The organism is Coleofasciculus sp. C1-SOL-03 (assembly GCF_040220555.1).
Taxonomy (GTDB): domain Bacteria; phylum Cyanobacteriota; class Cyanobacteriia; order Cyanobacteriales; family Coleofasciculaceae; genus Coleofasciculus.
Map to the genome: position 1 here is coordinate 1 of NZ_JAVJUO010000049.1, position 57,449 is coordinate 57,449.

Genomic DNA, 57,449 nt, shown 5'->3' on the forward strand with positions numbered 1-57,449 from the left:
GCGGATTAAGACCCAGCCGACCGGGAAAGCTGTTGGTTTAGATTTGGGAATCAGATATTTCCTAGCTGACTCAACTGGGCATACAGAAGAGTCGCCGCAGTTTTACCGCAAATCGGAAAGACAGCTAACCCTTGCTAACCGTAAGAAGTCTAAGAAGTACCAAAAGGGAGTAAAACCGCAGTCAAACAACTATCAAAAGGCATGTTGCCGATATGCCCGGAAGCATTTAAGAGTAAGTAGGCAGCGAAAAGAGTATTGCTCTTCGTGTCGCATACTCCGTCATCCAATCTAACGATTTGGTAGCTTATGTAGACGCGCCAGCGGCTTGCCGAAGGCTAGACTTGAATGTCAAAGGTTTGGTGAGAAATCGTCACTTGTCTAAGTCTATCTCTGATGCAGGATGGTCTATATTTAGACGATGGTTAGAATACTTTGGACACAAGTATGGGAAAGCAACAGTTGCGGTTCCTCCGCACTACACCTCCCAGGATTGTCCAGAGTGTCACCATCGAGTCAAAAAATCCCTGTCTCAACGAACCCATGTTTGTGGTAACTGTGGGTATGTTGAGGACAGGGATATCGCAGCTAGTTTAAACATTCTGCAAAAAGGATTAAGTACGGTGGGGCACACCGGAACTTACGCTTGGGGAGATTTGCCCTCTTGGGCGGTTGGAGCAATCCTGTCGTCTAACGGCGAGTCGGGGAACCAAGAATCTCCGCGTCTTTAGACCGGAGAGTGTCAAATGAAACGTCTAATTAAATGGATTAATATTCTAATTTTAATGATCCTATTCCTAGAACTGCGCGAAGGATATCAGCAAGGGGAATGGAGTTTTAATGATCCCAGAGGTGAAAAGGGAACTCAGCCGTTAGTCATGCGAGGCGGTGATCCTTATATTCGGGCGTTGATGCGAACTATTTCCGCAAGTGAGGCGAATGTGTCTCGACCGTATTCGGTACTGTATGGAGGAGAGCATGTCTGGGATTTGAGCGATCATCCTAATCGCTGTGTGCCAATTGTCGCAGGTCCCAATGTCGGGAATTGTACCACCGCCGCCGGACGATATCAGTTTATTAATACGACTTGGTATGACAAAGCCAGACGCTATCATCCTCAGCCTTGGCAATTGTTATGGTGGAGCAACTATAGCTTTGAGCCACAATATCAGGATGCAGTCGTGTATGCTTGGTTGAGTGATCAGCAAGCGTGGGGAATGGATATTTCCCAACAATTGCGCCAAGGTAGATTGGATCGAGTATTGCGGCGATTGTCGGGAACTTGGACGAGTTTAGGTTATGGTATTGAAACCAATTCAATGTCTCGATATTTACCGGGAATTTATCAACGCATTCTTCAGGAAGAATTACAACAAAGCTGAGCAAAGGTTAAAAATAAATGATTGGCTCTACCTACTTAAGTATTCAATCGAAATTGATATAAAATGCAGAATCAATCACAGAAACAAATTCGCGCCCACGTTTTCATTTCCGGACAAGTTCAAGGCGTTGGCTATCGCCTTTCAACAGTTAGTGAAGCCCGTCAATGCAGTGTAAATGGTTGGGTGCGAAATATACCCGATGGTCGAGTGGAAGCGGTGTTTGAAGGGACGAAATCTGGAGTTGAGGAAATGATTAATTGGTGTCACAAGGGTCCTTCTGCTGCTGTGGTGAAAGATGTGGCGGTGGAGTATGAAGAACCCGAAGGGTTGAATGGATTTGAGACGAGGCGGTAATTAGGGCTTGCTGCACAAGCCTGAAACCCTTACAAATAAAGGGTTAGGGGGATGATTAAAGGTGCATCAGGTGCAAAGTTTTGAAACCCATAAGCTGGAAATCCTGGCATTTTTCGAGGATGCTTAAGCAGAATCTTCCCCCATCAGGGGGTTGAAACTGTTCCCGGTTCTCAACCGTTAACTTTCATTGTGTCCACCCACTTAGCTGGCTTGCAGGAGAAGCCGTATCATCCCTGCTTCATTGTCTATTAGCCAATTAATTGAGAATAATTAGCATTTGGCTTCTGTCTGGCTTAAACTAGGGGACGGGAGTGAAATCCGGCTGAAACTCCCTGTCATAGCAGTTCTTATGGAAAAATTAATGTCTGGCAACAGACATTAATGATAATATATTGCATTTTGAGAGAAAAATGAATCCCTGGAGTTCCCAACCTAAAACTGGTCAAGTGATTGACATTAATCAAGCCGATCGGTGGCAAGTGTACCGCCGTTTACAGGAACTATCGATCGCGAGTCACTGCGGGATGAACCAGCCACTCACGGCTGAGATTCATGATCCGGTGACAGCGATTCAACTGTGGAGTGTAGTCAGACAGCTAACCGTACCACGCCGCGATTTAGCCTCTTGGCTGGAAGACTGCTGGCGGCTTCCTAGCCGCAGTAGGAAGAGGGGGAGATGAGGAAGCAGGGGGAGCAAGCAATGTAGAGACGTGCCATGGCACGTCTGGAAGCAGGGGGAGGTAAGAAACGATAGTCATGAAACCCGCCCCTACAAACCAGGTTCCCTCGAAAGTCGTGAAGGGTCAAAAACATTCTATGGAACAAGCTGCAATTCTACATTTAGAGGACATTACCAAGCACTATGATCAACATACAACTCCAGCCGTTGATCAGGTGACGCTGACTTTGTGTCAAGGTGATTTACTGGCGTTATTAGGTCCCTCTGGCTGTGGTAAAACCACTCTATTGCGGATAGTGGCAGGGTTTGAGCGTCCTCAGTCGGGACTTGTTGTCTTGGCTGGACGCCCAGTGGCGGGTTCCGGGTATTGGATACCCCCAGAACAACGGAACACGGGTATGGTGTTTCAAGATTATGCCTTGTTCCCTCATCTGAATGTGGCGGAGAATGTTGCTTTTGGCTTGAAAAACCGCCGCAGTGGGATGAATCGAACATCCGTTAAGAAAAATACGGCTGACGCGATCGCACTGGTAGGATTATCCGGATTAGAGAGACGCTACCCTCACGAACTATCGGGAGGACAACAGCAGCGAGTCGCCCTCGCCCGGGCGTTAGCACCACGTCCCAGTTTAATCCTGTTAGATGAACCCCTGAGTAATCTGGATGTGCAAGTACGTCTGCGGTTGCGCCAAGAGGTACGATCAATCCTCAAAGAGATTGGCACATCAGCAATTTTTGTTACCCACGACAGAGAAGAAGCCCTATCCATCTCCGATCAAGTGGGAGTGATGCGAGCGGGATGTTTAGAACAGTTGGGAACCCCCGAAGAAATTTATACCAACCCCGCCTCTCGTTTTGTCGCCGAATTCGTCACCCAAGCCAATTTCTTACCCGCCCGTCGTCGGGGACAGCTATGGGAAACTGAGGTGGGTTCGTTTGAAATCAGTAATAGAGAATGTCACAGTAACATCCAATTCCCAAATGACGCCATTCCTGATTGTGGGGAACTAATGCTGCGGGAAGAAAACGTAATTCTCAAGCCCGATAATGATGCACCCCTCTTAATTCGCGATCGCCATTTTTTAGGTCGCGAGTATCGGTATTGTCTCCAAACCCCATCGGGTAAAGAACTCCATGCTCGTACCACCCTGAATACACCCTTACCTGTGGGAATCAGAGTTCAATTATCTGTGACTGATCCATCGATCCAAATTTTTCCCACAATCGCCCCAGGTACACCCATAACTTCAGCCTATTCGTAGTTTGTAGTCAGGGCTTTAGCCCTTCTTTGAGATCTATTACTTTTTAGCCTTAAGAACTCTCTCAATTTGGGGTTGGTGAGGGGCAATCACAACCAAGCGATCGCCCAACATGAGTTGTTCATCTTTGGGGGGGTTAACCAGAGTCTCTCGATGCCCCTGCGTTTGCCGTTCCACAGCAACTAAAATACTATCTAGCTCCTCTTTTAGCCATTGAGCCGCATTCCAGAATGAAATACCATGCCATTGCTGGGGTAGGGAAATTTTATAGATTTGGTTCCCCGTTTGTACAGTGAGCAATTCCGCTAACACATCCACAGAACCCCAGTTTCGCACTGAAGTCGCCATTAAATGACTCGCCAATTCATCCGCCACAATCACATCTTCTACCCCCGCCACTCGCAGTTGCACATTATTTTTGCCATCAAGAAGTTGAGCGCAGGTATAGATACCCGGATGCAGTTTTTCAATCGTTAATGCCGCTAAAACAGTTCGTGCATCCCGATCCTGATCGCTGCGCGGATGGGTCGCATCTGCCAACAAAATAGCCCGTGAGGTGTGATAAATTCCCACGGCTTCCAGGACATCAATTGTCGTGTAATCCCCGGTATAGAAATAAATTTGGGAACGATTCACATGTTTGAGTTCTCGTTCCGGGGTTTGGATAAATTCAGCCACCACCACAATCGGATGGTGTTTTAAAATCGGATCGGCTTGCAGTTGTTCAATCAGCAGATGTCCACTGCGATTCCAGCCACAGATAACAATATGATCCCGTAGTTCGTCCAATTCCCAATGTTTGATTTCCATCACCGTTCTCAGTCGTTGTACCATGACGGCGGAAACGACACCCGTAAACATGGCAAACATCGTTAAGCCACCCAGGATTACTATGAGTGTAACCAATCGTCCCGCATCGGTTTGGGGTTCGCCGCCGATGGGTTCTCCGGATACCAGGGTAAAAAAGCTCCACCACAGGGAATCCTTCACAGAGGAAAAATCAGGATTTCTTAAGCCCTCTAGTAAGTGAATCGCGATCGCGCCGACTAAAATAACTAAACCGACAACTAGCAATATCCCAATCTGGACACCAATACTTGTGGCTAAGGTAGAACCAAGACGGTTTAAATTCTGATTTAATAAAATTCCCACCCGCAATAGCCGTAAGAGGCGCAACACTCGCAACAGGCGAAAGGCTCGCAATAGGGGTAATACAGCAATAATGTCTAACCAATAGTGGCGGAAGAAACGGCGTTTGTTTTTAGCCGCAAAATAGCGAATGGTCAACTCGATAATAAAGATCCCCGTAAGTAGTTCTTGAGTCAGATAGACAAGTCGATAGGGTTGACCTTTACTGTAAAGCGTGACTTCCGCAATCACCAAGATTACGGAAAGTAGGATGAGTAGGATCAGCGCCAGTTCAGTTTGGGGAGCGTGGATAAAGCGATCCAAACGACCTTGTAGGCTTTTGTTGGGCATGTCGAGGTCTTGTAAAGTTTCAATAAGAATATAGTCAGATGTAGTCATGTTGGGTAATATATACATGAAACTCTCTCTCCGACTAATAATGCGACTAGCTCAAAGACATATAATTAAAAAAGGGCATCGTTTTTGGAGGAAGATAGATCGCTTGTCTTGGCAGTCTAAAAATCTTTACAACTCAGCCAATTATCTCATCCGTCAAAACTGGATTTATGGTCATGGGTATTTGACTTATAATCAGATGGCTTCCTTGATGAAAGAGACCGAACAATATAAAGCCTTACCCGCTAAAGTATCACAGCAAGTTTTAAGAGGATTAGATCGGAACTGGAAATCATTTTTCGCAGCGACCTCCGAATTTAAAAAGCATCCCGATAAATTTATAGGCAGACCGAAAATCCCTGGCTATAAAGATACAAAAAAAGGAAAAAATCTGCTAATTTATACAATTCAAGCGATAAGTAAAGTAGCCAGAAGAAAAGGATTAGTCAAGCTATCAGGAACTAATATTGAGTTGACCAGTCAAGTGGCTAACCGTATAGCAGAAGTAAGAATCATTCCGAAATGTGATTGTTATGTAATCGAGGTAATTTATGAAGAAAAAGAACAGTTATTAACCCCCAATGAAAAGATAGCAGCAATAGATTTAGGTATAGATAATTTAATGGCTGTAACTTCAAATCAACCGGATTTTACTCCTTTGTTAATTAATGGCAGACCGTTAAAAAGCCTAAATCAATTTTATAACCAGCGTCGAGCGAAGTTACAATCTCTGTTAAAAGGCAATCACAAAAGTTCCCAAAGAATCCGTCGTTTAACCCGTTGCCGTAATCAGAAGATAGATAATTATCTTCATCGAGCGAGTCGTTATTTAGTCAATCTCTTAGTTGACCAAGATATCACGACTTTAGTAATTGGGAAAAATGACGGTTGGAAACAAGAAGTGAACTTAGGAAAAGTCAACAATCAAAAATTTGTGACCGTTCCTCATGCTCGATTAATTGACATGATTATTTACAAATGTCAATTACTAGGAATATCGGTGATTTTTCAAGAAGAATCCTATACCTCAGCTTCTAATTTTTTGAATTTAGATCCTCTCCCCCTTTATGGACAGATAACTGAGAAACCCGTTTTTAGTGGAAAAAGAATTAAACGAGGTTTATATCGTACAGACAAGGGGGTTCTTGTTCAATCTGATGTTATAGGTTCCTACAATATTTTACGAAAAGCATTCCCAAATGCGTTTAACCGCTATGGGATAGAGAGGTGCGTAGTTCACCCAAGGAGAATTAATCTCTCAAAGTAAAAGCGAAGGGAATTTCTGCAATGAAATTCAGTCTGTCTATATTTGACTATACTTTTACCAACTATGAGAATCTCTCTTGAATTCAGAGACATTTATCTATACTGAACAATAGCGGTTAAAAGGTCTTGTTCTATGGCGGTCAAAAATTCCCAAACCCATACAGTTGCCCAGTCTCAGGCGATGTCAAACCTACCGCCCCTAGAAAATGGCGATCGCTTAACCCGAAAAGAATTTGAGCGACGCTATCAAGCAACGACAACGATCAAGAAAGCGGAACTAATTGAAGGAGTGGTTTACGTGGCGTCACCGTTACGCTTTGAGCCTCATGCTGAACCTCACGCCCTTGTGGTGACATGGTTGGGTGTTTATCGCGCTAGCACAATCGGCGTCAGGTTAGGAGACAATGCGACGGTTCGCCTGGATATGGACAACGAACCCCAACCCGATGCGTTACTGCGATTTGATGAAACGTTGGGGGGACAGTCACGCATTGATGCCGATGGTTATGTCCAAGGTGCGCCAGAATTGATTGTTGAAATTGCGGCGAGTAGTGCGTCCTACGATTTGGGCAACAAGCTAAGAACATACCGCCGTAATCAGGTGCAGGAATACATCGTATGGCAATTTTATGACCAACGCCTCGATTGGTTTAGATTACAAGAAGGCGACTATGTTTCTCTACAACCGGATGATGCGGGGATTGTCAGGAGTGAGGTTTTTCCGGGATTGTGGTTAGCTGTACCCGCCTTGTTAGCAGGGGATTTGGCTCAAGTGCTGTCAGTATTGCAGGAGGGATTGGCGACACCGGAACATGGGGCATTTGTTGAGCGGTTAAGGGAGTAATAACTGAAAGGGTGTCCTCGGTATTACAGTCAAAGTGAGGAAGTTAAAATTTTGTGTGGAGGCGGGTTTCACAATTATCGTGACTTATCTCACAACAGATGTAACTAAACCCGCCCCAACCAAGGTTTAAATGCAATTCGGGATTAAGCAATAGTCACGTCGCCGGACAAGTATACATCCTGAATCGTGTGGAACAGCTTAACACCTTCCTCGAAGGGTCGCTGGAATGTCTTACGTCCAGAAATCAATCCACAACCGCCAGCCCGTTTATTAATCACAGCCGTGCGAACAGCTTGGGCAAAATCATTTTTCCCCGATGAACCGCCAGAATTAATTAAACCTGCACGACCCGCATAGCAGTTGAGAACTTGATAACGAGTTAAATCAATGGGGTGATCACTGGTAAGTTCAGTGTAAACGCGATCATCCGTTCTGCCATATTTCTCACCCGTGGCTTTGGCAACCGCACCATAGCCATTATTGCATTCAGGCTGCTTCTGCTTAATAATATCGGCTTCAATGGTAACGCCAAGATGATTGGCTTGACCCGTGAGGTCAGCCGAAAGATGATAATCTTTATCTTGCTTAAACACGCTATGGCGTAAATAGCACCACAGGATTGTTGCCATCCCCAACTCGTGGGCGCGGGCAAATGCTTTACTCACTTCCTCAATTTGGCGGCTTGATTCCTCAGATCCAAAGTAAATCGTCGCACCGACAGCCACAGCGCCTAAATTCCAGGCTTGCTCGACATTGGCGAACATAAGCTGATCATATCGATTCGGATAGGTTAGCATTTCATTGTGGTTCAGTTTAGCAATGAAGGGGATACGGTGGGCATACTTGCGAGACACCATGCCCAAAACCCCTAACGTCGTAGCAACCGCATTACAACCGCCTTCCAGAGCAAGTTTGACAATGTTTTCCGGGTCAAAGTAGACCGGGTTCGGGGCAAAAGAGGCGGCGGCGGAATGTTCAATCCCTTGGTCTACGGGTAGGATAGACAGATAACCCGTATTGGCAAGGCGTCCGCTTGAGTAGATCTGCTGAAGACTACGCAACACTGGGGCAGGGCGATCGCTATTGGCAAAAATCCGTTCCACCCAGTCCGGACTCGGTAAATGTAACAGACGTTTATCAACTTTGGCGTTGTACGTCAATAGATTGTCTGCCTCTTCACCCAACCAGGATTCTATCGATTGAGGTGCTGTTAAAGTAGCCGTCATATTGTTTTCCTCAAAGTGTTGTCACTTGTTTCAATTTTGACAGTCTTTGGGGGCGATCTCTGTCCCCATAACGATAGAGTTTGGCTACTTGGCAAAATTCAAAATTCCCTACGCTGACACCGAAAGCATTTCAATAATGGGTGAATGGTCGCTTGATTTCCATCGCGTTGTAGTGATCACTACTCCTGCAATCACAAATGTATGCTACACAGATGTGAATACTTCTGTTTCTACTCAACCGAGGGAATTTTTGTTACTCATGCTCGGTTGTTTAAAGACAAACTTTGTTGATCGGTTATCGCTTACGAACTCTCCGGAGCGCGTCAATCCGCCCGACAATAGCATGACTTCCTTCTTTCAGAATGAACTGAAGACAGTAAGGAGTTGGAGTGTTGACGGGTTTATACGTGGCGACTTGATTTGATTCCTTTCGGTTTAGTTGATAATCAGTTCCTACGACTTCCTATTTGCCACGTCTTTCTTTAAACAAGTACAACGTGATTAGGAATCTTGAGGAATCGTATTTTTACCTTCCAATAATCTTAGATAGGAATAGGGAACAGACAGGGGCCAAGTAATGGTGGCGACAACAAAACAAACTCCACAGCTAAGTTTATCGTCTTCCGACAACGTATTATCTTGTTGTAAACAGGTCATCCACTTGTTTAACAAGCGCATCGCTACTACTAAGTAAAGAGTAACTGAGCTAATTAGCATGATATACAACATGAGAAACCTACCTCAAAGAATTGTTTTTTCAGCGCTAACGGCTGGTTAAGTCCTTGGCTTTTTATCTAGTATACTTAACGATTCGCTTAGAAAAACCCTACACTACTTATATTCACACAATCTTCACTGTCACATTTTTTCCTTAACTATATCTTAATAAAGGGAGTTGTTATCCGTCGCCGTTGTGTGATATTCAGGTGAACTGAGTCTGGCAGTACGTGTCAAGCAGAGAAATGCAGTTGGCGATCGCACCCAAATGAGCCACCTCATAGCCATGGGTGTTTTGCGTGGGGAAACTCAAGCAGGCGGCGCGAGAAACATGACCAAACTTCATGGCAATAGACGCATCGCTGCCAAACCCGCTAATTGTGGCTAACTGTAAGGGAACACCAATCCCATTCGCCGCCTGTCGCAGTTCCCAGTTGAGTCCTTCATCATAGATGCCGTAGCCATCCTGAGACAACAGCACAGGTGCTTCCCCATCTTCAATTGGGTATTCTGAGGAGAGAGGGCAGATTTCTAGGGCGATTAAAGCATCAAGCGAGTGATTTTGGCTGAAATACAACGCGCCAATTGCGCCAACTTCTTCCTTCGCCGACGCCACTAAATAGGTATCCACAACCGGAGTTTTAACCTGTTCAGCAAGACTCAACAGAATAGCAACAGAGGCTTTGTTATCCAAGGTATAACTAGCAATGTAATCCTTGAGGCGTATAGGTCGCTTGCGGTGCTTTCCCACAACCATGCGGGTTCCGGGGCGCACCCCAGCAGCAATAAGTTCAGCCTGAGTACATTTCGTTTCCACCCAAGCCTCTTCCCAACGCAGAGGGGCGGTTTCCTGTTGCGCCTTTTGGGGAGATTCATGGGAAACGTGACGTGAACCAAAGCACAGAATGCCACTCAAAGTTTGATTATCACCCAATAAATCGACAACGCCTTCCCCATACACCCAGGGAAATGAGCCACCGAGTTTGCGGACTTGCACCTGTCCCTGTTCGTCTATCGATTTAACAATACCGCCAATTTCATCTTTATGAGCGGTAATCGCAATCGATCGCTCAGAGGTTTGACCCGGAATTTTAGCAATAATATTCCCGGCTCGATCCTGCCACGATTCAACCCCTAAGCCCTGCAAGCGACTGATTAGCAGCTGATCAATTTCCCGTTCTGCACCACTAGGAGAATGATGCAGCACTAACTCTTCAATAGTATTAAATAAATGGTCGTAATTTGAGGATGGCATGAAGGCGATAAACTCACGCAATAAAGGCGAATACTACTGACCTAAGCTAGCTTCATTCGTAGTTGCGCTTGTAGTTGCGCTCGTAGTTGCGCTTTAGCGCCATAAACACCTCAGCGCTGACTATAAATCTATGGATGTATTACATCGATTCATAAAACGCTTACGTCAGTGCTATTCAGCTCAAACCAACCAACACCATAACACACTCATTCTATATCGGCAATAACAAATAATTCAACATTTAAAGCAAGAGACGTTATTTATATCAGACACAAAAGTCCCATCCCTGTAGGGGCGGGTTTAGGGATTAATCTTTCTAGCGTGTGATAATTGAACAGGCAAAACCCGCCCTTCCTATCCCCTAACTGATCAGACGAATCAGATTAGGCGTGAGCATCGTCCTGGTTAAGGTTCAGGGGTTGCCATCTGGAAAAAGGATTGCGCCTCAAACCCTAACCCCTGTGCCAAAACTGAACCACAGAAGCAGCACATCTGACGTCATTGACTCAGAAATTATCATATCTAAATTATTTATTTTTTACTCACTTTTCATGAAATTTAAGGCAATTACCAACTCCCTCCAGCACCACCGCCGTCACTAGAACCACCACCAAAGCTACCACTACTATCACTGCTACCGCTGTAACTGCCATAACTGCCGCTGTAGCTACTACTAGAAGAATGGCTATCTCCTGAACGCCTACTAGGAGGAGTCGGTAAACATGGAATTGTTTCTGTCTGTTCTTGGTGATAATCACAACATTGACAATCGCTAATAATCAGACATTTACCCATACTATCTGTTGTGGCGGGTTGCACTGTCTTTTTAGTACGAGTTACTGTGAACTCTTGACAGGAAGGACAGTTATGAAAAATTCTGGGACTTTCCACATAAGTGCGAATGTGAACACCCTGACAATTCGGACATTGCCAACCCTTCAGTTGAATACTACCTATCGTTTCTGCTACTTTTTGGGGAGGAGTAAGGTAGGATTGCAAATCATCAGTACCAATGAGTTGCATGGGATATTTACAATCGGTACAATGCTTGGGTCGGTGGTTGAAGTCTGAATTCAAGTTTTGGGACACTCGCGATCGCTCATTAGGTTTAAGGAAAATAGCATTAGCTGGTGGCGTTAAGCAGGGAATCGCTTCTTTGACTTGTTCTTGGTAATCACAACAGTGACACTCTTTATGCGTCAATTGCTCACCTTTTTGGTTCCAAGTGGGTTCTTTCAGTATGGTTTCAAGCTTGCGAGTGACGGTTAATTCTTGACAAGTGGGACATTTTTCAAAGTCCAGCGAGTTGGAGACATAAGCAAAAATATGCACACCTTCTCCAGTTAACTGAGGGCGACACCGAGGACATCGCCAACCTTCAAATCGAATACTACCAATTTGTTGAGCAATTTTTTCCGGTTGAGTGAGTTTGGATTTCAGTGCGATCGCATCAAGTTGTTCCAATGGCTTCTTACAATCAGCACAGTGTAAAGAGCGATCGCGATGGGGATGTGCTTTAGTGCGGGTTTTTCCTTCCGGTTTTACCAATATTCGGCGCTTTCTTCCCAAATCGATTCTAATTGCCATGAGTAAAATAATTGGCACACTAGACAACAATAATATGACGCAGAAAACGACCAACCAACTGATTAAAGATGATTTATTTTCAAGCCAATATCGAAGGTTTGGGCTAGTTGATTCAGTATTAATTTTAGGAGTTGAAGAAGGAGGACTGGGTTCAGCGTTTAGTTCAGAATTGGTCTGATTTATTTCACCTCCCAACTGCACAACTAATTCTTTGGTTCCAGTTAATGTTCCTGTATCAAAGTCACCTTGCTTAAAAGGCGGAGTAATTTTAGTGTCGATAATTTTGGCAACCTGAGCATCGGGTAAAATGGCTTCAATACCATATCCGGTTTCAATCTCGACACGGCGATCACCAGTGGAAATTAAAAACAATACACCGTTATCCTGATCAGCTTTACCAATTCCCCAGTGATTGAATAACTTAGTAGTGAAAGCTTTAGGTGATGGATATGGAGAGGTTTCGGGTACAGTCACCACCGCAATTTCTATGCCATTGTTCGTTTCCAACTCGGAAATCATCTGATTGAGTTGGCTTTCAGTATCCTGACTGAGAATATCTGCCATATCCGTTACCCAAGTGCCATTTAGCTGCTGCGGATTAGGAACCTCTTCAACGGTTAAGGCTTGGGCGGAAAGAGGGAACAACAACGTTAGACAGAATAAAGCTCCCAAAATAATTGGTTTAATTTTCAGTAAAAACTGTTTCATCGTTCTAATCTTCGATAAAAAATGTGAGAAACTTAATCATGATTACCAATCTCCACCTGCACCGCCGCCGCCACTATCACCACCGCCAAAATCGCTACTACTGTAGCTATCGCTACTGCTACTGTAACTGTCGCCACTGCTGCTGCAATCGTCACTGCTACTGTAATTATCGCTACTGCTGCAATCATCACTACTGCTATACCAAATAGCACTGCTAGAACTACTGTCATCCCAGCTACTATTACTGTGCCAATCACTACCACCACTCGCATAATAACAGTTCCCATTTTTGCGAGAACGGCTGTGAGAACGCTTACCACTCGATTTACGTGTAGACTGGAAAATGATGATAATTGGTAGTCCCACGAGTAACAGTACAACGATCAATCCTATCCAGGTGGACATATCAGCCTGAGATACTTGAATTGAAGACTGGGGATTCGTGGCAATGATCCGATGAACTTGAGGTGTTTGTGACAAATTAATCGGACGAATTTCACTCTGTATGGTGTTCATGATTACCTCTGAGAAAATGTTACGTGTTGCTGTTAGTTGAGAACTAGATACGTTTCCAGTCCAGCTTTTGATTCAAAGGTCGATGTCATTTCGTTCAGGTCGTTCGGGCAGATAATAGACCGCAACTGAGTCGCCAACGACCTTACGACCTTGACTACTGGTACTTTTTTCTCCCGTATATCGTGTGCCGTGAGCATCCTGAAATTCGTAGGTCAAATAATAGGTGGTGTGTCTCACCCCATACATATCGGTGGTTGTTCGACTATTGACGTTAATCACTTTACCTGTCGTTTGAATCCCTCGACGCTTGATGTCGTAATTGGACGAGATAAAAATCACAATTACAATCAAGATGATGATCAGAACAATAACTAATCCCATAATGAGTTCCTCCTAATCCGGTCGATTAAATGGGTTGCTACAGCAACTGAAATAACGTAAGCGTAACTAATAACTGGGCAACGGTAATCCAGGTATAGAGAATTTGACTATTCCAAACCATTACCGCATCATCGGGTAAAACAATTAATCGGTGGTATAGCGGTAAAAACCAGCGATGATTAACGCACTGCATCGTCAAGCCAAATTCATATACCCAGGCAAAGACTTCTGCCAAAAAAACTTTGTTGATCTGAACTAGCCTGTCTGGGTGATAGCCAAGATGGACAATTATCCGGCTGACAAAATTAACCCCTAAAAATATTAAGGGAAGTAGTAGCCATTGAAGACTGTGGTTAATCACAACCATAGCTACAGCCATGGACAGCATCAGCAAGGCGATTCCTAACCCTTTGGGACAGTCATAATAAAGATACTCTCCGTGTTTGTGATAGAGATAAAACTCAGCTTTTCCCCAATTAAATAAACGATTAAAAACTTGACGAATATCGTTCCACGTTTCTGTGGTGTGATATACCAAAGCCTGGGGATTCGTTGTGAGTAAATGACCCGCTTTGTAAAGGCGATAGCCAAAATCTACATCTTCACCCCCTGGCTTATGGGGAAAGGTTTCATCAAATCCCCCGACCCGTTTAAACACATCTGTGCGGCACGACAGGTTATTGGAAGGTCCCCAGATTCGCTGTCCATCTTGATCGGCTAGGTGAAAAGGAATGATAAAGGGACTCAATTGAATGGCTTGCCAAACAAAACTTTTATATCCCTTGAATCGGGTTTTTCCTAATACGGCAACCGTCTGGGGATTTGTTTGATAAAATCTGAGATGTTCCTCCAGCAGATCAGGAGTGGCTTCACAATCTGAATCGATGAACAAAATAATCGGATAGTTAGCCAATCTTGCACCATAGTTCCGCTTCGCCCCCACGCCAATCTTTTGCCAATCGTAGCTAGCTTGATAAGCCACACACAGTTCCCTGATTTGTTCGGCTTCCTTTAAGGGGCTATTATCAACAACGATAATTTCTAGATCACCAGAAAAATTCTGTCGGCTAGCTTGGAGTGACTCAAGCAGCGTCTGACACATTTTCACTCGTTTAAACGTGGGAATGACAAGAGAAATGCCATTGAGTTGACGCGGGGGCAAAATTTGCTTTTTTTCCAGTTCATGCCGCTTTTTTTCCAGCGACATTGGATAGATTGGGGTAAATTGGGAACGCTGTTGTCTGAGGAAACTTTTCTGGATAACAGTCATAGCAATTACTCGGGTTTAGACTTGAGAAATCTGAGGTTATCGACAGCCAGTTCAATAGAATCGTGGGGTTGACCCTGGGTGTGCCAAGTGATGCTGATGACTTGACTTAAGGCTTCATCGGCGCTAACAGGTTTTCCTGTGCCTTCTTGTTTGAGAGAATCGAGGGTAATTACATAGCGTTTCCATTCCGGAGTTGGCGTTAGATTGTAGCCGTAATCGTCATAATCTGATGTGGCTGGAGAACGCAGCTTTAAGCGGTACGTCTTTCCATCCCCTTTCGCCCAAAACGCGATCGCATCATAGTCGCGAATATCAATCGGATCGTTGGGATTATTCAGATCCGTCCCCATTCCGATATAGCCATCGGGGTAAGTTGTGGTAACTTTACCAGTAATGTGGGCGCATTTGTCTGAATTAGCCGGTCCACATTGTTTCGGACGAAAAGGACTATAGCCTTCAGGATTAACCTGAGAATCACCCCCGTCATAGCGATCATCGTAGGTAAACCACGTTCCTCGAAATTGGTTGAATCGATTTCCATCCTCCAAATCGTCAATCAGAATGGCGGTGTACCCTTCCGGTGGTGGGGGTAGCTGAGATTTTGGTGTAGACTGAACCGCCTTTGATTGGGTAGACGAAGTAGGTGATTGGGTAGAAGAAGTGGTTTGGCAAGCGGTGAGAATAATCACCATTGATAAGATAACGCCGCTTTTAATTGTTGTTGGTAGATTCATAACGTTTTCTGTCCCTTTTTGACATGAACGGATCAAACCCTGAAACGGTGAGAATCGTCATTTCTCTTTGGTAAGGGTATGAGGAAGGTTGACGCAACGTATATTTTGCTGATCAGCTTTCAATCATTTAAATTGGGAATGGGTAGCGAGCAAGATGCTCGCATTACAACGATTTTGCAGTTGTTGACATTAAGGTTTAAATGCCGAACAGCTTATCCAATATCCGATTAAAAATCACCGCCAGCGCCACCACCACCACTGTCACCGCCACCAAAACTACCACCACCGGAATCGCCGCCACCACCGGAATCGCCACCGCCACTGTAGCCACCGCCACCGTAATCACCGCCCGTGTAACCGCCGCCTGTGTAACTACTACTTGAAGAACGACGACTTGAAGAACGACGACTCGAAGAACTACTGTTACTATTGGCGACTAGAAAAATCAAGACCGTTGGCACACCTAATAGTACGAGTAATGCCAGTAAAGCTTCTCCAGACGATTTATAGATCTTAGATTGGGACTCTAAAGACGTAGTATTACTAGCGACTCCAGTATTCGTTTTAGCCGTTGGCAAATCGGAATTAATCGGATTGATTTGGTTTTCGGTGTCTTCACTAACAATCGCTGCCATTTCTGTCGCCAAACCCCTATTCACTGGTGGCGAATTGGTAAGGTTTTTAACCGTTAAGGCTTGGGCGGCAAAGGGTGAACAAATTGTGAAGCAAAATGGAACTGTCCAAAGTATCTGTTTGAGTTTAGGGGCAAAAGATTTCATGATTTCAATCTCCGAAAAAACTTGATGTTGATTGGGTTATATGAGAACGCTGTAAATTCTTGAACCTGCGTCGTCTGTCTCTTACTCGCTATTGAGTCTTGGCTTTTATGCGAGAGGTGAATTGCTGTAATATTTCTTTACAACTTGATAGTGTCGATTCACTAATTTAAGGGTTGGTAGAAAATGATGCGATCGCTGATGGCGAAGACAGCGCCACTACAAACCGATGATGTTAGATGTAAGAGTTTGTAGTCAGCGCTTAACTTACTTATGGCACGCTTGGTGCAACTACGAACCACTATTGATTCCCTTTAGAAACCACCACCGCAACCGCCACCACCACTGGAACCGCCGCCAAAGCCACCACCACTGGAACCACCGCCACCGCTGCAACCGCCGCCACCAGTGGAACCGCCACCGCCGCCAAAGCCGCCACCACTGTAGCCACTACTCGAAGAACGACTACTACCAGAACGATAACCGCCAGCACTGCTATCGCTATTTAGGGCTAGAATCAGCACTCCAACAGGTATACCCAATAGGATGAGTATTGCCAGCAAAGCCTCGTTAGACGACTTATAAATATGCTCAGGAGATGTAGTATGACTCGCGACTACAGAACTCGTTTCAGTAACGACTGCTTTTGTTTGGTTGAATGTGCTTTCTTCAACGGTGATGGCTTGGGCAGCCAGAGGGGAGAAAATGGTTAGACAAACTGGAACTGTCCAAATCATTTGTTTGAGTTGACGTGCAAAAGGTTTCATTGTTTTAATCTCCGATAAACTGTTGATGTTGATTAGGTTATGGGGGAAAGCTGTAATTTTCTGAAGCTGAGTTATTTGTCTGTTATTCACTGTTAACTCCTTAGTTGTCTGCAAAAGGTCAATTTGAGGAATAATGTTTCACACATTTAGCAAACATCTGCTATCTACTTGAGGCAGTCAAAACCTGTAAGTCTTCAACCGGACATGATCTTATAAATCACTGCCACCAAAACTGCAACTACTAGAACCACCACTACTGATACCGCCATTGGAAGAACGCCTAGAATAACGATGCTTAGAATAACGGCGCCTGGAAGAACGGCTACGATTGCGATTGGCAACGAGTAGGACAATGATTCCCACAGGTACTCCTATAAATAGAAGTAATGATTGTAACGTCCCTTTAGAAAAGGTTCCTTCACTGGATAGTTGAGATGAAGATACAACCGTCGTACTGTTGGTCGTTTTCCTATTCGTTTGGATGGTATCGGTTGTATTGGCGTCATCCCCTAATTGAACAACCAATGCTTTGGTTCCGGCTAATGTCCCTGCGTCAAAGTCACCTTGCTTAAAAGGCGGAGTAATGTTAGTTTCGATAATCTGACCCACCTGGGCATCGGGTAAAATCGGTTCGATACCATATCCGGTTTCAATCTCGACGCGGCGATCGCCTATGGAAATCAAAAACAGGACACCGTTGTCTTCATCCGCTTTGCCAATCCCCCAGTGATTGAACAATTTAGTGGTAAATGCTTTGGGTGAGGCGGCGGGAGAGGTTTCAGGTACAGTCACCACAGCAATTTCTGTGCCATTTTCAATTTCCAACTCGGAAATCATTTGATTGAGTTGGCGTTCCGTATCCTGACTGAGAATATCTGCCATATCTGTTACCCAAGTGCCATTTAGCTGTTGCGGATTAGGAACCTCTTCAACGGTTAAGGCGTGGGTGGAAAGCGGTGAGAGGACAGTGAGACAGAAGGGAACTGCCCAAATTGCCTGTTTGATTTTAGTAGTTATCGTTTTCATGATCTATTTCCTCTAAAGGTTGGAGTAGCCACAGTCGTCAGGATGCACTTGCCGAAACTGGATCAGTATCCAGAGTCTGGGATGAAGTGGGTGTCACCTCTGCCTCACATAAAAAGGCGATCGCAGGCTTGTTAATGCATAGAGAGGACATTTGCGTGAGCGGTTGTCCCTGTTGGTGGACTTCTACGTCCGTCAACACAATGAAATTTCGAGAATTATTGAGCATATCGGAGAGTCGAGAACGATAGCTGTTAGGAAGAGCAGAAACTGCTACATCACCGAATATTTGAACGTTATTTAGGGTTAAGATCTGGACTCTCATCGAATTCTTCCTCAAATTTCACTCATGCTGTCTGCTGACACCCTGACTATGGATTTGTTTGTTTTGCTCATTCTTGTGAGTTATTTATGTTATAGCCCCTTTGAGTGAGTATTGTCAAGGGACAAGTCTCGTAAAAGCCAGAAGCCAGAGAGCAGTAGGCAAAAGCAGGGAAATGAGAAGCCATGGAAATGGTGAGGTATGTGAGATATATGAGGTAAGTGAGGCAGAGGCGTAAGGCGCGGGAGGCATGGAAGATGGAGACGGTAGAATTTTGAATATCATTCAGACGAACCATGGCAAACATCCACAGCTTTACCCCTCAGCCCACAGCCGATGGCTCATTCACCTTCTTTTCTGAAGCGTTTGGTGAATATTTCCACAGCACTCAAGGGGCAAAAACGGAAGCATTGTTAAAATTTGTTGAACCTTGCCACCTAAAACAAAAAGCCCAACAGCAGGTTGTGCGTCTGCTGGATGTCTGTTATGGCTTAGGCTACAATACGGCGGCGGCTCTAGAAACAATTTGGACAATTAACCCCAGATGTCGCGTTGAATTAGTCGCCCTGGAATTAGACCCGACTGTACCCCGAAGCGCGATCGCCCATCATTTTCTCAGTGGCTGGAATCAGCCCATTCCCGAATTCCTAGAGCGTCTGGTGACAACCTCACAAGTCCAAACCGCTCAGCTTCAGGCGCAACTTTATGTCGGCGATGCGAGAAAAAGCATCCAGCAATTGTGTCGGTCGAATTTTCAAGCCGATGCTATTTTTCTTGACCCCTTTTCTCCCCGTCGCTGTCCCCAATTATGGACGGTGGAATTTTTCCAGCATTTAGCCAAATGCTGCGCCAAAACAGGTAGACTAGCAACCTACTCCTGTGCGGCGGCTGTCCGCAGTGGCTTAATTACGGCTGGATTTCAGATTGGTGCGACACCGCCTGTCGGGGGACGACAACCGGGAACGGTGGCAAGTTTTGACGCTTCCACTCTACCCCCTCTCTCAGAGCGATCGCGTCAACATTTACAAACCCGTGCGGCTATTCCCTATCGTGATCCTCAACTCATATTATGTCCGGTTGAATACTCACATTTAGGTGGAGACAAGGCAGAGGGCAGAAGGCAGAGGACAGAAGGGAAGGAGCAAGGTTGCAAGGAAGAAGGATATTACGGTTATTTCGGCGGACATGATATCACAGATCAAGCGGCGATTATCCTGCAACGGCGACAAATTGAGCAGCAATCTTCTACTCTCGAACCCACTTCCCACTGGCAAAAACGTTGGTCAGCGAAAGAGGGATGAGGGAGATGGGGGAGATGAGGGAGCAGAGGGAGCAGAGGGAGCAGAGGGAGATGAGGGAGATGAGGGAGATGATTCCCAATCAACAATGAACAATGAAGCATGAACAATCAACAAATGACGAATGACGAATGACGAATCACCAATCCCCAATCCCCAATAGCAAAACAGCAACCCCTAGTAAACACAAGACACCAGAGATCCCCGCTAAAGGATTATCTCCTATTCCGGTTATCCATTCGGGTCCTTTTCGGGTATTGGAAATCAGTTCGGCTTCCTGGAGACAGGTTAATCCCCAAATCCAACCCCCATGTAGTCCCCAGGCTAACCCTAAACTCCCTTCATTCACGTACCGGGCTAGGACTAATACCATACCCATTAGCCACAATCCAGGAATTTGAGGGAGCGTCTGTTGCTGTTCCCAAATCAGATGTAATAGAGCAAAAATCAGACTTGATAGTACCGCCGCTATTGCCAGAGAATAGTCCTGCTGGAGTTCCGTGAGCAGGAACCCGCGAAATACCAATTCTTCGATTAACCCAATCCCTAGTCCTATTCCACATATTGGCAGTCCAATCTGGGTCAATTGCTGCCAATTTTCTCCATGCCAATCCACCCAGCCTACTAGCCATTGTCCCGTAAAGCTGATTCCTAAACTCAAAATTGCCATGGCAAATCCCCCGACTAAGGATATCCAAATCCGCGTCGTCCAGTCCCAGCCATAGTCGGGAAACGATGTACCTTCTATTTGTGTCGCCCCCCAGATAATCAGGGGGGCAATGAGGTAAAGAACAGCGACAAATGGCAGCTTTTGCTGTGCTGCCAAAGGTTTAAGCGGATGCCATTTCAGTCGGATGGCGATCGCGATGGCTAACGGCAACCACAACGCAGACCAAGCCAGAAAAAAAACCGCGACTTTTACTAGCGCCGATGCGCTGATTAGCCAAATAATGCACGGATTATCTGCCTGATCAACAATAGCCATAAGTGAGATCGGCAAATGGTGAGGAGCTATAATTTTCACGCTGCTACTTTCATGCTGCCAAGGATGGATAATGTGAATAACCCATCCTTTTTAGCATGAGCTGCCTCAAACCTCTGCGGCTTCCAATTCCTCTTCAGACTCCTCAGATGTATCCAGATCCACCTGCTTGAGATGGATATGCTTGTAGCCCAGCTTAATTTCAAACTCATCACCGGGCTTCAATCCCATTTCCTGAGTGTAGGTTGAGCCAATCACAATCTGACCATTTTTATGGACGCTGACGCGATACGTCGGTTCCCGGCCACGACCATCTTTTGCTCCCTCTGGATCTAAGGGAACACCCTTCGCCGCTAACACCGCATCATAAAAATCAGTTAAGTTGACGCGGGTCTGACCGGTTTTACTTTCGGAGTAATAGCCACAGCGTTTTGCTGTTTCTCGCCGAGGCAAGTGGGAAAGCTCTTTTACTTTTTGAAGTAAGGCTTTCCCCGTTAATGCATTAGGTTGGGTCTCTGCCATAATTTCACAAACTATCCTTCAATTTTCAGGATGGTAAAGGTCCTATGCTGCCAAGTGTATTTGGCTATATAAAAAATATATCGTTAAATCTCTGGTTTTGGTCAAGTTTTTTTGGATCATTTATTAAAATTTCTAGGAATTTGAGCTTTAAGGATTTTCCGGAGACACCAGAGCCGCTTCTTAGGTTAAAATTTTAACCAAGATAGGACTCAGTGGCAAAAGATCGAACCTGAAGTATGTTCGGATCAGTGATCCATCTGGAGATTTGCCAGGTCATCTGGGAAAAATTTGACCAGACACAAGGGAGAGAGCATCTATCAGCAGAAAATCAACACTCCCAAGGATGAATGCTGAGTGACCGCTGATTGTCTTAGACTATAGTCAGTTTGCTAAATATGGCGGCTAAATGCTCACGGACAAGTTGAGCGAGTGCCTTCTGGCAAAATTTCTCATCTATATTTATGGGCGATCGGAAAATGAGGGGGTAATAGTCAAGGGGTAGGTTGTGACTCCTGAGAAGGTGGTAATTTTCATATAGGTGTTGAGATACAAAGCGAGCGTATCACTATGCAAGTTGCCTTTAAAATCATTCGACAGACTCAAAATACATCCCCCACTATCGAGACTTACAAGTTAGATGTGGAGGAAGGAAACACAATTCTGGAGTGCCTGAATCGGATTAAGTGGGAGCAGGATGGAACGTTAGCGTTTCGCAAAAATTGCCGTAACACAATCTGTGGTAGCTGTGCGATGCGGATCAATGGTCGCTCCGCACTGGCTTGTAAAGAAAATGTGGGCAATGAATTGGCGCAGCTCCCTGAGCATCATCGCCCGGAGATTCCAGAAATCACGATCGCGCCTCTGGGTAATTTGCCCGTGATTAAGGATTTAGTCGTGGATATGCGGAGCTTTTGGGACAACTTAGAAGCAGTTGAACCCTACGTTAGCACAGCCGGACGCACTATTCCCGAACGGGAATTTTTACAAAGTCCCCAAGAGCGATCGCGCCTGGATCAGAATGGTAATTGTATCATGTGTGGCGCGTGCTATTCAGAATGTAATGCTCGTGAGGTTGATCCTACCTTCGTCGGTCCTCACGCCCTCGCCAAAGCCCAACGTCTAGTCGCCGATTCTCGCGATACCGCCATAGAAAGTCGCCTGGAAAACTACAATCAAGGCACTCAGGGAGTGTGGGGGTGTACCCGTTGTTTAATGTGTAACGCCGTTTGCCCCATGGATGTCGCCCCCATGGATCAAATCGGTAAAATTAAACAAGAAATTCTGACTCGCAAAGACAAGCAAGCCAGCCGATCAATCCGCCATCGCAAAGTCTTAATTGATTTGGTCAAACAAGGAGGTTGGGTTGATGAGCGCAAATTTGGCATCCAAGTGGTGGCGAACTTCTTCCGAGATATTAAAGGAATGCTCAGTTTAAGTCCCCTGGGATTACGGATGCTCGCCCGTGGTAAATTCCCCCTAGGATTTGACGCCTCCGAAGATACCGCCCAAGTGCGATCGCTGATTGAATCTGTCCAAACCTTGAAATCTGAGACACCCGAGCAAGATATTTTACCAAAACCATGACCTCTCAAACACCCACCCCAGAAAACTCTACCCCAGAAACCCCCAACCAACCCGAACCCGCTTTTGGGTGGACACCTTACGCCGAGCAAATCAACGGGCGGTTTGCCATGATCGCATTTGTGGCTCTATTGCTGATCGAGTTGATTACTGGTAAAGGATTGTTAGGCTGGTTGGGTTTGATCTAGTCATTCGTCAGGGAACAGGGAACAGGGAACAGGATAGTGTAGAGACGTAGCATGCTACGTCTCTACACCCCCATCTCCCCCACACCCGACACCCGACACCCGACACCCGACACCCAACACCCCACACCCGACACCCGACACCCGACACCCGACACCCGACACCCGACACCCGACACCCGACACCCGACACCCGACACCCGACACCCAACACCCTGACTTATCACCAACGAGAATCTCGCGTCACTGAATTTCCCCCAATCGCCACCGCCCGTAAATTATATGATCCGGTTTGTCCGGCTTCATAAGCGTTTGCCATTAACAAATAAATCCCATCGCTGGGTAAAATCACAGATAATCGAGCATTAGTACCACCACCACTATCATCATCTTGGGCTAAATCATTACCATTGGGATCAAGCAAAATTAAATAAGAATCGATTTCCCCACTGGTCATATCAATTTGCACCCGCTGACCTGCTTTGCCTTCAAAGGCATAGATGTCAAAAAAGCTGTTATCGTCCGCTAAAACATGACTTCCCTGATCTAGCCGACCGGGAATCACTGTACCATTGAGGGCTAAGGGTTGAGGGGGACGATCAGTTGGAGAGGGGCTGGGCTGCTGCACCGTCTGGGGCGCACGTCCATTGCGTACAGCCGCCAGAAACGGGCGAATTCTATCTATGCTAATCGCAAAGCCAATCCCCAGATTCCCGCCGGTAGGACTGCCTAAAATCGCTGTATTTATCCCAATTAATTCACCTTGACTATTCAGTAGGGGTCCGCCAGAATTTCCTGGGTTAATCGTGGCATCGGTTTGAATTAAGCCCCGTTGTTGGTCGATACGGCTAACAATCCCTACGGTAAACGTGCCTTGATACCTACCAAAGGGATTGCCAATGGCAAATGCCCGTTGTCCAACTTGTACTGGACGAGGAGCCAGAGGAATTGTCGGTAAATTGTTGGGGGTGCGAATTTTGAGAACCGCTAAGTCTAAACTATTATCCCCAAACGCCACCACATCCGCGCTCAGGCGTCTGCCATCCGCTAGGGTTACCGTAACCGTTGGGGAACCGGCGACAACGTGAGCATTGGTGAGGACTAATCCGTCGGCGCTAATAATACTGCCACTCCCTGTACCCTCTACCGTATCAATGGAAACCACTGCTGGACTGGCTTTTTGATAGACCTGGATATTAATTTGTTCATCAATATCTTGAGCCACTGCAACGGTTGAGCCTAGCCAGAGATTCAGCCAGTCAATTGGTGCGATCGCATGGAGAGTCGTAGCACCAATCGCAGTCACAGTAGTAAGGATTCCCGATATAGCAATACGCAGGCGTTTGGTACTCATGGCTGATGGTTATTAAACCTCAAGGTCTAGTTTTATGGTGACTTATGCTCAAATCATTGATCGGTAATTATGTGACAATTTTTTGTGGATACACCGTAGGAAAAGCAGGGGGAGCAGGGGGAGTAGAGACGTGCCATGGCACGTCTGGGAGCTGGGGGAGCTGGGGAAGTGGGAAGAGAAAATTATATCTTTGAATGCAACGTGGTGTTATCACTTAGGTTTTTTTCCTTAGAACTTTCTGCCTTGGAGTCTTTGGCTACATGTAACAGAGATCTACACCAAGGAAAGTGAGCTAGCTCCTATATGTGAGTCCAGCGAATGACGTAGCTTGTTTCTCGAAAAGCTAGTATGACGAATGACAAATGACAAATGACAACTTATTCAGCGCAAGGTCTTAAGTTGAAGCTGCGCTTGATTGTATTGATTAATTCTGCCGTTGTCGAGATGCAGCTTAGAGGCTTGCTCGAAGTCGTTAATTGCTTCCATTGTATTCCCTAGTTCAGCATGGGTTAATCCTCGACCCGAATAAGCAAAGGCATTATTGGGATTGAGTTGAATGGCTTCGGTATAATCATCTAAAGCGCCAGGGTTATCACCAAAGGTTCGGCGGACACGGGCGCGATTGGTATAGGCGACGCTGTTTTTGGGATTGAGTCGAATGGCTTGGGTGTAATCTTCGAGCGCTCCTTGGTTATCACCTAATTTACGCCGAATTTCCCCGCGATTAATATAAGCATTCTCATAACTGGGTTCAATACGAATCGATTGACTGCAATCTTTGAGCGCTTGTTGATACTCTTTAAGATTTAAGTGGGCAATACAGCGATTGTTGTAAGCGATGTGGTTATTTGGATTCAGCGTAATCGCCTCCGTACAATCTGCGATCGCGTCTCGATAGTTGCCGAGGTTAAACTTTGCCTGACAGCGATTTGTGTATGCCATACTATCTGTTGGATCAATGGCAATCGCCTGGGTATAATCGTCTACAGCCCCCTGATAGTCTGCCAAATGAAATCGGGTTCTGCCTCGATTGTAATAAGCCTTAGCATCATTAGGATTTAACTCAATGGCTTGAGTATAATCTGCCATGGCGTCTTGTTGATTACCCCTCGCACTCAGCACTAATCCTCGCGCCGCGAAAGCTTGGGCATTTTTAGGATTGAGCTGAATTGCCTGATCGAGATCGTCAATCGCGGCTTGATACTGGTTCAGTTGGTAGTGGGTAATTCCGCGATGGTAGTAGGCTTGAGCCTCATTGGACTTTCGTTGAATTAATTCGGTAAAATCTTCTACAGCGCCTTGCCAATCTTCCCAATCGTAACGGGCTAGTCCTCGCTGATAGTAAGCTTCTGTATTACTCGGATCAAGCTCGATCAGTTTAGTGTAGTCTTCAATAGCGGCTTGATGCGCTCCCAAATCATCATAAGCCATGCCCCGATTCCCATAGGCTAATGGGTTGTTAGGATTAAGCTGAATTGATTGATCAAACGCCTCAATTGCGCCCTGTACATTACCACTTTTGAGTTGTTCAATGCCTTGATCTAAAAACTCTTGCGCTTTGGCTCGGTCTGGATTTTGTCTGATCAACCAAATTAATCCAATTCCAATTGCTAAACTAATTCCTCCCACCACAATTAGCCAATACCATCGCTTCAGTCTGGATTGATTTGTCGGTTTCGGTACTGGTTTTTCGGGAAATATTTCCCAATTGCCAGAATCAGCAATGGATGTTTGGGTCGAGGTGGATACCAGGGGGGATTCTACTTCGGGTTCAGGGGGTTTACCTGCCAAGGTGAGCATTTCTTGAAACCGGATTAAGCCCTGATCGTCCTTGGGCTGTTGACCGGACTTTTTCAGCGTAGTTAAGGGATGATCGGGAATATATTCTTCGACGAGATAAAATTTTTTATTTTCGACAAAGTAATTTAATAGTTCTGGATTTTGGTTGGTTTGTGCCAACCGTTCCAGGGTTTCCGATTTATGAGTTAAGAGAAATTGCAGACTACGAAGTGCCTGAGGGTTTTTCGTGGGCAACTTGAGTTGTCGAATTACGCAAACTGGGCAATCGGGATGGCGAGTATCGGCGGCTAGGTAAATTAATCCTGAGACACCTGAGCCTAAAATCCTGACAACACGATAACGATTATTGAAGACCTGATCGATCATGGTAGCCTAGCACCTAGCTTATCGCCCTAAAGCATCCGTTCGGGGTCATTTTCAGTGTAGTCTGATCCCACAAGGGAACGGGGAACAGGGAACAATAAAGAATGTCCTAACCTCAATGACACGCTCCAGTCAGCATTTTGCGATCACCGAAATTCTTGATATACCGTAGGGTGGGCAGTGTCCACCAGCATACCAGTCAGTGGTATTCGTCCTAACGTATCTGCGTAGCCTGCTACAAGCCCTATATATAACTGGACTACACCCTCTGTCTAGTTACATCTAAGATTAACTCCGCTAACTGGGGAGTTGCGCCAAGGGGTTCACCAAACTCGAGTTGGAGTTGAGGGTATTGCTGTTGTAAATCAACGACAGATTGGGCGATCGCGTCTGTAATTCCACCCGCAAACAGAAAATAAGGCACAATGGCAATATGCTGATACCCAGCTTCTGCTAAGGTCGCGACTCGTTGACTGAGTGTTGGTTCAATCGACCAATAAGCATCTATAGCGCCTAATTGCTTAGCTAAGGTGGCGACTGGCTGGTTCCCACCCGGACGGCGTGTGCCATGAGAGACTAAAATTTTAATCGGGGCGTTTAGGGGTGGCTGTTGATTCACCAGCAATTGTCCTAAATGGGGATGTACTCCAATATGAGGTTGCAGGTTGATGGTTAATTTTTCTCCTAACCGTTGTTGTGCGATCGCGACTTCTTCCGGGATATCCTCCATCACATGTACCCCCGGTAAGAGAAATAAGGGCAAAGCTTGAATCTGCGGATAGCCAGTTCTTATCGCTTGAGTCGCAAACTGACAAATTTGTTCATGTAAGGATAGAGGTGCTAGTTCTAACGTGGCAGTTCCAACACGATTGATCAAGGCTTGATTTGCCTCACCTTGACTCGCTAACTGCTGTTGGAGTAATTGCGCCAATTCCTCTAATCCTCGCTGAGGACGTGGATCTCGGCTTCCGTGAGCAATGAGTAGATAAGCAGAGGGGCTAGGCAAGAGTCTTAATCTGTTAATGGGGATTACGTAAACAATTGTATCGTCTGAAGTCGGAATTATGAATTATAGCGCTACGCGCTAGGCAATAGGCAATAGGCAATAGGCAATAGGCAATAGGCAATAGTGAAGAAAAAAGTTTACTACCTATCGGGGTGATTCAGATGGGGTTGTATCGACAGGAAGGAATTGTTCTGAATGTGGAAACACCGTCTAAAGGATTTCAATGGAAATTTAAACCCCATCAATGGAAGAATATCATCGGTTGGTGAGAGTTACAAGTTGTCCAGTTACCGTATTTCATTCAATTTGGAAAATGGTCGATCATGGAGAAAATATATCACTTGCTGCTCTGCAAGAAAATATGACAAAAGAATATGGAAAAGACACTGTATTGGAGCAATTAACCATGATTGAGCATCACTACTGGCTGTGGTATTCCAACTATTTCGCTCAAATCGTTGCTGCCGTTGATGTTCAATCGGACAAGTAAGCGATTAGCATTGAATCGTTTCTTTATCTCGTTTGAGGAATGGTAATGAAGTGGCGGAGGAATGAGTGGAAACATAATTCCAATTTCGCTCTTGACGATTACCTCCTCTACTCCGCAAGAAACCGACTAAGTTTTGCAGGAGTGAGGGCGTAATCCCTTGTTTGTCTGAGGCTTCAGACAACCGAGCCGGTAAAGGCTCAATTTCTTGCGTGGGTAAGATACCTGCTAACAGAGGCACTTCTTCCACTAAACCGACAGTCATCAGGGTAAATGCAACATGCTGCACTTGTTCAACGGGGACATTGAGTGCTTTGGCGATCGCCAACAACGAAACGGTTCCTTGCGCCCGTTCCCAGACTTGCTCCTCTAAAGGATACAAGCGATAAGGAGGACTACCTGCCAGGATACTGGCTAATCCTGAATTTGGATCGGGTAGTTTATCGCGAAGATTATCCCAATTTTTCAGTAATCGCAACCCTCTCAAGGTGGCTTCTGTCGCTGATATGCTCAATCCGGTCATTTCTTTGGTGGGGATGGGAGCATTTGGGATAAATTTAAACTGACCTTCCTTGAGTTCAAATAAAGTACAGACTCGCTGCAATACCTGGCTCTGAAAAAGCTGCTTTAAATGATCGATGGACAAGATTCCATGATGTTTGAGGCTCAACCCCAAGGGTTTATCAGTCGGACATAGCTGTACCAGTTTAGTCACCACACGCTGGCTCACTCCCATCTGTTCAGCAATCAGTTTTACTAAACCTTGATGATCTAATTGATGGGCTGCCCCGACAATACGTCCCTGGTAAACCCAAATGTAATAAATTGCGTTGAGTGGTGTGGGGTCTTCTGGCAATGCTCCTAGCGTCAATACCCCAGTTTTCTGTCCTTTCTCTAGAAACTGGAAAATTTCTGGTATCGAAAAGTCTGATAAGGAACTGGTAATCGACATAACTTTTGAATTGAACGCTACGCAGGATAATTTTGCTCTACTACTAACGCATACTAAGCTTTATTGGCTTACTTCGTAAGGTTTCAGCCGCCTTGCTTTTCAATTCTTTACCAGCCGTGAGCAAATTGTCGGATTTTTGTTATCTGCTATACGAAAATTTGCTGATTTGCCGCCAGTAGCCTCGCATTTAGCACTAAAGGTTTGCTCGAAAATACTAAAATTTGTTAAGCAATCGGCTCCGTGTTTATTCCTAAGTATCTATACCTGCTTTTTGAAAGGCAAAGGCGATATATTGAGTATGTCGCCTCAATTTGATGCTTATCTTTCCACTGGATTATCTCCGTAAAATCACGGAGTAATTCTCGAATATGTTAGTGATTGCTCACAATCTTCGATCTGAACAAAACTTACAAAGTCTAACCTTGTAACAATTGATACAGTTAAATCCTTGAGTTTGATCAGGACTACCGCCAGAGGGAATCGTCGGTGCTTGCCATGGAACAGGAATCGGGCTGCGATCGCGCCGACTTGACAGTTGTACCGTATAGAGCAATAGGACTCCGTTTCAAGGTGGCGTACTCTCAACCATGCCCATACACCATCAATGACCGTCTCTCTATAACCAGAGCCATTCTATTGTATCTCCTTAGCTAGAGGTATCGGATTAATAAAGTTGCTTAAATTAAAATTAATCCCTAAACAACAGTAGTTTGAAGTTAAAAGGTAGAGTTTGATGGCTAGCTCAATTGAATTTCAATTATTCGCCCCTTACAACAAAGGCGCTGTATTGAAAGGATGTTTCTCGGATTGGCAAGACATCCAAATGGAGAAAGGAGAAGATGGTTATTTCCGTACCTCAGTTGAGCTTGAGGATGGCACTTACCAGTACAAGTTTCGCGTGCAATCTAAATCCTGGTTCTTGGAACCCGATCAATGGGTTGATGTCACCGATCCCTATGCGACAGGAGTGATTGATGATGAAACCCAGAATGGGGTGATGCGAATTAAGGACGGACAAAGGATTGTTGATACCTACACCTGGCAGCATGACGACACTCCTCTGCCTCAAAATCATGAATTAGTCATCTATGAAATGCACATTGGTGACTTCTCTGGTGGCGAAGATGATTCCTATCCACGCGGTCAATTCAAGCACGTTGTTGAGAAATTAGATTACCTGTGCGAACTAGGGATCAATGCCGTTCAACTGATGCCGATGATGGAATATCCGGGCGACTATAGTTGGGGTTATAATGTGCGCCACTTCTTTGCCTTAGAGTCTAGCTATGGTGAGACAGAAGAGTTGAAGCATTTGATTGATCAGTGCCATTCCCGTGGTATTCGAGTAATTGTCGATGGAATTTTCAACCATTCCGAATCCGAACACCCATTAACCCAGATTGACCACGATTACTGGTATCACCATGAACCTCCTCATGAATTTAGCTGGGGACCAGAGTTTAATTATGAACACTATGACGAGAACTTAGATATCAAACCCGCCTGGAAATTCATTGGTGATGTCGTGCGCTTTTGGATTGAAGAATATCATATCGACGGTATTCGCTACGATGCGGCGAAGCAAATTGAAAATTATGATTTCATGCATTGGATTACGGATCAAGCCGATAAAAAGGCAGGAGATAAGCCATTTTACAATGTGGCTGAACACATCCCAGAAACTCCCAGTATCACCAATGTGGATGGTCCTATGGATGGCTGCTGGCACGATAGTTTTGCCTACTGCCTCAAAGATCACATCTTTGGTGATACCTTCGATTTAGAGCGTCTCAAGGATGCCCTTGATGGTAAGCGTCAAGGCTTTATGGGGGCAGTTAATCTCGTAAATTACCTGACTAGCCATGATCAAGAACGGTTGATGGTGGAGTTGGCAGAGCATGAAATCTTTGATGAAGTGGCATTTAAACGGATCAAGTTCGGTGTGGATCTTTTAACGACGGCTGTCGGCATTCCGTTAATTTTAATGGGTGAAGAGTTTGGAGAATACAAACCGTTAAAACCTGAGTCATCCAAACTGGATTGGACGTTGTTGAAGAATGAAGAAAGTCAGGGGTTATTGGACTATTACAAAGGTTTGATTCGACTGCGGAAAGAGAATCACGCGCTTTATACAGATAATATTGATTTCTTCTATGAAGATCCCGAATCCAAAGTTCTGGGTTACATTCGCTGGAATGATGAAGGATCGCAGCTAATCATCATTGCCAATTTTTCAGATAACTTCTTGGAGGGATACGCTGTTTCGCCAATTCCGGAGTCGGGAACGTGGCATGAATGGACGAGGGACTATGATGTTGAAGTGGTTAACGGCAAGTTGGAATTGGATTTGGGAGAGTACGAAGCCAAGGTTTTAGTTTGGCAGTGATATAGCGCTACGCGCTAGGCAATAGGCAATAGTTGTAGAGACGTTGCATGCAACGTCTCTACCATAAGATGTGTCCTAACCGCTAGTTTCACGCCAGGGAGGATGTCAAATCCCTATTCCCCCTGCCTTGTTCCCTGTTCCCGATGAAGATGGGGAAGGTAGCTTATCATAGTATATAGGATGTATGTAGGGATTAAGCATAAACGACTGTCTGGGTTCACTAAACGGTGGACATCTTGCGAGTAGTGGTTTAAGGCACTAAAACAGGGCAAGCAGGTTCCTGGGTTATTCACCATTAAAAAGCTGCATGTAAACCATAATTCGGCGCGACTTCCTCCCCAACGCTAAGATGGGGTATCCGTCGTGAAATCAGGATGAACAATCCACACTCAAGCCAGTTTAGACTTATAATTTTGACACCAGTCCCCACCTGAGCTATGTTGAACCGTTTACAAGATCTATTTTCTAAGGGTAAGAAAGGTATCGGGATAGAATTAGCACCAGAACGTATTAGTCTGGCCCAACTGCGAAAGCAAGGTCAGGGCTACAAGCTGGTGAGCCTTCATACCCACGAAGTCCCCGAAGGTTTATTTGACGGCGGCAAAATTATCGATGCCGCCAGTTTAGCTGAACTGGTGACTGAAATTCTCGATGAACATAAACTAAAAGTAGAGCAAGTCGCCACGGCTGTCCCCATGCGGGAAGCGGTGATTCGGATTATTCCGATTCCCGCTGAACTCGATGACACTGAACTGCGAGATATGGTGCTGAACCATGAAGCCGGTCTATACTTACCCTATCCGCGCGAAGAAGTGGATTTAGATTACCAAAAATTGGGCTTCTTCATGGACGAAGATGGGATTGAAAAAGTACAAGTCTTGCTCGTGGCAACGCGCCGGGAAGTGACCGACACCTATCTGGATACCTTCCAACTGGTGGGGTTAAAAGTGGATGTTCTGGAAATCAATAGTTTTGCCCTAATTCGCACTATCCGCGAACAACTGCGACAATTTGCCCCCCAAGAAGCTGCTGTATTGGTGGATATAGAATTTGATAGTACCGAAATTGCGATTATTGTCGATGGGGTTCCCCAGTTTTCTCGCACCGTTCCCATTGGCACGTTCCAACTCCAGAGTGCGCTGTCGCGGGCGATGAATTTACCGACATCCCGCAATACGGAACTCTTGCAAGGAATGACCATACCCAACACCCCCGTAGATGGCGTTCGCACAGGTGCCACGGGAATTAATCCGGGAATGGCAGCACTACTGAGAGTTTTAGGGGAACTCGCCGATGAATTGCGTCGTTCTATCGACTTTTATTTAAATCAGAGTGAAAATCTAGAAGTGGCTCAACTCCTCCTCGCCGGACCCGGCGGCGGAATTGGACAACTGGATGAATTTTTCACCCAACGATTAAGCTTGCCTACCACTCAGGTTGATCCGATTGCGGCACTATCCTTAGAGATGGAGCAAGATGTTCCCCCAGTACAACGACCCGGATTGGGAACGGTACTAGGATTAGGATTGCGGGAGGTTTAACTCTAATGTATAGTCTCGATATTAATTTTCTTAAAGATAGACCAGAGTATCACCAAGCTGAGAAAGGGTCTGAGTCCCCCAAAGCCAAGAAACAGATTCAAATGGGGGAAATGACACCGCTGATTCTGGGTGTGATTGTCGGGTTACTGCCGCTGGCGTTAGCCGCCGGAATCGGTTTTTTGTTGCTACCTCAGCAAAATGCCAAATTAAACCAGGACATTGCGGAAATCGACGCCGAACTGCAAAGCTTGCAAGCGGAAAAAAATAAAATTAATAACCTGAATACTCAAATCCAAGCGGTGAGACAAGAAACCGAAGCCTTGGCAACGGTCTTTAATCAAATTAAGCCCTGGTCAGCCATTCTACAGGATATTCGCGATCGCGTTCCCACCGGAGTCCAAATTCAAGCGATTGAACAAACGGAAACGGAAACCGAAGCGGCTGAGGGGACTGAGGGTAGTGCCCCCTTACCCACAATTAACGTGGAGATTTCTGGCGTAGCGGAGACATTTGATGATGTGAACAACTTTCTGCTGACGCTAAAACAATCTCCCTTCTTTCAAGACGAAGAAACTCGTATCGTTAGCGCTCAACTGGTTGACAACCCGACTGAGTTAGAAGCACCGGAAAAGGAAGATAACCAAGATGCTGCTGAAGTGACCTACGACCTGCCTCCAGTGGTAGATTATACGGTTCAGACTAGCTTGACAAATGTCCCCGCTTCTGAACTATTGCGCGAAATTGACCGCAAAGGAGCGGTGGGATTAGTGGCTCGGATCAAAGCCTTACAGCAGATTGAGCAAAATCAGGCAACGGAGACACCTAGCCCAGCTCCAAGCCCCAGCCCCAGCCCAACCGAGACAACTACGGAGTGATGTAACTATGACTTATGCTGATCCAGATTTTATCCCCCCCGTTGAAGAGCAGGAGGAAGAACCCAATTATCCGGTGGCGTTTGGGATTACCTTCACGCCAAAAGTGTCCGGAATTGTCTTGGCTATTTTAGGACTTGGTGGGACAGCTTATCTCGCCTGGAAAGTTGTGCAGCCTGCCTTTGTTGAAAATCAAGGGTTAAGGGCGCAGCGTCAAGAAAAAGAGGGTCAACTCCAAGATCCCCAAGAAATCCAGCAGCAGATCCAACAGAAACAACAGGAATTAGCTCAGGTAAAGCAGCAAAACCAAACGGTGACAGGTTTATTTGCTGATGAACAATCGGTAAATACCTTGCTGCTAGATGTGAATCGGTTTATCAAAGACGCAGACGGAACATTGACGAGTTATGAACCTGTCCAAGTCAACGAAGAAGAAAGCAATATCGTTACCGATGGTTCCCTGGGAGCAGCCGTTAACGGCAAACTCAAACGCCAAAGCTTTAATTTAGAGATGGAGGGCAGCTTTAACGAAATCCAGTCAATTTTACGGAGTATTGAGCGACTGCAAACCCTAGTCGTGGTGAAAGAGTTGACGACAGATATCAGCACACCGCAAGGGCTGTTGGTTGATGACCAAGGTACGGTGACACCCATTGTAGAGAAAGATGAAGAAATCATTCCCGGTGCTCAACCAACTCTGACAACAAGCTATAGACTGGATGTGTTGATGCCCTTGAGTGAGGAACAAAAGCAGGCAGAAGCAGAAGCAGAAGCAGAAGCCGCCGCCGAAGAAGAGGCTCAGGAATAGGGTAGTAGAGTAGGGGGAGCAATGTAGAGACGCGCCATGGCGCGTCTGGGAGCTGGGGAAGAAAATCTCAACCCAGATTAATTAATTTATCCCCAACATCATTATGATTAAGGTGGTTTAGAAGGTCATAAGTGAGGAGTCAATTGTGAGACAGGAGCAACTGTTGAGTGGAATCGCGATCGCGACTGCCGTCTCCGTATCCATAACCGAACCCGTCTGGGCGGCGACGGCTCAAGTTACCGCCGTTCGGATCAATCCCAGAGGCAGTAGTTTAGAACTGATTCTGGAAACCCAAGCCGGGGATCAGCGCCCTCAAGTTTTCCCAGTGAATCGGGGTAAGGATTGGGTAGCTGATATTGTCAATGCTCGATTGAATTTGCGGGAAGGCAATAGCTTTCGCCAAGACAACCCCATGCCTGGTATTGCCGCCGTTACGGTGAGTCAAATCGAACCCAACAGCATTCGGGTAACCGTAAGTGGGGATGAAAATTCACCTCAGGGTCAAATTCTCCAGCAAGAATCTCAGGCAATTACCCTAGGAATTAATCCTGCTCCCAGCAATCAAGCTGCTGTTTCGATTCCGGTTTCCTCGCCCTCTGGGGAATCAGCGTCCATGACTTCACCAACGCTACCTTCCTCATCCACTCAACCGAATAGCACTAGGACTCGAGACAATGTGAGTATTCCCCAACTGGGAAGCACAAGTGCCGGGACGCAGGGAACAGAGGCAATTAACGCCGCTGCGAGTCCTATTGCCACTCAATCTGAGAGTACCGCTCCAGCGAATTTAAATCTTAATTCAGCCGTAGAAAATCAACAGAACCTTTCTATTCCAGTGGTTCGGTCACCAGAAGAATCAGTCTCAACCGTCCCGAATCTACCCAATCCAGCGACAACTCGCTCCACCTCAGAGTTCTCATCTGCCACCACTCCCCAATCCCAGCGTTCTAGTTCACCCCAAGTTGTTGCTCAAACCCCGACACCGGACTCTCCTGAACCGACACAAGCCCAACCCACTCCCGTAGTTCCAGCTCCCTCACCCGATGTTTTAGTTCCCGATCCTCAAATTACCATCGATGGAGTTCCTAGTGCACCTGCTGGTACAGTACAACCTGTAGCTCCTGCACCTCCCTTCTTACCCAGGGCGGTGGCACCACCTGTGGGAGATATCGCAGTTTCTAATCTGAATGCTGCCGCCAGCGAGATTGACTTGGGAACAGCAGCAGTAGTACCCCGCCTATCCTTACGAGAAGCCCCTGTGCGAGAAGTATTGGCACTCTTGGCGCGTTCTGCTGGACTGAACCTAGCCTTTACTGGAGCAGGTGATGGTGGTGGCGAGGGAGAAGTAGCTGCACAGGAAACGATTTCCTTGGATTTGGAGAATGAACCTGTCCAAGATGTGTTTAATTACGTTCTCCAACTCTCTGGACTCCAGGCAAATCGTCGGGGACGTACTATCTTTGTTGGCTCTCGACTACCCCAAGCGGCACGTAATATCATTAGTCGCACGTTACGGCTCAATCAAGTCACAGTTTCCAGTGCTTCTGCATTCCTGGCAACCCAAGGGGCAGAAGTGCAACAAGTGGTTACCCCAATTGAACGAGAATTCAATCAAGAAACAGGAGCTGTGATTCGGGAAGTTGAACAACCCTCTGAATTGAGACCTCTAACCGTCAATCAGCCCGGGGAAGCCACTGGTGCCTTGCTGCTGAGGGGATTATCAGTTTCAACGGATGAGCGATTGAATGCGATTACGCTGGTAGGTGAACCGCGCCAAATTGAACTGGCTTCTGCCTTCCTGACACAGTTAGATTTGCGCCGTCGTCAGGTGGCAATTAATGTCAAGATTATTGACGTTAATTTGTTGGGACAGGATGCCTTTAATACCAGTTTCTCTTTTGGTGTTGATGACGGCTTTTTTGTCGTAGATAATGGGGCTGCAGTATTTAATTATGGTGAGTTCAGACCTGCGGATCAGACGGACGTAACCGGAAGTATAGCTTCACCACCGATTATCGGCAACCCCTTTGATGGAGCCAATATTTTTTTCGATCCTAATAATTTTATCGATGTTGAGGGAGCCGCACCCGGTACGGTCATTATTGATGAACGAAATGGGACTATTCAGAGATTCCCTCGAGGTACGGCAAGATTTCGTGCGCCTTTTCTCAATTTAGACGATCCCCAGGACGCAGGAATCATTGAAATTACAGCGCCTGAAGACAATGAGATTACAATTGACCAAAATGGAAACTTCAGTATAACCCCAGGGGAACTCGGTGAAATCGAACTTGAGTTGCCTTCCCTATTCCAATACCCAACAAGATTCCTGGCTGAATTGCAGGCGCAAATAACCAGTGGTAATGCTAAGATTCTCACCGATCCTACCCTCTTAGTTCAAGAAGGACAGACTGCGGGTGTGAATTTGACGCAAGAGGTTGTGGGGAATATTCGGCGGGAAACCGAAACCAGTGATAACTTAACAACAGTGACCGTAACGGCAGAAATTGAAGAAGCGGGTTTAGAACTGGGTATCACGGTTGATCGCATTGACGATAATGGATTTGTCACCTTAAACGTCAATCCTCGCGTCACATCTATTCGTGAAACACAAGATCTCAGTATTGGAGATGATGTTAACGAAATTGCGCTTCTGAATGTGCGTGAACTTAACTCCGGTCAAATTCGCCTGCGTGATGGGCAAACTCTAATCTTGACAGGTATTATTCAAGAAACTGACCGGACAACGGTTACTAAAGTGCCAATTTTGGGTGATTTGCCAATTTTGGGCGCTCTGTTTAGAAGCACAAATCGGCGCAATCAGCGTCAAGAGGTAATCGTGTTGCTCACGCCTCAGATTTTGGATGACTCAGAACGGGGCGCGTTTGGCTACAACTATACGCCTGGGCGAGAGGCGCAGGAAGTTTTACAGCGTCGAGGGTTTCCTACGCAGGGGGGTTTTTAGTACAGCGCGGTGAAAATCCTTGAGCAGCTTTGTCTATACTCCTAAAGCTGGAGGAGCTGGGGAAGCAGGGGGAGCTGGGGGAGATGTTAGCTGTTGGCGTTATTTCTGCCTTCTTGCACTAGCTTATTCGGCGAGAAGCCCCATGTCCTACCTGTTGGCGAAGCCTTGATTGAGTGTAGGAGGATGTCACGGAACTTGACTCAACTCCCATGGAGCCTACGCCAACTGGATTATACAAGTTAATGGTTGTGGTCAGGGCGGGTTTATTTAATTAGGGATTTTGTGGCAATAGGTAATGGTAAAACCCGCGCCTACAAGTCATTTTGTTTTGTGGCAGAAAGGCTGAGAACCCCTGCACTTTAGTGCGATCGCGCTGATAAGAAATTAGACAAAAATGGGTACACTTAATCTAACTCTGTGCTAGTCGCCAGAAAGCCTCCCCCAGTCAGCAGGTTGTCATCGATGAATACTGTTTTAGTTGTCGAAGATTCTCTCAGCCAGCGAGAATGCGTTTCTCAGCAGTTAAGGTGGAGTGGGTGGAATGTCATTCAAGCCCGTGATGGTGTAGAAGCACTCCAGCAAATTCAGCGCAATTCTCCCGATTTAGTGCTATTGGATCTGCTGATTCCCCGGATTGATGGCTACAGAGTTTGTCGCCTAATCAAGGCAAATCCCTACACCCGAAATATTCCCGTGGTTCTTTTAACTGGAAAAGGACAGCGTTTAGCCCTTTCCTATGGTATTAAACATGCTGAGGCGTATGTCGGTAAACCTTGGCAACCGAGAGAATTGCTAGATACCCTGAAACGAGTATTACTGGATACGAAAAAAGAACCGCAAATGGCTTCGGCTGATACCTGGACAGATTATGGTATTCTTATTTTCAATATTATTAAACTTTATGAATGCCGTGTCCAACCTTGGACTGAGTATGGTTCCCAAATTATTAAACTCTATGAAAAGGCGTTGACAGCTTTTGAAAAGGCGTTGACAATTGAACCCTATCACCTACGAGCCAATCATTACCGCTTAATGGTTGAGAAAAACTGGAATAGTTTACAGGTAAAATTAGAACAGTCTCAACCCTGTAAAGTTTGTCAGTATTATCATGGCAGTGATGGGATTAACTGTGCCGTCCATCCCTGGGGGCGTCCGGGAGAATTTTGCCTAGATTGGGAATTGAGTTAAGTCGTCATTGGTCATTTGTCATTGGTCATTGGTCATTGGTCATTTGTCATTGGTCATTAGCTATTCTCACTTTCATCGAAAAGCAAGTATGGAAAAAGTTGCAATTATTTCTGATATCCACGGAAATATGCCTGGATTACAAGCAGCTATGGCAGATATTGAAGCTTGCGGCTGCAATCAAATTGTCTGTTTAGGTGATTTGGTCGATGGCGGCGATTACAATAGTGAAGTTGTTCAATTCATTAGAGACAATCACATTGCTTGTGTTCGGGGCAATCATGATGAATACAACGATTTAAACTTACCGAATGATATACAATATTTTCTTAATACTCTTCCGAGTCACGTTCATCTGCCTTTAATATTTGGTGAACGATGTGATGAATTTGGCTCATCTACTGCCTATGATTTTGACTATGAACACCCCTTGTATTTGGATGATCAAGACCGATATGTTATTGCAGTAGGATCTCTCGGCTATGGTCGTGATATTGTGCCAAAGCTACGATATGCAATTTATAACAAAACTGAAAATTCTGTTGAGTTCAGAGCGGTTGAGGGAGAAATACTATCCTTTCATAGGATGTAGATTGTTTAGGCTGGTGGGCAATGCCCACGATGGCGGACTGACACAGCTAAAATTGTGGAATAGATTTGACTGTGAAATTGGACAAATGACAAATGCAGAAAAATTCAAATCGTTCAATCCATTGATGAGTAAGCTTATTTCTTCACTATTGCCTATTGCCTATTGCCTAGCGCTATAACTGACAGCGACTCGCCCGATTCCCCTAAACCGCTGATAATAAGTTTGACTTACTTGATCCCCTTGATCTGAAAGCCGATCAATGCCAATCCCATTACGACCGTCTTCTTTCCCCGAACTGTGAATATAATAGCCATCGCCTAAAAAAAGACCCACATGATTAATCCTCTCAGGTGTGCCAAAAAATACCAGATCACCTGCTTGCGCTTCTGCTAAAGGAATTGATTCAGTAAACACCTGTTGCTGATAAGAATCTCTGGGTAACCAAATTCCCGACGCCGCAAACGCCGCTTGCATTAGTCCGGAACAATCGTAATTGGGTCCCACTGTTCCCCCCCAAAGGTAATAATTTGGCTGCTGCATCGCCTTCTGCGTAAACGCTATCACCTCTGGGAGTCGGTCTTGAATTTGAGGACGGGAGAGTGCGATCGCATGATAGGGTTGAGAGGCGATGTCCAGTTGACTGATATCCTCGACGGGTAACCAAGACCTATAGCCATCCTCACATAACTGCACCTCTACAGCTTGTTCTCTGACGGTCGATAACAACGGTTGTAAATGGCGTCCAGCCGCCGCCTGAGTCGCTAAACTGGCACAAGCGGGAGAATCATAAAGGTCTAAATTAACACGGCAGATGTACTCACCATGGTTTAATGCAGATAGTTCTTGGAATACAACCATATTGGCAAGAGTTGACGCAACTCGTTGAGACCTGATTATGACATTCTTTCGTAAGGACGACCAACTCGAAAAAATTGGCACAGAGATTCTCGACGCCGCCTGGTTAGAGTTTCCTGGACTCGCCCGCAATCAAATCGCTCTCACCTGGATGGTCTATGATCTCCCTATCCCCGTCAATACTGGAGGGGCGCTTTCGGCTGATGAATTTTGGAAATATTCCGTCCGAGGCTTTAGTTATCGGGGGGTTGAGCGAATTTACCCAGCCGATTTGGTTGCCCTATTTTATCTGGTCGCCATCCAAGAATGGTTAGAAACCTCCATGGTCAGACAATCCGATGAACTGGATCGAGCGATTCAGAATATGATGATTCACTCTAGCCATGATGCCTTAAGTTTAGTCGTCGATGTCTTGAGTGGAACCACCAGTGGTCCAGAGTTAACCCCCGGTCCCTTTGAAACCTGGAAGCTACAACGTAATATTGTTAATCGTTACTTCCAATCCCTGGGTTGGCAAGACTTAGAATCGATTAACGTTAATCAAAAAACCTGGAGTGATGGACCCTACGGTCGGGAACGGCTATTTATGGGAACATTGATGGAAAATCGGAATATGTTAACCACGAATGCCACAGCACGGCTACTCCATAGTATTGTTGGTGGCGTGGCGGTTTCTTCGGTGCGATCGCAATTGATGATGAGTCTGCTCCAACACAGCCTCAACCCCGCCGATATCCAGGATAACCCCCATAATCAGATTACCGGATTCTTAGGGGGTGGTCTGCCGCCAGAGGCTAAGTTATGGTCTAAATCCGGCGGTTCAACCCAAGTGCGACATGATGCAGCTTACATCGAGATCCCGTCGATGTTACCTTATGTACTGGTTGTATTTACTCAAAGCAAAATTCACAGTCAAAATCAAGATCTTCTCCCGTTTATTTCTCAACAAGTGGTAAAAGCCATGAGTACATTGACTTAGGGGCGAGGAAAGGCAATCCTAGACAATAATCAGCAAATCGGTTTTGCTAGTTTTAACCTTTGAATTTTTTGTTGAGGAGTGACCTTGAAACATAATCTTTTACGCTCCGCTACTTACTGCGTCGGTCTAGGACTATTTACAATGGGGAACCATCCGTTACCCGTTCGCGCTCAAGTCTCCAGTCCAGGCGGATCATTAACTCGCTTAGAATCCATTGCGGCTGAAGTACGCGCCGAGGGAACGGCTGAACCCGCTAATGCTTGGGTGAATCGATTGTCAGGTGATCCTGCACTGACTCAGGATGCAGTTAATCTCCCGGCTGAGTCTTCATTGCCAGACGTCACACCAGTACCCAGTGCTACGGTAGAATCACCGACGCCCTCCGTGTCTTGGAGTAAAGGACTCACCCGCAATCCCGCCGCTACCCAGAGTTCTGTCAATCCAACCCTTACAGACTCTCCAGCCTCTCCCCGAAAGCGTACCAGTCAAGCGGAGGCGATCGCGACTCAACCTGTCCCCGAATCCCTGACCTCATCGGCTGATACACTGACTCTACAGCCAACTCAGGATGCAGAAATTGGGTTGAATGAGTCACAGACTTTGGCTCAAACCGACCTGGATATCCGCCGGGGAACTCGCGGCGTTCCCAACTATTTGGGGATTGGGATCAACATTGGTTTAACTGAAGAGGATGATGTCGCTGACGCTGACGCTGATGCTGACGATGGGGGTCAAACGGCTTTAGGGGATGCTGGTTTTGTGATAAATGGCAAAATTGGATTGTCTCGTAATATATCCTTGCGACCTGGTGTAATTATTGGCGATGATGCGCTCTTTATGGTGCCGTTGACTTACGACTTTCTCATTCCTCGTGTTGATCCCTTTGAACCCGTTCGCTTCGCCCCGTTTTTAGGCGGGGGAGTCGCCTTGTCAACGGATAGTGATGACAATATCGGATTTTTACTCACTGGGGGTGTGGATGTACCCTTGTCGCGATCGTTTGTCGCCAACGGGTCAATCAATATTGGTTTTATTGAAGATGAGACCGATATCGGTATTATCCTTGGCGTAGGCTACACATTTCCTGATTTCTAGTTCTTGACATTTCCACCCCTCTATGGATTAGCCACATCTTTCTTAACAACTGGAGTTTAAAACTATTGCCTATTCCCTAGTACTGGTGTGACCTAAAAATTTCCTCCCCTTGGCAAGGGGAGGGTTAGGGAGCTCATAAGGGTAGGTTTTTTAAGATTGGGGTGGAGGTAAGACTTAGAAGACAGGTAGACCAGTAGACAAGGAAGAGTGAGAACGAAAATAGGGCGTTTCGGCTTTTAGAAGTGAGTTTGACCGAACCTAATTTTGTACGGTTTTTCCCCCAAGTCCTCTTTCCATCCTTGTCCTCCTTGTCTTGTCCCCACCCTAAAATAAAAAACCTACACCTGTAAGGGGTTAGGGAGGGGTCAGATCAAGGTTTAAGCGTAAGTTGACACCAATGTACGCCACTATTTTCCTCTGCTTCTATTCATTCTGCTGCACCCACGCCTGATATAGCAAAAGGCAGAGGGCTCCAGGGCAGAAGGACAAATGACCTACTTATTCGACAGGAACAGAGTTCACATCTACCGTCGTTTCCGGTGTCGCACTGGTTTCTTCCGTGACGATTCCCGCTTGGCGGGATTTAGCCAAATCAATTAACCACTGCGACATCTCAGACACCAGCAGCGTCAGCACGACGACATCATCAATTTGCCCGACAATTGGAATCAAGTCTGGAGCGATATCAATGGGACTAAACACGTAGAGGAGAGTCCCTAAGACTATCCACCAACGGTATTTAGGATTGCGAACCGCGTTACGATACCAGTTATAAATGGATTGGATTGAAAAATTATTCATCAGTTTTTCCCGACAGCTACCTTTCATCTTGCCAAATTCATTCCGGAACCCCTGTGGGGATAACCCACCTGTTCAGGTGCAGAACTTACACCTGCTGGCGTGAGGGGGAGAGTTTGATGGGATGGGAATTTGTCAGGGATGATGGGAATCGCGCTTTGTTACTGTTTTACAGTATCACACAGAAATTTATCGCTATCTGGGGCGTTGTATTTTAGATAATCCCCAACCCAATCACAGGCTCTATGCATGAGTGCATCTAGCGTTAAATCCTCTAAATTCCACAGCTTCACTGTTTTATCCCCACTAGCAGAAGCAATCGTGTTTCCATCTGGGCTGAACACTACGCTCCAGAGCGGTTCTTCATGACCAGAAAGAATGTGGAGAAGTTCACCTTCTCGATTCCACAACCTGACTGTTTTATCAGAACTAGCAGAAGCAATTGTCTTTCCATCTGGGTTGAACACTACTCTCATGACTGTTTCTTCATGACCAGAAAGCGTGTGGAGAAGTTCACCTTCTCGATTCCACAACCTGACTGTTTTATCAGAACTAGAAGAAGCAATTGTCTTTCCATCTGGGCTGAACACTACGCGACCAACCAAATCTTCATGACCATAAAGAGTGTGGAGAAGTTTACCTTCTAGATTCCACAACCTGACTGTTCCATCATCACTAGCAGAAGCAATCGTCTTTCCATCTGGGCTGAACACTACGCTATTGACATCATCTTCATGACCAGAAAGAGTGTGGAGAAGTTCACCTTCTCGATTCCACAACCTGAGTGTTTTATCATAACTAGCAGAAGCAATCGTCTTTCCATCTGGGCTGAACACTACGCTGATGACCTCATCTTCATGACCAGAAAGGGTGTGGAGAAGTTTACCGTCTCGATTCCACAACCTGACTGTTTTATCCCCACTAGCAGAAGCAATCGTCTTTCCATCTGGGCTGAACACTACGCTATAGACATCATCTTTATGACCCGAAAGGGTATGGAGAAGTTCACCTTGTTGATTCCACAACCTGACTGTATTATCCCTACTAGCAGAAGCCATCGTCTTTCCATCTGGGCTGAACACTACGCTATAGACTGCTTCTTTATGACCAGTTAGTCGATTCCGCTCTCTAAATTTGCTTTCATAAATTACCGTCTGCAAACTATTGAAAATTCGCTTCTCACTCTCCAAGTTTTCTGAATTCGATTTTTTGAGTAGCGCTCCTGCCCGAATCCCTTCAATCAGAGCATCGAATTTCAGATTTGATTTAACCAGTATCTGGGAAAATCGGCTTAACGCATCAATTTGACCTGCCATCCTTTTTTCTGATTCCCGCCACTGGACTACAGCCAAACTACTTAAACCTATCAACCCAATCAAGGCAGTAATCGATACAATTATAATTCGGCGAGCTTGTTTAAGTTCTCGTTGACGGCGACTTTCTTCTTGATGCAAATGAGCCTCTTTTGCCGCTAGACTGGCTTGAATAAATGCCTTTTGTAAGTCGGTTGCTGTCGGCTTTTTCCGGCTTTGATTCGTTTCCTGTAACCAGTCTTGTGCAATGGCTAATTCATTGCCCCGTAACAACAAATCATCACTTTGATCATGCTGCTGCCACTCCAACGCCCGCTGTGACCATTTGCTATGCAGGCGAACGTGTTCTCTATCCGTATCTAAGGCTCTGACCAATTGATTGAAATTGGCATTAAACTCCCGTTGATTCTGATTGAAATCAATCCACTGGATCTTGGCTAACTCTGGATGTAAATCTGCCGAGTCTACGGGTTGATGTAATACGGTGACAAACCGCTTATTTAAACTGGCTGCATACTCCACCTCAGCAGCACAGTAGGGGGATTTTATCGAACGCGGGGAAAGAATAAATAAAAAGTTATCACAGGCTTTAATCCCTAACTGAATCTCCTGCTGAAAGTCACTCCCCGATGCAATACTTTCCTGGTCAAACCACGTCGTTTTTCCTTGCATCTGTAACGCATCATTCAGCTTTCTTGCCAAGTCTGAATCCGCACGAGAGTAAGAAATAAACACATCCAGTGACTCTAATGGCGGTTGTCGCAGGCTTTCAGTAATGTATTCTTCCTGTAAGGCAGTAGGTGGATAGTGTGTCCGTTTTTGTGCGACTTTTAACCACGCTTCAGCACTGCGTAAGTTATAGCCTCGGAGCAGAATACTGGGATTGGAGTATTGCTCTTTCCACTTCAGCGCTTTAGTCAGTAAAATCTTATGTTCTCGATAGTAAGCCTCATCCTGATGCAGAATCCGTAATAACTGACTTTCATCAAGGTGATAATCCTCTTCCTTTACATTATCGGTGAGGTCAATATATTGTAATCCCTGTAGCGCTAAGGGGACTTCTCCTGATGATGTTTCCCGTACCAATACCGGAATAATCCGCTTGTGCAGTGACACCGCCAAGTCTAATTCTTGTTGGCAGTATTTTGAGCTGATGGAATCCGGTGAAAGCAAATAAACCAAGTTATCAGCTTGTTCAATCCCTCGTTTTATTGCCTCCTCAAAGGATTCTCCTGTGTGGATATCAGTTGTATTTGTCCACACGGTAATACTTTCTCGCCTTAAACTGCGACGAATCTTTTCCATCGTCGGCTTATCCGTGTCGCTGTAAGCAAGAATCACCTGCGTCATCAAGTTATTGGCATTTTTGATACTTTCGGTGATGTATTCGCAATGTAAATCAGTGGGAGTACAAGGCGGCTGTTCATCTTTAAACCGTACCTTTAACCAAGCTTCTGCCTGTTGTCTCTCTTCGCCCACTAATAGCCAGCTATGTTGCTTTTGATTCCGTTCCCATTCCAAGGCTTTGACGAGAAAACGGGTATGTTGGTCTACATAGTCGGAATGAGAACGGAGTGATTTTACTAAGTCAGCTAAGGATGCTTCAAAATCGTTTGTCTCCTCCTGAAAAAACACCCAGTTGAGTTTACGGATTGTCGGGTGCATATTCTGATAGCTTTCATGTAACCCCTTTGCCTTATACGCTTCCCACTCTTCCTCTGTGCCATTGGGATGACGCTGCCGCCAGGTTTCCCGGCTAATTTCCATGACGTGTAATATGGGAATAATCCGTTTATTCAACTTAATCGCCAATTCAATTTCTTTTAGGCAATAGGGAGAGTTAACGGAATGAGGCGCAATGATAAATAGGAAATGACTGGCTTTTTCAATCCCATCATCAATTTGATTCTGGAAGTCTACGGCTAGGGGGATATCATTGAAATCAAACCAGACGTTAAACCCTTGTGCAGTGAGACGCGCTTGCAGGGTTTGCGCGAAAGCTTTACTATCGGCTCGTCCGTAGGAGATAAAGGCATCAAATAATGGTGTCATTTTCTGGTATTTGTCCCTAATTAAACGTCAGAAATGCACCTCTGAATGTGGAGTATGTCACCGTTGTCGTAGCGTAACACACCGAATTGGGTGGATGACGATTGTAGGGGCGCACAGACGTGCGCCCTTTTACCGTACAGACGTGCGTCTAATGTAACCGTAAAATCCATCCCACCATTGTAGCTGTGCCACGCCAGTCGTAGACTGACATAGCTAAAATTGTGGAATAGGTTGTAGGTTGGGTTGACGACAGGAAACGCAACAGGATATAGGGCTAAAGCCCTTACTACAAGCCGAATCTAATCTATCAAATAAGGTGTGCCACACCACTACGAGAACTTTTTGTGCAAAAATTTAGGTTGAATGGTACTAAGTTAAGGCTGGTGGGCATTGCCCACCCTACGGTATATCAAGTGTTTCGGCGATTCAAAAATGCAAGTTTTCAGTGCCATTTAATTTAAGTTGGGGTTCAACAACCCCACGCTACTAACGTGGAGCGTGGGGATTGTAAGACAAATTACAAATGAGTAGCGAGCAAGATGCTCACACTACGAGAATTTTGTCACTATTGACAATAACAATTGATTGAATGTTTTCTTTCCCAGCTTCCAGACGTAGCATGCTACGTCTCTACACCCCTTAACTGAACCGTATTGAGACAGTTGCCAGATTGCCACCCGTCTCTCCCGAATCCCGCGCTCTAGCCCTTGAAAATTAATCAACCTCTTTGCAAGCGGCGAGAAATCCCTAGAATTGGAGTGGCTTGCATTTTAGCAGGGACTATTATACTAAGCAATCAAGGGAGGTTGAGAATGGATATGGATATTGTTGCGGTTATTGAAAAGGGCGGAATCGCTATATGGCCCCTGTTAGGACTCTCGATCCTAGCCGTAGGGACAATTTTTGAACGCCTGTGGTTTTGGGGGGGAATCCTCTTGAAACAAGAAGAAGTCGTCAATCGGGTGCTGGATGCAGCCGCTCAAAACTGGCAGGTGGCTAGGGAAATCGCGATGAAATCACGGCGACAACCCGTGGGACGATATTTATATGCTCCCTTACGCCTGATTAGCCCCGAACCGGAATTATTCCGCTTGGCTTTAGAGGGGGCGGCGGATGATGAGTTAGCGGCGATGCGACGCGGCGATAAGCTATTAGAAGCGGTGATTGCCCTGTCCCCTCTGTTGGGGTTACTGGGGACGGTACTTGGTTTAATCAACTCCTTAGGTTCCATTACCATTGATCAACTGGGTACAGCCTCCACCGCCGGGGTAACGTTGGGAATCGGTGAAGCGCTGATTAGTACGGCGACGGGACTGATTATTGCGATTACCAGTTTGGCATTTTATCGACTGTTTCAAGCCTTTTGGTTTAACCAAGTCAAAATATTCCGCAAAGCGGGGACAGAGTTGGAATTACTGTATCGCCAAGATTGGTTACAGGCTGAGGATAGTGAGCAAGTGCTGAACGACACTCTCCCAGAGAATCACGTTAATCTGTACCCAGAGAGTTTTGAGGTTCCCAAACGCGATCGCACTTCACCCCCAAAACCTCGAACCCAACAGAAGCAAGATGATCAGGTTAACCCAGACAATGCTCAAATTCCGGAAAGCGATCGCACGGCTGTCCCCAACCCCCCAGGAAAGCCAGAAAATTAGAACTCTGATTGTCTTGATATCCTGAGTGCAGCTTGGCAGTCAATGCCCATTTCTCACAGACACCAAAGCAGACATCATAAACCCGTATAGTTTGCCCGATTTTGACCTTTAAACAATGACAACACTACGCCAGTCACCCCAGCAGCAAACCAAAAAACAACGCGCCGCTTTTGTCCCCCCATTACCCCGCCCCTTAAACTTGCGGATGGATTCCCCCACGGAAGAAGTTCGGATCGAGATCGTACCGCTAATTGATGTTATTTTCTGTATCTTGACCTTCTTTATCCTGGCAGCCGTGGGGCTATCGCGCCAACAAGCCATTAATGTGGATTTACCCAAAGCCAGTACCGGAACCGCCCAGGGACGACAAATTCTGATGATCAGTCTAAATGAATTGGGGCAAGTGTATGTGGAAAAAGAGGAGATGATCACTCAAGAGAAGTTTATTCAACAACTCCAAGCTTACAAGCAACAAAACCCCAGTGGCGTGTTTGTCCTCTACGCTTCCCCCAACGCCATGTATAACGAAGTTGTGCAAGTCTTAGATTTGCTGCGGGAAGTCGGGGGCGATCGCGTAGCGCTAGCTAATTCTCCGGGAAAATCGCCGCAATTTCCGGGAACGAATCCCATGTCTCCGCCAACTGGAGTCCCCGAATTTAACCCCAATCCTGGACAAATGCCTGTTAATCCCGATGGCACATTTAACCCCAATTTGCCACCTCAATTTCCAGGGATTCCGGGTCAACCTCAATTTGGAACACCCCAACCAAATCCAGGGGGTTTATCCCCGTCTCCGGGACAATCCCAAATCAATCCCGGTGGTTCGGTGTCACCTAATTCTGGCACACCCACGTCACCGCAGCCGCAAGGGGAATAATTGTGGGTCTTCCGTAGTTGGTGTGCTAAATTGTTAGTTTGATTTTCCCAAATAAATATTGGACAGCAATAGCTTTAACCATTTTTACCCGAATTTCAATTTATTTTGAGGCGATTAAACGCTACAGTCCCTGTGTGGCATAGTTGGCGAGTTGGGCGATCAGTTCCACTTGCTGGATCACCAATGTCGCCATGCAAACATAGACGCAGAACGATCCCCGCCAAAATCAGCAGACTGATGCTTTTGATGATCCCCAAGCCGAGTGTGACCCAAAATTGCACAGGGATACCTCGGATCAAGGTCAATGTGTATTGAGTTAAGTCTTCGCCTCGGTAAAGTAACCAGCCATTGACACCGATAACCGTCAGACTCAGGACAATACCACTCAGAATCAAGATACCCCGGATGTTCTGACGCAGAGTCTGGCTTCCCTGCTTGAGCCAAGATACCTTCATCAACTGCTGGAAAATAACACCCACCAGCCAGTTTACGAGAGATAACAGAACCAGGATAAGGCTGACTTCAGCCAAGATGATGATGATAGACACACGGATTCGGGTCGATAGTTCATTGTTGATTGTTTATTGTACTCGCGAAAGGTTAAACCAGCTACAGGTCAATCTGGAAAAGGGTTTCAGGGTTTGTAAAGAAATGTTACGAGGAATTTATTAAAAAATATTGCCATCGTCTTGAAACAATTGCTAATGTATGCGTAATGAGTCGATTTTGGTAGAAGCTCGTTGATAGGAGGCTAATTGCATAAACACTGCGTTTATCTTGACGGTCAGGTGGTTGGCTGATTTAGCGAATTACCGACCAGGTATGTATCGGGTACTCGATCAACAACTCACGCTTCCGCATTCACCGAGTTCCTTTGGAGACATATCATGATCATGATTCACTCTTTGCAGTTACCGCATGACTGGAGATCATGTTCGACTCACGGGTGAGCTTTTCATAGAACCCGTTGATTACAAAGATTTGATTACTGTTTCACCACCCGATCACTCGCCTATTCACTCAAAAAATGGCGAAGCGTGAAACATATCCTACTCTTCAACGTTTTAGTGCAACTGAGAGATAATTCGACGTTCTGATTACTTATGTCTCACCTCATGCTGAGGCGGTTAGGAGGAGTTATAGACCCCTGAGCATGAATAATCGGAAAAACCGAGTGAGACTGAACTCAGTGAGGTTTTTGCCATGAATATTCAAGGAAAGACTGCTTTGGTTACCGGAGCATCGCGGGGAATTGGTCGTGCGATCGCCCTCGAACTTGCCCGAAACGGTGTTAAGCGCCTAATCTTAATCGCCCGCGATCGCCAACGTTTAGCAGCCGTGGCGGCGGAGATTGAAAATTTAGGTGTCGAGGTCGCTATTTTGGCGTTAGATTTAACCCAACTGGTAGACGTGAATGTAGAAATTGCACGCGCTTGGCGCACTTATGGACCCGTTCACATCCTAGTTAACTGTGCAGGTGTTGCCCATCAAACTCCCTTTTTAAACGCAAAACTGCCAAAGATGCAGGAGGAGCTGGCGATTAACTTGATGGGATTATACACGATTACCCGTCTGCTTGCCAAACGCATGGCAGCTCGACGCCAAGGCATCATTATTAACGTCTCCAGTTTAATGGGCAAAGTCGCTGCGCCAACGATGGCGACCTATTCCGCCACCAAGTTTGCGATTTTAGGCTTCACCCAAGCCTTGCGAGGCGAACTAGCGCCCTATAATATCCGGGTGATTGCCTTGCTCCCTTCCCTGACGGATACTGATATGGTAAGGGGTTTACAGCTATTTCGCTGGGTCATGCCCATGACACCGGAGCAAGTCGCCCAAGCCCTAGTCACAGGACTGCAAAAGGATTCACCAGAAATCCTGGTGGGATGGCAAAGTCATTTAGCCGTGTGGTGCAGTCGGATTGCGCCATGGCTGATGGAGAAAGTCTTACAAATGGCGGCACCTTTATCCCGAACGGGTGCATTACCGACAGTTGTCACCAGTCATCGTTGATGTAAGGTTTGATGGTGTAGGGGCGGGTTTCACGACTATCGTGTCGGTTGCGCCCAGATGTGACGAAACCCGCCCCGACTCAGGGTTCTAGTACAAGAAGGCAGAAGTCCGAAGGCAGGTGGCAGAAGGCGATGAGGAACATAATGTAGCTGCTTTTAAAGCTGGTTAACTGGTTAGTATTTGAAGCCGCGCTGCACTAGGACGTCCTATTCGCCCGCAGTATCCTGAGCAGAAATGGGGGATGTATTGCCGATCAGAGGATTTCTTTGGTGAGAGGCATCAAGTTTTGTATACTGAACTATATAGTATTCGCCATTTAAAATGACTACCCAAACGCCATCCATTCAATTTTTTGAAGGACTTCCTGAAGAACTGAGCAATGTTAGCTTGCGGCGAAATCGGAATTCGGGCGTGCGTTCAGTATTAATGAGTTTCGATTCCTTAAAAGCGATAGAAAAGTTCCAGAGTTATACCAAACGATTCGCCAACGCCTTGCTTTTAATTGATGAAGAAGGACAAATTAGTGTGGAACCATCCTCAGTTAAATTTATATTCGGTGGTCCAGAAGGCGATGATTTAAGGCGGGTAGACTGCGAATTTGAAATCGAGCGCCAAGATCACTGGGATCGGTTCATGCGCTTTATGCACCGCTATGCCGAAGTCAATGGTATGGCTTACGGTGATACCCAACAAGCACAGGGAGCAGAGTAACTCAATCGTGAAAATTGCTATTACTGGAGCAACCGGATTTATTGGTTCTCGCTTAGTCAAGCGTCTGCTGGAGTTAGAGCATCAACCGATGATTCTCACCCGAAACCGAGCCAAAGCCACTCGCTTATTCCCGAATTTAGAGATTATCGCCTATACTCCCACCGAATCTGGGTCTTGGCAAGAGGCGATCGCAGGGTGTGATGGGGTGGTAAATTTGGCGGGGGAACCCATCGGTGAGAATCGCTGGACACCGGAACGGAAAAAAGCAATTCTCGATAGCCGCCAACTGGGAACCCGGCGAATTGTTGAAGCCATCAACCAAGCGCAATCCAAACCCAGTGTCTTAGTGAATGCGTCGGCTGTTGGCTATTACGGGACTAGCGAAACAGCAACCTATACTGAAACCAGTCCCCCTGGAGATGATTTTCTCGCCCAAGTCTGTCAGGCGTGGGAAGCGGAAGCGCAAAAGGTAAAAGAGGCTGGAGTGCGGTTGGTTATCCTCCGGTTTGGCATTGTTCTCGGTGATGGTGGCGCACTAGCGAAAATGTTACCTCCATTTCAACTATTTGCTGGGGGTCCAATTGGTAGTGGGCGTCAGTGGTTCTCGTGGATTCACCGAGATGACTTGGTGAATTTGATTATCGATGCACTCACCCGTAATGACATGGAAGGGGTTTTCAATGCTACAGCACCCAATCCTGTGCGGATGTCGGAATTTTGTCAGACTTTGGGAGATGTGATGAATCGTCCCTCCTGGTTACCTGTTCCCAGTATTGCCCTAGAAGCGTTATTAGGAGAAGGGGCTAAGGTAGTTTTAGAGGGTCAAAAGGTGTTACCTAAGCGGACAACTAGCAGTGGTTTTAACTATGACTATGCCAATGTCAAACCTGCGTTAGCTGATATTGTGACGTCTAAGTGACACGCTTGGGGAAAACTTGTTTCGTCTTTTTGTCTTTGTTTGTAGTGAGAACTTTAGTTCTCGCTCCGCCTAGCCGAAGAGGGCTGAAGTTCCCTCACTACGTACTACATCTATCGCACCATTTTAGCTGTGCCACGCCACTACAAGAATTTTGTCATTATTGACATTAAGACGTTGCCAGCTTGGTGCTTCTCGGCGTCGGTTTGAAGATGCTCAAGTGTTACATGACCAAGGGCGTTGGACTGGTTCTATTTATTTAGGAGGCTATGCCATTGAAATCCTAGAAAGTAATGATTTAGCGAGTTATGAGCAACAAGTGGGTGAGAATAGTTGGTCAATTTTTTGGCTAAATTATGCTCTGTTGCAACTGTGTTATGCTATACCTGAATTACGTTCACTCCCTGAATTAGATCAACAGTTAGTTGAATTAGTTGATCAAGACAACCCTCCCCATTCTCCAATCGTCGAGTGGTTAGTCCATCGCACTCAATCTCCCCAAGCTGGGTCGCAAGCGGCTGATGAATTACGGGCGATTGACCGCTGGTTGCAAGAGAATAAAGAGGTCGTATGGCTACTTTATGATGAGTTAGATGCTGGTTTTGGTTCGACTCCAAAAGACTATGTTCGTCGCAAACAAGCACTTGGAGCGTTACTGGCTTGGTGGCTGGAGAGTGGGACAAGTCTCAGATGTATTGTCCCTAAAATATTTTTACGGGAAGATATTTGGAATCAACTTAACTTTACCAACAAAGGGCATTACACTGGGCGATCACTTCAACTCCGTTGGGATGAGGCTGATCTCTGGAGACTTGTGCTACGCCAAGCCTTAACCAGTTCTGCTACTCTTAGCCGCTTTTTGGAACAAAAATTGGGAGTAACAGTGGAACGACTAAATGCCATTGAGCTAGAACAACTTCGGACTAGCTTGTATCCTCTCTGGGGTGAACGGATGGGGCGGGGGAAAAAAGCCTATACTTATAATTGGGTGCGGACTCGTATTGCTGACGGTCAAAAGAACTGTTTCCCGAGGAGTTTAGTGTTATTGTTACAAGAAGCAGTTAAACGGGAAAAAGATTTCTCGACAGAGTATAGTAAAGAGATAGTTCTGCGCCCCAAAGCTTTGATTAATGCTTTTCCCTATGTTTCCGAACAACGTGTTGATGAAGTCCGCAACGAGTACCCCGAACTTAAAGACCATCTGGATAGATTACAAAATGAACGTTCTCCGATTGAGGAAGAGAGACTAGCGGAAATTTGGACAGTGGAGGATAACAAATTAACGGAAACTATCAGGGATATGATCGAAGCTGGTATTCTCACCGAACGTTCTCGTGCCAATGATCCGCCGCCTCGTGTCTATGCGGTTGCTGAACTGTACCTGTATGGATTGAATATGGTACGCAAAGGACAGCGTTAGTATCCCACGATGGCGGACTGACACAGCTAAAATTGTGGAATAGATTTGGCGGTGAAACCGGGCGCACGGCGTGCGCCCCTACAATGCTAATCCACCAATTAAGGTGTGCCACGCCACTACGGTATATTGCTAAATCTTTAAAGCTTAAGTCTTGTGATTCTGGGAGCATAGTCTTGAAGGAAGATTGCGGACATGATAAATTAACTAGATATTGCTTTGATAAAGCAGATGAGCGAAAAACAGAAGATGTTAGCGGGAGAGCTATATCTAGCATCTGACCCTGAATTAAAAGCATTACACAATCGAGCCTGTCATCTCACCCGCTTGTACAACGCCACAACTGAAGACGAAATAGAAACGCGATCGCAACTTTTACAAGACTTATTTGGCAAGCTGGGATCTAATCCTCAAATTAGTCCTCCCTTTTACTGTGATTATGGCAGTAATATCTATGTTGGCGATAATCTCTACATGAACTATGGCTGTGTAATTCTCGACTGTAATACAGTTCACCTAGGCGATAACCTTTTATGTGGTCCCTATGTGCAGATCTATACCGCCTATCATCCCACTGATCCCGCCCAAAGATTAACTGGACGCGAACTGGCTGCACCGATTAAAATTGGTAATAATGTTTGGATTAGTGGCGGTGCAATTATTTGTCCAGGTGTCACGATTGGTGATCACACAACGATTGGTGCGGGTAGTGTTGTGACCAAAAGTATTCCCGCCAACGTTATCGCCGTAGGAAACCCCTGTCAGGTTATTCGACAAGTGAGTCCAACTCAACCTCCCATCCTGGACATTTAACCCAAAAAAAGGCGATCGCTCTCTCTTGTTAAGAATTAACAGCGATCGCCCATTCTTATCTATCAGTGGCGTTGATTAAATAAAGACCCTTATCAAACACGTCACTTGAATCTGAAAATGCACCCTAACATCCATCTGCTATCACTAAAGTTTCACTTACCAGTACCTGTTCGCGTCGAGCCATCTCTTTTCAACGAATTGCTCCACTAAGACAGGTTTTACCGTCATACAAAGCTTGGTCAAGCTTGAAAAACCTAACGGCTTTTTTGGGTAAATGCGCCCTATCTAAATATCGTCAACATCAATCGTCTACAGCAATGGGATTTTCTTTTGGCTATGAGAGTAAATTCCCTTGCTGTAATACATCCAAGCAACCTTCTTTAGAAGGAATATTAACTATGGTAGAAAAGGATACAATAATTGTCAACGCTTTCGTAATACACTGTATTATTTCTTCAATGAAATCGTCAGAACATGGACAAGGAAACAAGAAACGGGGAATAGAGAACAGTCAGGAGTTGACACTTGTTAATATTTCTTAATACTTTATGTCCAAGAACTAACCGATTTTTTCCAAAATTATAGTCGGGGCAATCCATGAATCACCCCGACTCATGATATGGAGTAATTGGGACGAACGGTAACACCTAAGCTGTTTGGTATTTGAACCTGAATGTCAATAATGGTGAAATCCTTGTCGGGTGAGCATCTTGCTCACTACCCATTCCCAATTTACATGCGTGACAGCTTAGTCTCCGATCAAGCCACTCCCACTAACTTGGCACTTAACTCCCACATCCGTTCCCCCTTTTGATCATCGCGGGCTTGGGGAGAAACCTTCTGGACAAAGGATTGACCATTTTTCTTCTGTCGGTTCCCCCAACTCCAATAGACACCGGATTGGCTATATTCAGGATCGGCAACGACAGCAGCAACCCGTTCACCTGCCAACTCCTGCGACACATACCCACCCGTGATGTGTTTCTGGAACAAGGGAAAAAGTTTCTGAAACAAGGGATAGTGATTGCGGAACAGGGGTGTATCAGCCACACATCCTGGATACAGGGAACTGAAGACGATACCGGTTGATTCGTGATAACGCCGATGCAGTTCTCGCATAGTCAGAACGTTACAGACTTTGCTATCTTTGTAAGCTTTGACGGGTTCAAACTTTTTGCCGTCAATCATCGAGTGAGGCTCTTTGAATCCCGCTTCAAACCCCTTGAGTTCCCCTAAGTCGGGACGCGGTGGAATCTTTCCACCCAATTCATCAGGATTGTGAGTCACCGTTCCCAAAATAACCAGCCGGGGAGACTCTGCCGAGGAATGCTTCAAATCCTCTAGCATCAGATGAGACAAGAGAAAATGTCCCAGGTGATTTGTGGCAACGCTTAACTCATACCCTTCTGGCGATCGCAGAGGTTCCTTGAGTAAGGGCATATAAATGGCAGCATTACACACCAAGGCATCTAAGGATTTGCCACTTTCCCGGAATTTGGTTACAAACTGACGCACACTCTCTAAGCTACCCAAGTCGATATGCATTATCGTGTAGCTGTCTTCGGGGATACCCACCTCTTGGGCAGCGTTTTGGGCTTTCTCTAAATTCCGACAAGCCATCACCACATGCCAATTTCCCCGTTTCGCTAGGGCTTTGGCAGCATATAAACCCACCCCTGATGAGGCACCCGTAATCACAACCGTTGATTTTTGATGTTGTTCCATTGGCTTCAAAACTCCGTTAACCACCGTTAACTGCTTTCTAGGATTTCATCCCACTGATCTACCGATTTTACAGTTGAGGAGATCCAGTTGATCAAAAAAATTTCCGGTGGATCGGGTAGAGAGGCAGCGTGGAAAATTGTGACCTCGCTCACCAAAGGGATTCTGTCTGGTCACGCTGAGGTTGCATTGAAATTACTTATCCAGACCATACAGTATCACCAATCTTATTTTGTATCATCACCTAGGTTGTGTTATTCAATCCCTAGATCTTGTCTTTACAATTCCATATATTTGTTAAGAGAAGTTTAGAAAGCCACTGATTTGTAGTTAATTAATAATTATCGGAAGATTAATAATGACTTATTGCAAACTTTCTCATCACCAATCCCAGCGCGGCGATAAAATGTCGTTAAAATTACGGTACAAAACGTTCAAGTCAGGAACTGAGGATAAGTTTGAGGCGTGGATTACCCAAATAGAAGATGAGTGGAACGATGAAATCGCTGCCTGTCTTCAGGGTCAATTTCCTGATTGGCGTAGCTAATTAGAAGTTGGCTTCGGCAGGGTCATAAGATTCAACAACCCCACGCTACTAACGTGGAGCGTGGGGATTGCCGGACAAGCGGCGATTTAAACCGTTGAATACCGCATTGAGTCCCGGTTTGGTACAGACACCCGGATGCTTCCCTAGTCCGGATACTCTCTAAAACCTTTTGTCGGGTTGTTGTTAAGACAAGACATCTTAACCGGGATGGCGGGAAGGG

The 57,449-nt window shown here is 45.8% G+C and carries 53 protein-coding genes and 1 pseudogene; 28 read left to right on the forward strand and 26 right to left on the reverse strand.

Annotated features, from left to right (window positions below):
* From RIE73_RS07200 to RIE73_RS07220, 5 genes and pseudogenes are all read left to right on the forward strand, one after another.
* Positions 1–728: pseudogene (locus RIE73_RS07200) on the forward strand (RNA-guided endonuclease InsQ/TnpB family protein); the annotation flags it as partial.
* 15 nt (positions 729–743) lie between these two features.
* Entirely contained in the window at positions 744–1,379 is a 636-nt protein-coding gene (locus tag RIE73_RS07205) for a glycoside hydrolase family 24 protein (RefSeq protein ID WP_446400542.1), read from the forward strand.
* 63 nt (positions 1,380–1,442) lie between these two features.
* Complete coding sequence (locus RIE73_RS07210; protein ID WP_446400543.1) at positions 1,443–1,733, forward strand: acylphosphatase; 291 nt, start codon at positions 1,443–1,445, stop codon at positions 1,731–1,733.
* Positions 1,734–2,143: 410 nt separating this feature from the next.
* Positions 2,144–2,413 (forward strand): Asr1405/Asl0597 family protein, encoded by a 270-nt coding sequence (locus RIE73_RS07215; RefSeq protein ID WP_446398668.1) that lies wholly within the window; start codon positions 2,144–2,146, stop codon positions 2,411–2,413.
* A gap of 136 nt (positions 2,414–2,549) precedes the next feature.
* Positions 2,550–3,674: an ABC transporter ATP-binding protein gene (locus RIE73_RS07220; RefSeq protein ID WP_446400544.1), complete on the forward strand. Its 1,125-nt coding sequence runs from the start codon at positions 2,550–2,552 to the stop codon at positions 3,672–3,674.
* 36 nt (positions 3,675–3,710) lie between these two features.
* Here the strand turns inward: RIE73_RS07220 and RIE73_RS07225 are convergent, their stop codons facing one another.
* The gene (locus RIE73_RS07225) at positions 3,711–5,216 is read right to left on the reverse strand and encodes a potassium channel family protein (RefSeq protein ID WP_446400545.1); all 1,506 of its coding nucleotides are present in this window, start codon (positions 5,214–5,216) and stop codon (positions 3,711–3,713) included.
* A gap of 22 nt (positions 5,217–5,238) precedes the next feature.
* On the opposite strand from RIE73_RS07225, the gene RIE73_RS07230 reads away from it, so the two are divergent.
* Positions 5,239–6,462 carry an RNA-guided endonuclease InsQ/TnpB family protein gene (locus RIE73_RS07230; RefSeq protein WP_446400593.1) on the forward strand — a complete coding sequence of 408 codons (1,224 nt, stop codon included), beginning with the start codon at positions 5,239–5,241 and terminating at the stop codon, positions 6,460–6,462.
* A 132-nt stretch (positions 6,463–6,594) separates the two neighbouring features.
* Positions 6,595–7,305 (forward strand): Uma2 family endonuclease, encoded by a 711-nt coding sequence (locus RIE73_RS07235; protein WP_446400546.1) that lies wholly within the window; start codon positions 6,595–6,597, stop codon positions 7,303–7,305.
* 143 nt (positions 7,306–7,448) lie between these two features.
* On the opposite strand, the gene RIE73_RS07240 is transcribed toward RIE73_RS07235, so the two are convergent.
* From RIE73_RS07240 to RIE73_RS07295, 12 genes are all read right to left on the reverse strand, one after another.
* Positions 7,449–8,531: a class I fructose-bisphosphate aldolase gene (locus RIE73_RS07240; RefSeq protein ID WP_446400547.1), complete on the reverse strand. Its 1,083-nt coding sequence runs from the start codon at positions 8,529–8,531 to the stop codon at positions 7,449–7,451.
* A gap of 501 nt (positions 8,532–9,032) precedes the next feature.
* Positions 9,033–9,248, reverse strand: a complete 216-nt coding sequence (locus tag RIE73_RS07245; RefSeq protein WP_446400548.1) for a hypothetical protein — start codon at positions 9,246–9,248, stop codon at positions 9,033–9,035.
* A 205-nt stretch (positions 9,249–9,453) separates the two neighbouring features.
* On the reverse strand, positions 9,454–10,503 hold the full coding sequence (locus tag RIE73_RS07250; protein ID WP_446400549.1) for a M42 family metallopeptidase: 1,050 nt from the start codon (positions 10,501–10,503) through the stop codon (positions 9,454–9,456).
* Positions 10,504–11,070: 567 nt separating this feature from the next.
* Positions 11,071–12,798 (reverse strand): TPM domain-containing protein, encoded by a 1,728-nt coding sequence (locus RIE73_RS07255; protein ID WP_446400550.1) that lies wholly within the window; start codon positions 12,796–12,798, stop codon positions 11,071–11,073.
* Positions 12,799–12,840: 42 nt separating this feature from the next.
* A complete protein-coding gene (locus RIE73_RS07260; protein ID WP_446400551.1) occupies positions 12,841–13,314 on the reverse strand; it encodes a hypothetical protein in 474 nt (157 codons plus the stop codon).
* A gap of 72 nt (positions 13,315–13,386) precedes the next feature.
* Complete coding sequence (locus RIE73_RS07265; protein ID WP_446400552.1) at positions 13,387–13,695, reverse strand: DUF3592 domain-containing protein; 309 nt, start codon at positions 13,693–13,695, stop codon at positions 13,387–13,389.
* A gap of 37 nt (positions 13,696–13,732) precedes the next feature.
* Complete coding sequence (locus tag RIE73_RS07270) at positions 13,733–14,965, reverse strand: glycosyltransferase family 2 protein (protein ID WP_446400553.1); 1,233 nt, start codon at positions 14,963–14,965, stop codon at positions 13,733–13,735.
* Positions 14,966–14,970: 5 nt separating this feature from the next.
* The gene (locus RIE73_RS07275; protein WP_446400554.1) at positions 14,971–15,699 is read right to left on the reverse strand and encodes a CIA30 family protein; all 729 of its coding nucleotides are present in this window, start codon (positions 15,697–15,699) and stop codon (positions 14,971–14,973) included.
* 227 nt (positions 15,700–15,926) lie between these two features.
* On the reverse strand, positions 15,927–16,478 hold the full coding sequence (locus tag RIE73_RS07280; RefSeq protein ID WP_446400555.1) for a hypothetical protein: 552 nt from the start codon (positions 16,476–16,478) through the stop codon (positions 15,927–15,929).
* 311 nt (positions 16,479–16,789) lie between these two features.
* The gene (locus RIE73_RS07285; protein WP_446400556.1) at positions 16,790–17,242 is read right to left on the reverse strand and encodes a hypothetical protein; all 453 of its coding nucleotides are present in this window, start codon (positions 17,240–17,242) and stop codon (positions 16,790–16,792) included.
* Positions 17,243–17,452: 210 nt separating this feature from the next.
* Positions 17,453–18,268: a TPM domain-containing protein gene (locus RIE73_RS07290; protein ID WP_446400557.1), complete on the reverse strand. Its 816-nt coding sequence runs from the start codon at positions 18,266–18,268 to the stop codon at positions 17,453–17,455.
* A 37-nt stretch (positions 18,269–18,305) separates the two neighbouring features.
* On the reverse strand, positions 18,306–18,590 hold the full coding sequence (locus RIE73_RS07295; RefSeq protein ID WP_446400558.1) for a DUF6812 domain-containing protein: 285 nt from the start codon (positions 18,588–18,590) through the stop codon (positions 18,306–18,308).
* A gap of 293 nt (positions 18,591–18,883) precedes the next feature.
* Here RIE73_RS07295 and RIE73_RS07300 point away from each other — a divergent pair, with 293 nt between their 5' ends.
* Positions 18,884–19,888: a tRNA (5-methylaminomethyl-2-thiouridine)(34)-methyltransferase MnmD gene (locus RIE73_RS07300; RefSeq protein ID WP_446400559.1), complete on the forward strand. Its 1,005-nt coding sequence runs from the start codon at positions 18,884–18,886 to the stop codon at positions 19,886–19,888.
* Positions 19,889–20,024: 136 nt separating this feature from the next.
* On the opposite strand, the gene RIE73_RS07305 is transcribed toward RIE73_RS07300, so the two are convergent.
* On the reverse strand, positions 20,025–20,870 hold the full coding sequence (locus RIE73_RS07305; RefSeq protein ID WP_446400560.1) for a CPBP family intramembrane glutamic endopeptidase: 846 nt from the start codon (positions 20,868–20,870) through the stop codon (positions 20,025–20,027).
* 105 nt (positions 20,871–20,975) lie between these two features.
* Positions 20,976–21,389 (reverse strand): AbrB family transcriptional regulator, encoded by a 414-nt coding sequence (locus RIE73_RS07310; RefSeq protein WP_446400561.1) that lies wholly within the window; start codon positions 21,387–21,389, stop codon positions 20,976–20,978.
* 567 nt (positions 21,390–21,956) lie between these two features.
* Here RIE73_RS07310 and RIE73_RS07315 point away from each other — a divergent pair.
* Together RIE73_RS07315 and RIE73_RS07320 are read left to right on the forward strand one after the other, a co-directional pair.
* Positions 21,957–22,973, forward strand: coding sequence for a succinate dehydrogenase/fumarate reductase iron-sulfur subunit (locus tag RIE73_RS07315; protein WP_446400562.1), 1,017 nt, complete (start codon positions 21,957–21,959; stop codon positions 22,971–22,973).
* Entirely contained in the window at positions 22,970–23,158 is a 189-nt protein-coding gene (locus RIE73_RS07320) for a chlorophyll a/b-binding protein (protein ID WP_446400563.1), read from the forward strand. The genes RIE73_RS07315 and RIE73_RS07320 overlap by 4 nt, the downstream gene beginning before the upstream one ends.
* Positions 23,159–23,220: 62 nt before the next feature.
* On the opposite strand, the gene RIE73_RS07325 is transcribed toward RIE73_RS07320, so the two are convergent.
* The 4 genes from RIE73_RS07325 to RIE73_RS07340 form a co-directional block, all read right to left on the reverse strand.
* Complete coding sequence (locus RIE73_RS07325) at positions 23,221–23,385, reverse strand: hypothetical protein (protein ID WP_446400564.1); 165 nt, start codon at positions 23,383–23,385, stop codon at positions 23,221–23,223.
* Complete coding sequence (locus tag RIE73_RS07330; protein ID WP_446400565.1) at positions 23,379–24,509, reverse strand: trypsin-like peptidase domain-containing protein; 1,131 nt, start codon at positions 24,507–24,509, stop codon at positions 23,379–23,381. The genes RIE73_RS07325 and RIE73_RS07330 overlap by 7 nt, the downstream gene beginning before the upstream one ends.
* A gap of 381 nt (positions 24,510–24,890) precedes the next feature.
* The gene (locus tag RIE73_RS07335) at positions 24,891–26,675 is read right to left on the reverse strand and encodes a tetratricopeptide repeat protein (RefSeq protein ID WP_446400566.1); all 1,785 of its coding nucleotides are present in this window, start codon (positions 26,673–26,675) and stop codon (positions 24,891–24,893) included.
* Positions 26,676–26,931: 256 nt separating this feature from the next.
* Positions 26,932–27,678, reverse strand: coding sequence for a sirohydrochlorin chelatase (locus RIE73_RS07340; RefSeq protein ID WP_446400567.1), 747 nt, complete (start codon positions 27,676–27,678; stop codon positions 26,932–26,934).
* A 244-nt stretch (positions 27,679–27,922) separates the two neighbouring features.
* Here RIE73_RS07340 and RIE73_RS07345 point away from each other — a divergent pair, with 244 nt between their 5' ends.
* Positions 27,923–28,168, forward strand: a complete 246-nt coding sequence (locus RIE73_RS07345; protein ID WP_446400568.1) for a hypothetical protein — start codon at positions 27,923–27,925, stop codon at positions 28,166–28,168.
* Between the two features lie 4 nt (positions 28,169–28,172).
* Here RIE73_RS07345 and RIE73_RS07350 read toward each other — a convergent pair whose 3' ends face one another.
* Positions 28,173–29,117, reverse strand: coding sequence for a DUF4388 domain-containing protein (locus RIE73_RS07350; protein WP_446400569.1), 945 nt, complete (start codon positions 29,115–29,117; stop codon positions 28,173–28,175).
* Between the two features lie 733 nt (positions 29,118–29,850).
* Here RIE73_RS07350 and RIE73_RS07355 point away from each other — a divergent pair.
* From RIE73_RS07355 to RIE73_RS07385, 7 genes are all read left to right on the forward strand, one after another.
* Complete coding sequence (locus RIE73_RS07355) at positions 29,851–31,503, forward strand: alpha-amylase family glycosyl hydrolase (RefSeq protein ID WP_446400570.1); 1,653 nt, start codon at positions 29,851–29,853, stop codon at positions 31,501–31,503.
* A 437-nt stretch (positions 31,504–31,940) separates the two neighbouring features.
* Positions 31,941–33,044 carry a type IV pilus assembly protein PilM gene (gene pilM / locus RIE73_RS07360; RefSeq protein ID WP_446400571.1) on the forward strand — a complete coding sequence of 368 codons (1,104 nt, stop codon included), beginning with the start codon at positions 31,941–31,943 and terminating at the stop codon, positions 33,042–33,044.
* Between the two features lie 5 nt (positions 33,045–33,049).
* Positions 33,050–33,919 carry a PilN domain-containing protein gene (locus RIE73_RS07365; protein WP_446400572.1) on the forward strand — a complete coding sequence of 290 codons (870 nt, stop codon included), beginning with the start codon at positions 33,050–33,052 and terminating at the stop codon, positions 33,917–33,919.
* A gap of 7 nt (positions 33,920–33,926) precedes the next feature.
* Positions 33,927–34,724 carry a hypothetical protein gene (locus RIE73_RS07370; RefSeq protein ID WP_446400573.1) on the forward strand — a complete coding sequence of 266 codons (798 nt, stop codon included), beginning with the start codon at positions 33,927–33,929 and terminating at the stop codon, positions 34,722–34,724.
* A gap of 145 nt (positions 34,725–34,869) precedes the next feature.
* The gene (locus RIE73_RS07375) at positions 34,870–37,689 is read left to right on the forward strand and encodes an AMIN domain-containing protein (protein ID WP_446400574.1); all 2,820 of its coding nucleotides are present in this window, start codon (positions 34,870–34,872) and stop codon (positions 37,687–37,689) included.
* A 462-nt stretch (positions 37,690–38,151) separates the two neighbouring features.
* Positions 38,152–38,877, forward strand: coding sequence for a response regulator (locus RIE73_RS07380; protein ID WP_446400575.1), 726 nt, complete (start codon positions 38,152–38,154; stop codon positions 38,875–38,877).
* Between the two features lie 88 nt (positions 38,878–38,965).
* A complete protein-coding gene (locus RIE73_RS07385; RefSeq protein ID WP_446400576.1) occupies positions 38,966–39,466 on the forward strand; it encodes a metallophosphoesterase family protein in 501 nt (166 codons plus the stop codon).
* A gap of 159 nt (positions 39,467–39,625) precedes the next feature.
* On the opposite strand, the gene RIE73_RS07390 is transcribed toward RIE73_RS07385, so the two are convergent.
* Complete coding sequence (locus RIE73_RS07390; RefSeq protein WP_446400577.1) at positions 39,626–40,324, reverse strand: C40 family peptidase; 699 nt, start codon at positions 40,322–40,324, stop codon at positions 39,626–39,628.
* A 37-nt stretch (positions 40,325–40,361) separates the two neighbouring features.
* Here RIE73_RS07390 and RIE73_RS07395 point away from each other — a divergent pair, with 37 nt between their 5' ends.
* Together RIE73_RS07395 and RIE73_RS07400 are read left to right on the forward strand one after the other, a co-directional pair.
* Positions 40,362–41,300, forward strand: coding sequence for a serine hydrolase (locus RIE73_RS07395; protein ID WP_446400578.1), 939 nt, complete (start codon positions 40,362–40,364; stop codon positions 41,298–41,300).
* A 141-nt stretch (positions 41,301–41,441) separates the two neighbouring features.
* Positions 41,442–42,395: a hypothetical protein gene (locus tag RIE73_RS07400; protein WP_446400579.1), complete on the forward strand. Its 954-nt coding sequence runs from the start codon at positions 41,442–41,444 to the stop codon at positions 42,393–42,395.
* 498 nt (positions 42,396–42,893) lie between these two features.
* Here RIE73_RS07400 and RIE73_RS07405 read toward each other — a convergent pair whose 3' ends face one another.
* A complete protein-coding gene (locus RIE73_RS07405) occupies positions 42,894–43,196 on the reverse strand; it encodes a YkvA family protein (RefSeq protein WP_446400580.1) in 303 nt (100 codons plus the stop codon).
* Between the two features lie 158 nt (positions 43,197–43,354).
* Positions 43,355–46,558, reverse strand: coding sequence for a toll/interleukin-1 receptor domain-containing protein (locus RIE73_RS07410; protein ID WP_446400581.1), 3,204 nt, complete (start codon positions 46,556–46,558; stop codon positions 43,355–43,357).
* An 818-nt stretch (positions 46,559–47,376) separates the two neighbouring features.
* Between RIE73_RS07410 and RIE73_RS07415 the strand changes: the two genes are divergently transcribed.
* Positions 47,377–48,213, forward strand: a complete 837-nt coding sequence (locus RIE73_RS07415) for a MotA/TolQ/ExbB proton channel family protein (RefSeq protein ID WP_446400582.1) — start codon at positions 47,377–47,379, stop codon at positions 48,211–48,213.
* 115 nt (positions 48,214–48,328) lie between these two features.
* Positions 48,329–49,090 carry a biopolymer transporter ExbD gene (locus RIE73_RS07420; RefSeq protein WP_446400583.1) on the forward strand — a complete coding sequence of 254 codons (762 nt, stop codon included), beginning with the start codon at positions 48,329–48,331 and terminating at the stop codon, positions 49,088–49,090.
* Between the two features lie 95 nt (positions 49,091–49,185).
* On the opposite strand, the gene RIE73_RS07425 is transcribed toward RIE73_RS07420, so the two are convergent.
* Positions 49,186–49,638 (reverse strand): hypothetical protein, encoded by a 453-nt coding sequence (locus RIE73_RS07425; RefSeq protein WP_446400584.1) that lies wholly within the window; start codon positions 49,636–49,638, stop codon positions 49,186–49,188.
* Between the two features lie 655 nt (positions 49,639–50,293).
* Between RIE73_RS07425 and RIE73_RS07430 the strand changes: the two genes are divergently transcribed.
* The 5 genes from RIE73_RS07430 (at position 50,294) to RIE73_RS07450 (ending at position 54,960) form a co-directional block, all read left to right on the forward strand.
* Entirely contained in the window at positions 50,294–51,103 is an 810-nt protein-coding gene (locus tag RIE73_RS07430; RefSeq protein ID WP_446400585.1) for an SDR family NAD(P)-dependent oxidoreductase, read from the forward strand.
* 321 nt (positions 51,104–51,424) lie between these two features.
* Entirely contained in the window at positions 51,425–51,814 is a 390-nt protein-coding gene (gene psb28, locus RIE73_RS07435) for a photosystem II reaction center protein Psb28 (protein ID WP_446400586.1), read from the forward strand.
* 7 nt (positions 51,815–51,821) lie between these two features.
* Complete coding sequence (gene thyD / locus RIE73_RS07440) at positions 51,822–52,733, forward strand: thylakoid membrane protein ThyD (protein WP_446400587.1); 912 nt, start codon at positions 51,822–51,824, stop codon at positions 52,731–52,733.
* Positions 52,734–52,884: 151 nt separating this feature from the next.
* Positions 52,885–54,150 (forward strand): P-loop ATPase, Sll1717 family, encoded by a 1,266-nt coding sequence (locus tag RIE73_RS07445; protein ID WP_446400588.1) that lies wholly within the window; start codon positions 52,885–52,887, stop codon positions 54,148–54,150.
* A gap of 228 nt (positions 54,151–54,378) precedes the next feature.
* On the forward strand, positions 54,379–54,960 hold the full coding sequence (locus tag RIE73_RS07450) for a sugar O-acetyltransferase (RefSeq protein ID WP_446400589.1): 582 nt from the start codon (positions 54,379–54,381) through the stop codon (positions 54,958–54,960).
* A gap of 759 nt (positions 54,961–55,719) precedes the next feature.
* Here RIE73_RS07450 and RIE73_RS07455 read toward each other — a convergent pair.
* Entirely contained in the window at positions 55,720–56,685 is a 966-nt protein-coding gene (locus tag RIE73_RS07455) for a protochlorophyllide reductase (RefSeq protein ID WP_446400590.1), read from the reverse strand.
* Between the two features lie 355 nt (positions 56,686–57,040).
* Here RIE73_RS07455 and RIE73_RS07460 point away from each other — a divergent pair, with 355 nt between their 5' ends.
* Positions 57,041–57,229, forward strand: a complete 189-nt coding sequence (locus tag RIE73_RS07460) for a hypothetical protein (protein ID WP_446400591.1) — start codon at positions 57,041–57,043, stop codon at positions 57,227–57,229.
* Between the two features lie 31 nt (positions 57,230–57,260).
* On the opposite strand, the gene RIE73_RS07465 is transcribed toward RIE73_RS07460, so the two are convergent.
* On the reverse strand, positions 57,261–57,449 hold a 189-nt coding region (locus RIE73_RS07465), incomplete at its 5' end, for a hypothetical protein (RefSeq protein WP_446400592.1).

What these genes read in the sequence shown, in the direction of transcription:
- RIE73_RS07205 (WP_446400542.1), top strand. Translation starts at nt 744, where the DNA reads ATGAAACGTCTAATTAAATGGATTAATATTCTAATTTTAATGATCCTA.
- RIE73_RS07210 (WP_446400543.1), top strand. Translation starts at nt 1,443, where the DNA reads ATGCAGAATCAATCACAGAAACAAATTCGCGCCCACGTTTTCATTTCC.
- RIE73_RS07215 (WP_446398668.1), top strand. Translation starts at nt 2,144, where the DNA reads ATGAATCCCTGGAGTTCCCAACCTAAAACTGGTCAAGTGATTGACATT.
- RIE73_RS07220 (WP_446400544.1), top strand. Translation starts at nt 2,550, where the DNA reads ATGGAACAAGCTGCAATTCTACATTTAGAGGACATTACCAAGCACTAT.
- RIE73_RS07225 (WP_446400545.1), bottom strand. Translation starts at nt 5,216, where the DNA reads ATGTATATATTACCCAACATGACTACATCTGACTATATTCTTATTGAA.
- RIE73_RS07230 (WP_446400593.1), top strand. Translation starts at nt 5,239, where the DNA reads ATGCGACTAGCTCAAAGACATATAATTAAAAAAGGGCATCGTTTTTGG.
- RIE73_RS07235 (WP_446400546.1), top strand. Translation starts at nt 6,595, where the DNA reads ATGGCGGTCAAAAATTCCCAAACCCATACAGTTGCCCAGTCTCAGGCG.
- RIE73_RS07240 (WP_446400547.1), bottom strand. Translation starts at nt 8,531, where the DNA reads ATGACGGCTACTTTAACAGCACCTCAATCGATAGAATCCTGGTTGGGT.
- RIE73_RS07245 (WP_446400548.1), bottom strand. Translation starts at nt 9,248, where the DNA reads ATGCTAATTAGCTCAGTTACTCTTTACTTAGTAGTAGCGATGCGCTTG.
- RIE73_RS07250 (WP_446400549.1), bottom strand. Translation starts at nt 10,503, where the DNA reads ATGCCATCCTCAAATTACGACCATTTATTTAATACTATTGAAGAGTTA.
- RIE73_RS07255 (WP_446400550.1), bottom strand. Translation starts at nt 12,798, where the DNA reads ATGAAACAGTTTTTACTGAAAATTAAACCAATTATTTTGGGAGCTTTA.
- RIE73_RS07260 (WP_446400551.1), bottom strand. Translation starts at nt 13,314, where the DNA reads ATGAACACCATACAGAGTGAAATTCGTCCGATTAATTTGTCACAAACA.
- RIE73_RS07265 (WP_446400552.1), bottom strand. Translation starts at nt 13,695, where the DNA reads ATGGGATTAGTTATTGTTCTGATCATCATCTTGATTGTAATTGTGATT.
- RIE73_RS07270 (WP_446400553.1), bottom strand. Translation starts at nt 14,965, where the DNA reads ATGACTGTTATCCAGAAAAGTTTCCTCAGACAACAGCGTTCCCAATTT.
- RIE73_RS07275 (WP_446400554.1), bottom strand. Translation starts at nt 15,699, where the DNA reads ATGAATCTACCAACAACAATTAAAAGCGGCGTTATCTTATCAATGGTG.
- RIE73_RS07280 (WP_446400555.1), bottom strand. Translation starts at nt 16,478, where the DNA reads ATGAAATCTTTTGCCCCTAAACTCAAACAGATACTTTGGACAGTTCCA.
- RIE73_RS07285 (WP_446400556.1), bottom strand. Translation starts at nt 17,242, where the DNA reads ATGAAACCTTTTGCACGTCAACTCAAACAAATGATTTGGACAGTTCCA.
- RIE73_RS07290 (WP_446400557.1), bottom strand. Translation starts at nt 18,268, where the DNA reads ATGAAAACGATAACTACTAAAATCAAACAGGCAATTTGGGCAGTTCCC.
- RIE73_RS07295 (WP_446400558.1), bottom strand. Translation starts at nt 18,590, where the DNA reads ATGAGAGTCCAGATCTTAACCCTAAATAACGTTCAAATATTCGGTGAT.
- RIE73_RS07300 (WP_446400559.1), top strand. Translation starts at nt 18,884, where the DNA reads ATGGCAAACATCCACAGCTTTACCCCTCAGCCCACAGCCGATGGCTCA.
- RIE73_RS07305 (WP_446400560.1), bottom strand. Translation starts at nt 20,870, where the DNA reads ATGGCTATTGTTGATCAGGCAGATAATCCGTGCATTATTTGGCTAATC.
- RIE73_RS07310 (WP_446400561.1), bottom strand. Translation starts at nt 21,389, where the DNA reads ATGGCAGAGACCCAACCTAATGCATTAACGGGGAAAGCCTTACTTCAA.
- RIE73_RS07315 (WP_446400562.1), top strand. Translation starts at nt 21,957, where the DNA reads ATGCAAGTTGCCTTTAAAATCATTCGACAGACTCAAAATACATCCCCC.
- RIE73_RS07320 (WP_446400563.1), top strand. Translation starts at nt 22,970, where the DNA reads ATGACCTCTCAAACACCCACCCCAGAAAACTCTACCCCAGAAACCCCC.
- RIE73_RS07330 (WP_446400565.1), bottom strand. Translation starts at nt 24,509, where the DNA reads ATGAGTACCAAACGCCTGCGTATTGCTATATCGGGAATCCTTACTACT.
- RIE73_RS07335 (WP_446400566.1), bottom strand. Translation starts at nt 26,675, where the DNA reads ATGATCGATCAGGTCTTCAATAATCGTTATCGTGTTGTCAGGATTTTA.
- RIE73_RS07345 (WP_446400568.1), top strand. Translation starts at nt 27,923, where the DNA reads ATGGAAGAATATCATCGGTTGGTGAGAGTTACAAGTTGTCCAGTTACC.
- RIE73_RS07350 (WP_446400569.1), bottom strand. Translation starts at nt 29,117, where the DNA reads ATGTCGATTACCAGTTCCTTATCAGACTTTTCGATACCAGAAATTTTC.
- RIE73_RS07355 (WP_446400570.1), top strand. Translation starts at nt 29,851, where the DNA reads ATGGCTAGCTCAATTGAATTTCAATTATTCGCCCCTTACAACAAAGGC.
- pilM (WP_446400571.1), top strand. Translation starts at nt 31,941, where the DNA reads ATGTTGAACCGTTTACAAGATCTATTTTCTAAGGGTAAGAAAGGTATC.
- RIE73_RS07365 (WP_446400572.1), top strand. Translation starts at nt 33,050, where the DNA reads ATGTATAGTCTCGATATTAATTTTCTTAAAGATAGACCAGAGTATCAC.
- RIE73_RS07370 (WP_446400573.1), top strand. Translation starts at nt 33,927, where the DNA reads ATGACTTATGCTGATCCAGATTTTATCCCCCCCGTTGAAGAGCAGGAG.
- RIE73_RS07380 (WP_446400575.1), top strand. Translation starts at nt 38,152, where the DNA reads ATGAATACTGTTTTAGTTGTCGAAGATTCTCTCAGCCAGCGAGAATGC.
- RIE73_RS07385 (WP_446400576.1), top strand. Translation starts at nt 38,966, where the DNA reads ATGGAAAAAGTTGCAATTATTTCTGATATCCACGGAAATATGCCTGGA.
- RIE73_RS07390 (WP_446400577.1), bottom strand. Translation starts at nt 40,324, where the DNA reads ATGGTTGTATTCCAAGAACTATCTGCATTAAACCATGGTGAGTACATC.
- RIE73_RS07395 (WP_446400578.1), top strand. Translation starts at nt 40,362, where the DNA reads ATGACATTCTTTCGTAAGGACGACCAACTCGAAAAAATTGGCACAGAG.
- RIE73_RS07400 (WP_446400579.1), top strand. Translation starts at nt 41,442, where the DNA reads ATGGGGAACCATCCGTTACCCGTTCGCGCTCAAGTCTCCAGTCCAGGC.
- RIE73_RS07405 (WP_446400580.1), bottom strand. Translation starts at nt 43,196, where the DNA reads ATGAATAATTTTTCAATCCAATCCATTTATAACTGGTATCGTAACGCG.
- RIE73_RS07410 (WP_446400581.1), bottom strand. Translation starts at nt 46,558, where the DNA reads ATGACACCATTATTTGATGCCTTTATCTCCTACGGACGAGCCGATAGT.
- RIE73_RS07415 (WP_446400582.1), top strand. Translation starts at nt 47,377, where the DNA reads ATGGATATTGTTGCGGTTATTGAAAAGGGCGGAATCGCTATATGGCCC.
- RIE73_RS07420 (WP_446400583.1), top strand. Translation starts at nt 48,329, where the DNA reads ATGACAACACTACGCCAGTCACCCCAGCAGCAAACCAAAAAACAACGC.
- RIE73_RS07430 (WP_446400585.1), top strand. Translation starts at nt 50,294, where the DNA reads ATGAATATTCAAGGAAAGACTGCTTTGGTTACCGGAGCATCGCGGGGA.
- psb28 (WP_446400586.1), top strand. Translation starts at nt 51,425, where the DNA reads ATGACTACCCAAACGCCATCCATTCAATTTTTTGAAGGACTTCCTGAA.
- RIE73_RS07450 (WP_446400589.1), top strand. Translation starts at nt 54,379, where the DNA reads ATGAGCGAAAAACAGAAGATGTTAGCGGGAGAGCTATATCTAGCATCT.
- RIE73_RS07455 (WP_446400590.1), bottom strand. Translation starts at nt 56,685, where the DNA reads ATGGAACAACATCAAAAATCAACGGTTGTGATTACGGGTGCCTCATCA.
- RIE73_RS07460 (WP_446400591.1), top strand. Translation starts at nt 57,041, where the DNA reads ATGACTTATTGCAAACTTTCTCATCACCAATCCCAGCGCGGCGATAAA.